We start from the raw sequence: 56,257 nt of genomic DNA, 5'->3' as shown, positions 1-56,257 counted from the left end.
AGGGCGATCACCAAAGGTTTGCTGAAGCCGGGCGATCGCCTCTGCGAAAAAATGCCTACCCACCGCCAGCAGGTTTACCCCTATCAGGTGGCGCTAATCGACCTTTATCTGGCAGCCCTTGAATCTGGTGAGCCCAAGCGGCTGGAATACCAATACCAGGGCGAAATTTCGGGCTGGTACATGACCCTAGTTACCCCGCTCTCCCTAGAGCTGCTCTACATGACCTTTACGGAGGTGAGCGGTGTGATCCACGACCCGCTCACGGGCCTCTACAACCGCCGCGTGCTGGAGATGGAGCTAGAGGCTTGGGAGGTGTGCCTCTTCATCGATCTCGATCGCTTCAAGCTGATCAACAACCAGCGGGGTCACTACCTGGGCGATGAGCTACTCAAGGCCGTGGCTACGGTATTGCAAGACCACGCGCAAACCCACAACGGCATTGCGGTGCGCAACAGCGGCGACAAATTTTTGCTGCTGCTGCCCGCTCTCAACGCCGACTCTACCGAACCCTGCCCCATCCCGACTGCGATCGCCGAAAATGTGCTGAGCGATGTTCTCGCCATTGAGGTTGAAGGAGTCAGCATTAGCGTCTCCATTGGCGTTGCCAGCGGCACCATCAACGCCTTTGACGTTGATGCCCCGATTGACCGACTGCTGCAGGCAGCCGAGACCGCTATGCGCGAGGCCAAACGTAACCGGCGCTCGAACTTGCCTCAGCACCGTATTCAGGCGTGGAATAGTGCTTTAGCGCGACGACGGCTGCGCCAAATCACCCTGGAAGCCTACCTAGAACAGCGCAGCAGTGAGCTGGAGTTTTGGCTTGCCTACCAACCCATCTGCCACATGCAAACCGGCGCGATTGTCGGGGCCGAAGCCCTAATTCGATGGGATTCGGCCCGTCTGGGTTCGGTAGCGCCGTCGGAGTTCATTCCCGTGGCCGAGGCGACGGGGCTGGTACACCGGATTAGCGACTGGGTGCTTTGCCACGCCCTAGAGCAGCTAGCCCAGTGGCAGGAGATCTCGAGCGAGTTCAATCTTTCCATCAATATCAGCCCCCTAGAGCTGGAAGATGATGACTTTTTAGACCGCATCATGCAGCGAGTAGCGGGGGCAGGTATTGTCAGCAACCGCTTTGGTGTTGAAATCACCGAGCGCGGCATTTATAGCAACCTGGAGCGCTACCTGCAAAGCCTGCAAGAACTGCGCGCTATGTCGCTGCGGCTTAAGGTCGACGACTTTGGCACGGGGCAATCGGGGCTAGCCCAGCTCTTGCAGTTTCGCTTTGATGAAGTCAAAGTCGATCGCTACTTTATCCCCACCAACGCTCAAAACTTAGAAAAAGTGGCAATCTGTCGGGCGATCGCTAACCTGGCCGAGGGCGTTAACTTTGACTTGGTGGCCGAGGGCATTGAGCATGCCGAGCAGCGCAGCCTCATGCTGGGGATGAACTACAACTACGGTCAGGGCTATCTCTTCTCTAGGCCAATGACGGCGCAGAACCTGACGACGCTGCTGCGGGAGGGGACGTGTTTGGCTGCAGGGGGTTGAGGTGAGTGGGTGAGTAGCTGAGGTGACATCGATAAGCCGAGTGCTCAATGGCCTTAACCTGCTAAGGCTTGTGGGTTGGGTAGTTGCCTGCGCGCGCAGCTAGCCTATTTGATGTTATCGCAACCAGTCAACGAGAGAATAAGGGTTTCAGCTGTTTTCGTAGTCCGTCGGTGGGCATATGACAGTTAGGGGTCACAAGCCTTAAACTACCCGCTCTACCCCTGCCCGACCCTTGGACAGTCGGAGCAACTTAGTCTCACCAGATTTGTGAAACTCTTGAGATTTTTTCACTGGCTGCACAAGCTGGTGGGATTTATTTTGGCAGAGCCTAAAACTCCACCCCCACGCCTGCCAGAGGCGACGGTATCATTCAGCCGTCGCGATTGACTAGCTCACCCGTTGCCTCACCACGCAATTACTCTGAGCCCGGGCTCGATCGCACCTACCCCAACCTGGTGGATGGGGCATTAGTAACCATGTTCCAGCGGGCTTTGACGGCGGGAAGACTAGCAAGTATTTACGAAGCGCAAGAAGGGCAGTAATGGCGGTAGTTATAGGGGCCGTAATCGCGGCGTCTGTGCTGGTTGGTATGGCGGCATTGCTGGTGCTACTGCAATGGGCCATGATTCACTGGATGGTTGAGGGGGATGAAGACCCTTGGGATTAGGGCGGATAAAGTGTCCGAGCTATCCAGTCAACGAGCAACTACTCAACCCTGGACTGGTAGCCAAAATTGGTAAGCCCCGTCTGGCCATTCGTGAAGGGCTGGTCAAGAGTTAGTGGGTTGTCCAGCGCACTTTGCAGTCTGCTGGCAATGTTGAGGTTGGAGCACTAAGGCCCGGCCCATTCTCACGCGAAGCAGAACCGCAATGACCAACACTCAAAACGCCGTTGCGGTAATGGCATTGCTGTTGCTCAGCTCATGCCAATCTGCTGCACCACCCCCTGCACCTGTAGCAGAACTGCAAGAGCAAGCAGAGGTCGTTGAGACCCCGGTAGAGACAATCGACTACCTAACCCAAGGCAAGCAGCAGGGCTATGAGGCCGCAGTCGCCGCGCAGACCGCTGTAGATGACCACTGGAAAGATGTGTCTGCACATTGGGATCTAGCGATTGCCTCCCTTGGGCAGGTGCCAACCGATAGCCCCGACTATGCCACGGCCCAGGCCAAGATCGTCGAGTACACCGCTAACCGTGACGTGGCAGCGGAACGCTACAGGGCCTACCAGGTCAAGGCTGCTGCTCCTGTGCCTGCACCTCAGGCACCTAGGGATACGGGTAAATCGTCTGATCAATCCCTTGAAGAAAAGATGGCGCTAATTGATGGGCTCCCAGGCCGTGAGAGCACATATGCAAGGTTGCTAGATCAAGTAGACGCAAAATGCACTCAAAACAGAGCGGAGATCGGGGACATCGCAGCGCGGTCTGTTGAGGTGGCTGCCCAATACGGCCATAGAACCAACATCTTAGACATGCTAGAAGGTGGGCATATAGCTACAAGAAACACTGATTTTCAGTTCGACTGCGTGGAAATTTTTAGCCTCATCGTCACGACGATGGATGCTCAATAAGAGCTAGCCGCCTCATATCCCAAACCGCCTACACGCTGCCTCAACTAGTGCAGCAGCCCAAGCCGCGATCGCAACCTCCCCAGCATCTCCCCTTGCGATGGCCGCTTGCTGGTGACGGAACTTGAGCGGCTCCTGCATGGCCCTAGCTTGATCAGCGGTGGCACGGCGGCGGCTGTCTACTTTTGTTAGGCCATGACGAGCCGACGAAAGGCTAGATCAGATTGCATCACTCACCGCACTTGGTGGTCGCCACCCAAATCGCACCTATAGCGATCGTCGTAGTTAAGAGATGCACTCCCCATCTTTCTATTTGAGAGATTTCCTTCAGCAGGTCTGGATTAACTGACAAGCTAATGGAGCCTATAGAGGCTGCGACAGCCACGAGCGCCCATTGCCAGTAGCCCCATGGGGTTTTACTCATATCACCTGAATAACCGAATAAGCGAATAGGCAAAGATAGCGCACTAAACCGCTACTCGCTGCGGCAATGTCCGTGGCCTGCCAATGCAGTGCAGCAGCACCCACGGCGATCGCAACCAACAAAACGCCCCGGCGCAGGGCCGGGGCTGTGTGCTCATTAGCTGTAATAGTAAGCGGTCTATGCTGCGATCGCCCAGGTGTCTACCACCTCGAGGTCGGGGTAGTGCTCGGACACATGGGCCACGATCGCGGCCTGCTCACCCCAGCCGTAGTGGCCACCGCTGGTTACCTCGACGTTGATGCCGTCGATGATAGTCTGACCATTGGCAACGTGCGCTGTGATGACGCGATACCAACGAGTGCGAGTGCGGCGGGTTAGATTTTGAACGGTTGCAAGTACCATGTAATTACCTATCACTTTGGGTAGTCCCCTGCCATGACCTTGAAACATTGGCAGGGGTTTTTGCATTGGTGCCCTCTTTTAACGCCGTGGGCTGACAGCGTGGCCCCTATGACAGGGCCGAAACCATTTCCTCCTTCCGCAGGTGCTTGCCCTTGCCGTGGGCATTCCGCCAGGCGATACCCCAGCGGCTGCACTCCTTCCGCAGCTCAGTGCTGGTCATGTCCTGGTAGTCAGTGGCGGCCACCTCGACCCGTGCGATCGCTACCTGGTGCAGCCGTCTGAGTTTATTGAGTGGGTTGATGGTGAGGTGGGATGACCATAGAAGAGCTGGCCCAAATCATTGCTACGGCGACGTGCCCCTCTCAATCCGCATGAGACAGGACGACGGCGACGCGATTGGCATTCGGGTAGCGTTGGATATGCGCCAATCGGGTCAATACGACAGCATGAACTACGAGCAGGTGTTGGCCCCTCTGAAACGGCATCGGGCTGAGGCTGACGCAGCCGACTAAGCCACATGGCCGATCGCAGGGGGTAGAGTGCGATTGCACCCTACCATCAGGGGCACCATAGGCCCAACAGCGGGCGCGATGCCATGTCTAGATGCAATAAACCCCCACAGACACCGCTGGTCTGTGGGGGTTTTGTTTTGGCGCGATTAGCTATTTAGCCCGCTCAAGTCGTAGGCCTGAATCAACTTGGAGCCATGGGCAGCGATCTACCTCTCTATTTCTCCTCCAAGCATCTCGGCTTTTTTTTCGTCTGTGGCTTGGAGTACCAGTGCCTCTAGTTTTTCCAGTTCACTGCAATCGCCCGTGCTGGTCTTGGAAACATCAACAGCCTGCTGGTGCAGCGGCCCTAGATATTTGCGTGGATCGTCAGGTTGTGTGGACCCTTTAGTAATCATGGTGATGATTTGTGACGGTACCACTTGCCCATTATTGCGAAGCTCGGGTTTGGACACCATAGGCTAACAACGAGCAGGATTCCTGAATCGTAGATGCACCCTAAAAACTAACCCCCATAGGTACCGCTAGCCCGTGGGGATTTTGTTTGGGTACCTGTGACGCCATCCCTGTTAGGGTTAAATGCTCCTAAATTCAACGGCCTTAAGCAAGTTAAGGGCAGGGTGGATTGAGTAGTTGTCTGCGCGCAATTAGCCGATCTAACCTACCCCATATCTGTACCCAAATGTCTTGGACATAGCTGAGTTGGAATTGTCCAGCGCTGCGCTAGACAAACTTTGGTACGTTTCACGAAAGAGCCGCTGAGAGAGATTGTGATGCGGCTTTAAAGCGTGGGCCAATTCGCCGGTGCTTAATTTAACAGGTTTATAGCTCTTCTGGGTTAATTTTCAGCACGCCAGTCTCACCCCTTACGCGGGTCGAGGCAAGCTTAGTTCAGTGACGTAATAGCTCCCAAAATGCCTGAAGGCCATGACACAACACGATCCCTTTGCTCCCCCGGGCTGGTTCGGTAGACAAGCGATGTCGCGGTGGAGTGAATGGGTGCCGGGGCTGGCGGCGAGCCTGAGCGTGGGGCTGGGGCTGCTGGTACTGAGCGCTTGGCATACTCACACTACAGCGATTATTCAGTGGCCAGCGGGGTCACCGCCCACTCGCTACAATGCGGCGATTTTGATGGTCTTGCTAGGACTGGCGCTGCTGAGCTGGATACGGCGGTGGCGCAGCTGGGCGCTGGGCCTAAGTGGGGCGGTGGTGGTCCTTAGCGGGCTGACCCTGGTGCAGTACCTGGCGGGGATCAACCTGGGTATTGACCAACTGCTGATGCACGACTACATCACCACCGAACTTTACGCCCCCAGCCAGATCGATCCTCGGGCCATTCAGACACCCATCCATCAGCTGTTTATTCAAGTCGAGCAGCCCTTGCCAGGGCGCCCGTCCCCCAACGCGACTTTGAGCTTCTTATGCTTGGGTCTGGCGGTACTGGGGTTGGCGATTGCCGATCACAAGCCATCATCCCAATTTCCCCCGGCCCGTCTACCTTGGATTCCCGCCGTGGCTGCCACCCTGGCCACTGGGGTGGTTGGCTCCAACCTGATCGTGCTGCTGGGCTACCTGACCCAGCTGGGCACCGCCTACACCTGGCGCTTTTTGACCGGCGTGGCGCTTCCCACTGCCGTGGTGCTGCTAGGGCTGGGGCTAGGCATCGTGGTTGCAGTGCTGCACCGTCAGCCCCACCCCGGCCAGCCGCGCTGGCTGGCCGGGAGCGTAGGGTTTGGGGTGGCCACCGCTAGTCTGCTACTGTGGGAGGCACTGATCAGCTGGAGCTCCACTCTGCGAAGTGAGCTCTCAGCGCAATTGGCCCAGCAGGTGACTAACCTGCTGCTGCCAGCAGCCAATATCGTGCTGACGGCAGGTCTGATATCGGCGCTGCTGGTAGCAGGAGTACTCCATTTGTACCGACGCTCCCAGGCTCAGGCTCAGAAGCTCCACCGGCTGAACGATGCCTTGACCCAGACTCGATCGCTGCTCGACACCATCCTTGAATCTACCGGCGACGGCATTTTAGTCCTTGATGCCGACTGGCATATCCGCTACTTCAACAGCCGCTTTCTGCGGCAGTGGGCGATTCCTCTCGCTTTGGCGGATGAGGTCGTCCGCAGCGGTGCCACCACCAACTTCTATCCCTTTATTCTCAGCCAAACCAAAGACCCCCAAGCGTTTGATGCTGCCTTCCAACGCATGATGGCGGATTTGAACCAGAAGACCTTTGACCGGGTCGAGCTAATCGATGGCCGCGTTCTGGAGCGTCACGGACGCCCCCATCGAGTGGGCGATCGTACCGTGGGCAAAGTCCTCACCTACCACGACGTCACCGAGCGCCACCGGGCCGAAATGGCCCTGCGCGACAGCGAAGACCGCTATCGGTCGGTCGTAACCGCCCTGGCGGAGGGGGTAGTACTTCAAGATGCTAACGGGGTTATTCAGACCTGCAACAGCCGCGCCGAAGAAATTTTGGGCCTGACGCTGGATCAGATGCAAGGTCGCACCTCCATCGACCCGCGCTGGCGCAGCATCTATGAAGACGGTCGTCCCTTCCCCAACGACAAACACCCCGCCATAGTCACCCTGCGCACCGGGCAGCCCAACCGCAACGTCATCATAGGTATCCACAAGCCCAACGGTACCCTTACCTGGATCTCCGTTAATGCCGAGCCCATGGTGCGCTCCGGTGAAACCCAGCCCTATGCCGTAGTTTGCTCCTTTGCCGATATCACTCAACGGCGGCAGATGGAAGAGGCCCTGTTTCACGAAAAAGAGCTGGCTCAGGTCACTCTTCACTCTATTGGCGACGCCGTGATCACCACTGACGTGGCCGGTCGCGTCGAATACTGCAACCCCGTCGCCCAATCCCTCACTGGTTGGAGCCAGGCGGAGGCCCAAGGGCGCCCCCTGGACACTGTATTCACCATCATTCACGAAGAGACCCGCGAGCCTGCCCCCAACCCAGTGGAAATAGCCCTGCGGGAGAACCGCGTGGTCGCGCTGGCAAAAGATACCGTGCTGCTGTCCCGCGATGGACGCGAAATTGGTGTAGACGATTCTGCCGCCCCCATCTGCGATCGCCAGGGCCAAACCGTAGGTGCCGTAATGGTGTTCCACGATGTCACTCAGTCCCGGCAGCTTACCCGGCAGGTTACCTGGCAAGCTATCCATGACCCTCTAACTGGGCTGGTCAACCGTCGCGAGTTTGAACGCCGCCTGCACCAGGCGATCGCCCGAGCCCAGGCCCATGAGGGCAGCTATGTGCTGTGCTACCTCGATCTCGACCAGTTCAAAATTGTCAACGATACCTGTGGCCACAACGCTGGCGACGAACTGCTGCGCCAGATCACTAACCTGTTGCAGAGCCACATTCGCAAAACCGACACACTAGCCCGCCTAGGGGGTGACGAGTTTGGCGTGTTGCTGTATCAGTGCGCTCTTGAGCAGGCTCTGCGGGTGGCTCATAGCCTAAAAGATGCGGTACAAGATTTCCGTTTTGCTTGGGCAGGCAACACCTTCGCTATCGGCGTCAGCATTGGTGTGGTGCCTATCAACCACCACAGCGACACGTTGGAGAACGTGCTAATAGCCGCCGACACCGCCTGCTATACCGCCAAAAATAACGGACGTAACCGCGTCCATACTGTACACCTCGATGATCAGGCTCTGCTTCAACAGCAGGAAGAATTTCGCTGGGTGGCCCGCCTTACCCAAGCCTTAACCGACCATCGGTTTTGCCTCTTTGCCCAGCTCATCGTGCCGACTGCGCCGGGGCCAGCAAAAGAATATCACTACGAGGTGCTGCTACGCCTACGGGACGACACCAGGCAAATGATCCCGCCCCTGGCCTTTTTGCCAGCAGCGGAGCGCTACGGCCTGATGGCCAAGATCGATCGCTGGGTGGTCAGCACCCTGTTTCAGCACTGGCCCACCCTGCATAACCAGTTAGACTCAGACCCAACAGTGCCCACGGTCTATGCGATCAATCTTTCTGGAGCCAGCCTCAATGACGACGCCATGGTGGATTTTCTGCGCCAGCAGTTTGCCCTATACCCCGTGCCGCCCCAGCAAGTGTGCTTTGAAATTACCGAAACGGTGGCGATTGCTAACCTCTCCAAAGCCAGCGACTTTGTCCGCCAGTTAAGGGCGTTGGGTTGTCGCTTCGCCCTGGACGACTTTGGCAGCGGCGTGTCGTCCTTTGCCTACCTTAAAACCCTGCCTGTGGATTACCTCAAAATCGACGGTGGCTTCGTCAAAAACATTCTCGATGACCGTGTTGACTACGCTATGGTCGATGCTATTAGTACCATTGGCCGCGTTATGGGCCTCAAAACCATTGCCGAATACGTTGAAAACAGCGCCATTCTGGATTGCATCACAGCTATCGGCGTAGACTTTGCCCAGGGCTATGGCATTGGCCACCCCCAACCGCTGGTCTGCACCTACGACCTAGAGTGAAGCCTAATCTTCCACTCCCTAAAAAACTAGGGTTACCGCAACTGCAAGAAACTTAGCGTTGACCCGGAGCTGGGCATAGACTTTTGGTTGCTTTGAACAGTTGCCTGCGCGCGCAACTGGCGAATCTGGCTTCGCCGATGCAGCTGGAGGATAATTGTCTAGCACAGTGCTGGACAAATTTCGAAACGTTTGACGAAAGAGTTGTTGAAAAAGATTGTGATGTTGCTTTGAGGCGCGGGGCAGCTAAACCATGACTCAGATTTATTTCACTAGGCGTCTCCCTTTGCAACCGACTCATAGTTCTGCCACAGGCGTTTCACTGAACGTAGGACTGCTTCGTCCGGTAAGAATAATGTTTCAGCAAAATCGCATCGCGCACCCAGTCAAGAAGCGCCTTGGTGGAGTTGAACCATGCATAAATAACTCCGTACTAGCCATAAGAAAATCTTAAGTTGTATGTCTCCCATTCATCAAGAATTTATACTGAATCTGTCCATCTAAGATTCTATATTCGGCATTTAGTCTGAAGTTATTCCACTCAAGCTCCCCGTGGGGGTGTTTATGCAGACAGATTTCCATTTAAGATTCCGCATGGAGGTATTATGCAAAAATTTCCCCTCTAATTACGAGTTATCCCTTGTTTATTTTGATAAGCTATTTGACTACTAAAACTGCAGAAAACTGCAGACAAATGTTTTGAGCTGTTTGGGGGGAACGTTCAACCTAAGAATTTGAATGGCAAAAAGCTGATCTTGATCCATGCAATACTTCAATTGTAATTATTTAGGCGTTATCAAAAAAATATGATCCAGCCTGACCAATCTATCTTGAATGCTCGGAATCGATTAATCGCTATGTTTCTAGTGCTTTGTATTTTGGATACTACCTTGGTAATCATTGCGCGGGATAAATGGGCTATTGGCCGCATCTTACTCACAATTGTAGTAATGTATTTTGTTCTACAAGGGCGACAATGGGCAAAATGGCTCCTGACAGGTATCTGTAGTTTTTTGGTGATCATTTTGATGGCAATGGTTCTTTTACTGAGTTCAAAACTCTCCGTCATTCTCATAGTAGGAAGTTTGATGATGGCAATTCTCAGTTCCATTATTCCTATTTATATGATCAGTAGCAGGGATTTAGCTCATTACTTCTCCTGGAAAAGGCAAAATTATTCTCAATAACTTCATGTATAAATTTTATCTAACCAAAATCACTGCCTAACAACACCCATGCACACCGACCGCCGAGAGATTATTGGTTGAAGTTCAAGGTATCTACGGCAGGTGATGAGCATCGTTAGACCGCATACATTCAGCTAATTTCATGAAATATCGACTTTGAATGGGCAGAGTGACACTATGGGGAGGTCGCTGAAGTAATTAATAAGAAAACTGAGTGCTCAATGGTCTTAACTTGCTGAAAGCTTGTGGGTTGAGTAGTTGCCTGCACACCCAATTGGCCAATCTGGCTTAACCCCGTACCTGTACCCAAATGCTTTGGGCATAGCTGAGTGGGAATTGTTTGGTACAGTGTTAGACAAATTTTGGAACGTTTCACGAAAGAGCTGCCGCGAGATTGTGATGCTGCTTTGTGGCGCAGGACAACTATGCCGTCAGATTGGGGGCTACTCCCAGGCGCTAGAACCTCAGCTTTCCTTAGGAAATGAGTACTCTACCGTAATCTTGAGATTCACGTCAGCCAAGCCTTTTCCGACATTGCAGCCTTAAAGTCCGACTGGTCAGCCCTCGATCAACTGCCCTCCATCCCGCTAGAACTGCTCCAAAGGCGCCTTAGCGCTGCCCTCAGTTAGTAGAGGCTGGCCATGCTGCCTGATATTGGCACCGCTCCTACCCTATGGAAAGCAGCAGCGATGAATCAGAATAGCCATACTGCGCCACCAGTAATCCAGGAGATTAGCGGCCGCACGTCGCTGACGTCATTGTAGCGGTATTTGGAGGTGAGACTGGAGCAGATAGCGGGGACAGTCGCCGCATTGAACTACCAAACTTTATAGAAAAATGGCGACAACCTGTAGAAGGATGTCAATTTATACATCACAGTAACAATCTTTATCCGTACTAAGGCTACGATATTTGTAGTCTCTGATACGTTTGAGTCTAAACACAGGCACCCGGTTATCTGGACTACTCTACGGCGGTGGTTGATCCATCAAGACGTTAACGGGGAGAGAGAGGATGTCAAATATCGAGGGCGACTATGAAGCGGCTCGGTTAGCCGCGTTAGCTCGATATGATCTCCTAGATACGCCCCCAGAAGCGGCTTTTGATGATTTAGTTCAACTCGCCACTACGATCAGCCAAACCCCGATCGCCCTGATGAGTCTGATTGATGACCACCGCCAGTGGTTTAAGGCAAAGGTTGGCCTAACCGCAACGGAAACTCCCCGCGAGTGGGCCTTTTGCGCCCACGCAATTTTGCAGTCGCAGCCTCTCATCATCGAAAATGCTCTGCTCGACGAGCGCTTCGTGCAGAATCCGCTCGTTGTCGGGGAACCCCACATTCGTTTTTACGCCGGCTTCCCCCTCATTACTGCCCATGGTTATCGGCTAGGGACGCTGTGCGTCATCGATCGGCAACCGCGTCAACTAGACTCAAAGCAACTTGAATCGTTGGGCATCCTGAGCCGTCAGGTTGTGGCACAACTGGAGCTAAGATACGGGCACCGGGTGCTTAAGCAAACCTTAAAAGACCGTACAGATATTGAGTTTACGTTAGATCAGTCTTCCATTGTGGCGATCGCAGACGCCCAAGGGTTAATCACCTATGCCAATGATAAGTTCTGCGAAATTTCTCAATACTCAGCGGTAGAACTCATTGGCAACAAGCATCTCTTAGTGGAGGAAGACGAACATTCTCCGACTGAATTACAAGCCATTTGGCAAACCCTCAATCGTGGGCAGGTATGGCGAGGAGAAATCCAAAAATGCGCTCGGGACGGTAGCTTGTATTGGGCTAATACTACTATTGTCCCCTTTCTAGACGGTGATAACAGGCCCTATCAATACATCGCAATCTGTCATGATATTACGGCTCAAAAGCAGCTAGAGGCAAAACTGCGACGACAATCCGCTCAGGAACGCCTAGTTAGGCAAATGGCTGAGCGCATTCATGTTCAAGGTTCGCTCGATCTGACCGCGATTTTGCAGACCACCGTCGCTGAAGTGCGTCATCTACTAGAATCTGACCGAGTCCTGATATACCAACTCAACGCCGACCATAGTGGCTGTGTCGTGGTGGAATCGACGGATGCTCAATGGCGCAAAATCACGGGCACCCAGATTTACGATGGCCATTTTGCCCGATATTACTTACAGCTCTATGCCCAGGGTCGGGTGCAGGCGATCTCAGATATTGAGACCGCCGATTTGACCCCCTGCCATCGTGACTTGCTAGCCGATTTTCAAGTGCGGGCCAATCTAGTCGTACCCATTGTCGATGCGGTTAAGCTCTGGGGCTTGCTGGTGGTGCAACAATGTTCTGGCGCGAGGGTATGGCAAACGGATGAGATTGATCTACTCAAGCAACTCACCACCCAAGCGGCGATCGCGATTCATCAGTCAGAACTGTATCAGCAGTCTCAAGCTGAACTGGAGAAACGCCAACAGGCTGAGACTGTGTTGCGGCAGCAATTTGAGCGGGAGCGTTTAATTACGGCAGTAGCGCACCGCATTCGGGAGTCGTTAGACCTTAGTCAGATATTGAACACGACAGTGGCTGAGGTCAGGCAACTGTTACAGGCCGATCGGGTACTGACCTATCGCATCAATCCTGACGGTACCGGTTCAGTAACGAATGAAGCCGTTGCTCCAGGATGTTTTTCGTTGATGGATCAACCGCTACCCGAGGAGATTTTTCCGATTGACAGTCACCGCCTTTACCAACAGGGTCGGGTCCGCGCCATTGCTGATATTAGGCAAGACGATATCTCAGCTTGTTTGGTCGAAACCCTCCATCAACTTGGCGTGAAGTCCAAGCTCGTGGTCCCAATTCTCCACAATCAGGAGCTTTGGGGGCTGTTAATTGCTCACCAGTGCCATCGCTATCGGGACTGGCAAGCTTGGGAACTGGATTTTCTTAAAGAACTTTCGACCCATGTCGGCATTGCAATCGCTCAAGCAACCCTGTTAAAACAAGCGTCTCAGCAAGCCCAGGCGGAAGCCACCATCAATCGCCTCACCCGCCTGTTGCATACGCCTGGAGATGCCATCCGAGTGATGCAGCAAGTCATTGATGCTACCGTTACCACCTTTGGTTGTATTGGTGGACAGCTCTATATCTGCGCCGATCCCGAAGAGCAGAGTGACCAGCTTTACCGTTCAGGCGTACAACCAGCTTTAACCCTAGAGGGTGAAAGCTATCTTTGGCGTCGTTTGGCCCAGAGCGCGAACGGTGGAAGGCATCGGAAAAGGAGCAGTGGAGAAGCCCCAACTTACCATCTCTACACCCTGCAGGATTTTAGGCAAGATCCAGACCTGCGGACGTTAGGAGCGGCCTTCGAAGCGGTCGCCATTGATTCTGTACTGATTGTGCCCCTGCAATATCAGCAACAAGCTATTGGGTGGTTCAGCCTGTTTCGTCGCGAACTAGGTGCGAGCCTGTTGACAACTGGTGGATTTCCCAGCCGCCAACAGACTACTGCCGATGCCAGTTTATCCTCTCAAGACTTAGCGGATACGCCATTTGCTTCAGGATGGAACGCAGAAGACATCAAACTGTCGCAAACCCTTGCCACCCATTTATATATCACCGTGATGCAGCGGCGGATTGAGGCCACGATTCGCCATCAAGCTTGTCATGACCGGCTCACTGGATTACCCAATCGGCTGCTGTTTGAAGAAGAACTGGTCAAGGCTTTAGAACAACTCAAACCCGCCAATAACAGACTAAATAGTAGGATGCTCGCGGTCTGCTTTGTGGACCTCGACCATTTTAAGACGATTAATGACACGCTGGGCCATGCAGTTGGGGACCAGCTATTGCAGCAAGTGGCACAGCGAATTTCAGGCTGTTTAAAGAAGGGCGATATTGTGGCGCGTTGGGGTGGGGATGAATTTACCCTAATGCTTCAAAATATTCAGTCCACCAAAGATGTTACGAAAGTGGCTCAACGGGTTCTTCATAACCTGCGTGAGCCGTTTGTGTTCAATCGCCAGACCTTTCGAGTGACGACGAGCATTGGCATTGCACTCGCCCCCAGCCATGGTCAAGATGCTGAGACTTTGCTGAAAAATGCGGATGCAGCCATGTATGACGCCAAGCATCAGGGGCGCAATAACTACAAACTCCACTCCTCTGTCACGATAGGGAGATCCCTGGATCAACTGATTTTGACCAATGATCTTCACAAGGCTGTGGAGCAAAGTGAGTTTGTGCTGCACTATCAACCTCAGTTAGACCTGCAAACAGGCCAGGTGACTGCCGCTGAGGCTTTAATTCGTTGGCAGCATCCTCAAAAAGGGTTGCTGATGCCGGGAGAATTTATACCAACAGCCGAAGTGACGGGGCAAATCAGCGCGATTGATGAGTGGGTCATTTGTGCCGCCTGTGCTCAGATTCGCTCATGGCAAAACATTGGAAATCCACCCCTGCGTGTCGCTGTTAATCTTTCTGCTCAAACGATTCAGCAAAAAAACTTGCCCAAAAAGATTGCTCAAATCTTGCTAGACCATCGGCTTGAGCCCAGCCAGCTAGAGGTCGAAATTACAGAAAGAGTAGTGATGCAGGATATTCCTGCCGCGGTCTCCACCTTGCAAGAACTGAAAGATATGGGGATTTACATCTCAATGGATGACTTCGGCACAGGGCACTCTTCCCTTGCTGCCTTGAAGCAATTTCCGCTCCATTCCCTCAAAATTGCCCGCGAGTTTATTCAAGATCTGTCCTTTGAATCGAGGGAAATTGCCGTTGTGCAAGCGGTGATCGCTTTGGGACACGGCCTAAACCTGGAAACGGTTGCTGAAGGGGTCGAAAAAGTAGAACAGTTGCAGATATTGCGGGCTCTAGGCTGTAGTAGTGTTCAAGGTTACTTACTGAGTAAACCGCTGGCAGCCAAGCAATTTCAGCAATTTATTCAGACTCACAATACCGAGAGGAGTGGTGTAAGGCGGTTACAGAATTTTAGTGAGCCACCGCAATCGTTAGAGAGCCGGTCAGTCATACCCAGAGAAACCTAAAGGCACGGCGTCAATTGGCAGAAAGGGACTGAAACCCTTGATACACCGTTCTATTTTTCTGTACCAATTAGGGCACTGTTCAACTGGTACAAGAGCGTCTGCCAAAGAACGTAAAAAACACGATTTGAAAAGCTCTTCCCGCAAGGCTTTCAGCCTTAACGTAGGTTTCTGTTCCATTACTACTCAAACCCCGTAATGGTCTCTGCGCTTACTGACGGTCGCCTTCAACCGGGTGCGTCGCGGCAGGCGAACGGTGAACGTCGTGCCTGCCTGCGCCGTCGAGGCGACCTCTCCCGTTCCCCCGTGGGCGACGACGATCTCGCGCACGATATACAGCCCCAGATCAATGCTGCCTTGCCTCGGCTAGCTGAATCGCGGTCGTGCAGGCGATCGAGGGTTTGCCAACGCCCTCTTTGCCAGAAAGGTGCAAGATTCCGTGCTAGAGCGAGAGCACTGTCAGCCACGGCAAGCCTTACGTTGAAGGCCTTTACACCTTTTGGTGGATGAGAATCGTCACATCACATAGCACGTTCGGGTAGAATGCTTGCCTAGGCGTCGGGTTCGCCTTCATGTTCGCAACTAGCGCTACACGCAGCTCTGAAAAAGTTGAACACTTCCAGTTATCAGATTCTGTGCAAAAAGTGCGACAGTGTTTTAATCTTTCACAGGCGAAGTTGGCAGCAAAAATAAGGGTGTCATTGCCAAGCATCAACCGATGGGAGCATGGGCGAGCAACGCTTCTACCCATGGCGGTCATGCCATTTGAGCACTTGCTTCATTCGACGGGCGAGGCCGATAAGAAGTTGCTCGTCAAATACTTTTTGGAGTGAAACGAAGATTTTATGGTCAAGCCTCTCCATCACTCTACGTCGCCAAGCCATTCTTTCTCTCAGAATTGTACTCAGGTAAGCAGCAGCGTCAATGGTCAGGTTGCAGCAGACGGAGCTGGCTCAGCCCAGCCGTCTAATTTGATATTGGATATCCAGACCCTGCAAATCTTAGATAGTAGCGATGACTGCATCCAACTCTTGGATTTAGGCGGGCGCATTCTGTTCGTGAATCGGGGAGGGCAGGCGCTACTGGGCATTGACGATGTCACGCCCTTTCTCAATACATACTGGGCTGAGCTGTGGCAGGAAGCCGAGCAGCAGGCCGCCAGCGATGCGATCGCCCGTGCAGCGGCAGGCGAGGTATGTTCCATGGCAGGCCACCGTCCAACTCTTCAGGGTGAACCCAAGTGGTGGGCCAATAAAATTAGCCCCATTCGAAGCACAGATGGAAACGTTGAACGGCTTGTGTGCGTCTCGCGGGACATCACCACACACAAGCAGATTCAAGACACCGGTAAACAAACCGAGGAAAGATTACGGGAGTCAGAAGGTCGGTATCAAGCCATTGTTAACCAAGCCGTAACCGGCGTCGCCTGTGTGGATTTGGAGGGCAGGCTGACGCTGGTTAATCAGAAGTATTGCGACATCACTGGCTACTCAGACGATGAACTTTACCAGCGGCGCATGCAGGACATCACCCATCCTGAAGACCTGCCCCGCAATGTAGAACTGTTTAGGCGAATGTTGACGGAGGGCACACCGTTTGAGATTGAGAAACGCTATATCCGCAAGGATGGCTCGATCGTCTGGGTCAATAACAGTGTGTATGCGGTCTGCGATCGCGGGGGGCAACCGCAATCGGTAGTCGCGATCGCCCTAGACATCACCGAGCGCAAACGCCGGGAAGCCCATGGGGTATTCCTTGCAGAAATTGGTGAAGCCTTCTCGCGGTTTTCGACGGCCGACGAAATTATGCAAGCGGTTGGGGCGAAGATGGGGGCCTATTTGCAGATTACGACCTGCGCTTTCGCCGATGTCGATGAAGCCCACGATCGAGTGACCGCCCATCACGGCTGGAGCAGTCCAGAGGTGCCCAGTATAGTGGGCACGTTTTGCATCTCTCAATACTTAAGCAACGAATTTGTGCGGGCCAGCCGAGCTGGAGAAACCGTTGTAGTCTGCAATACCCAAACAGACCCGCGCACCGATGCCGCTGGCTATGCGGCACTCGATATGTATTCCTTTGTCACCGTTCCATTTCATCGCCATGGCCAATGGACCCATTACATTGCCATCTGTCACTCGCAACCCCGGCAGTGGCGTGAAGACGAGATTCAACTGATTGAAGAAATCTCAAACCGCATCTTCCCGCGTCTGGAACGAGCCCGTGCCGAGGCAGCTCTGCGCCAAAGCGAGGAGCGGTTTCGCACCGTCACCGCTACCGTTCCCCAGCTGATTTGGACGGCAATGCCTGACGGTCGGGTGGACTACATGAGTGACCAATGGGCAGACTACGTAGGACTTACGCCACAGCAACTGCATGGTTGGAACTGGCAACAAGTTACGCACCCGGAGGATCTGCCCAATACTGAACGAGACTGGCAGCACTGTCTTCAATCGGGCGAGCCGCTCGAAATTCAGCATCGCTTTCGCCATCACACCGGGGAATGGCGCTGGCAGTTGGTACGGGGTGTGCCGATTAAAGATGCAGATGGAATCATTAGGCAATGGGTTGGCACCTGCACCGACATTCAGGGTGAGGTCGATATTAAAGAAGCATTGCGCGAGTCAGAGGCAAAATATCGATCGCTGTTTGATTCTATCGATGAAGGCTTTTGCATTATCGAAGTTTTGTTTGATGCCACCGGCAATGCCTTTGACTACCGCTTCTTAGAAGCTAACGCCGCCTTTGAAAAACAGACCGGACTGGTGGACGTGATTGGCAAAACCGTGCGAGAATTTGCCCCAAAAATGGAGTCGCACTGGTTTGAGCTTTACGGCAGAATCGCGCTAACGGGAGTGCCAGAGCGGTTTGAAAACACGGCCCAGGAACTGGGGCGGTTTTACGATGTTTACGCCTTTCGCATGGGCGAGCCCCAGGAGCGCAAGGTAGCCGTTCTCTTCAACGACATCAGCGATCGCAAGCGCATCGAAGACGAACGCAAACGGGCAGAACAGGACCTGAGGGAAAGCGAGGAGTGGGCACGCCTAGCCATCCAGGTGGCTAAACTGGGCGGTTGGCGGCTGCATCTAGACACCAACCTCGTGGAGATGGACGAGCGGATGCGGGAAATTTGGGGAGAGTCAGAGGATACGGTGATGGTGCCTCTCCCGCAAGTCTTGGAGCGGATGCACCCGGACGATCGCGAACGAGTGTCTACGGCGGTGAATGGGGCGCTCGAGCCTCAATCGGCTGGAACTTACGAAATTGAATATCGAATTGTGTGGAATGACGGCACCGAACGGTGGGTATTAGCCAAAGGGCAAGCCCAATTTGATGGAGCAGGGGAGTTCCGCCGAACGGTTGATTTCTTTGGCATATTGCTGGATATTACCGATCGCAAACAGGCAGACGTCGAGCGAGAACTGCTGCTGCAACGGGAGCAATCGGCACGGGAAGAAGCCGAGCAGGCAAATCGTATTAAAGACGAGTTTTTGGCCGTGCTATCCCATGAACTCAGGTCGCCCCTCAACCCCATTCTCGGTTGGTCTACACTTTTGCTGAGCGGTAAGCTAGATACCGCTAAAACAACCCATGCGCTAACGACTATTCAACGCAACGCCAAGCTGCAATCAGAACTCATTGAAGATTTGCTCGATGTATCGCGAATTTTGCGCGGCAAGCTAAACCTCAACGTGGCTCCCGTCAATCTTGCCAACAAAATTCGAGGCGCAATGGAAACGGTGCGATTGGCTGCCGAAGCCAAGTCCATCGATTTACAGTTTACGATTTTAGGTTTTAGAGCAGAAGACGAGGACGAGCTAACATCCTCTAGCGCAGCGGCGCAAAGCGCTATCCAAAATCCAAAATGTATGGTTTGGGGCGATTCCACACGACTACAGCAGGTGATCTGGAACCTTCTCTCCAATGCGGTGAAATTTACCCCTGCTGGTGGGCGGGTTGACATTAGTTTGTCATCGCTCACAGGGGATTTGTCCTTAGCTATTGATGCTTCATCTCTAGTTAGTACCGACAGCCAAATCATTAATAACAACGAAAAAAACGCTAGTTATGCTCAAATCACCGTCAGCGATACGGGAAAAGGCATTTCACCTGACTTTTTACCCCATGTGTTTGACTATTTCCGCCAAGCGGATGGTACAACTACCCGACAGTTTGGTGGCCTGGGATTAGGCCTGGCGATCGTGCGTCATTTGGTTGAACTGCATGGAGGAACCGTTAGAGCCGACAGCTTAGGGGAGGATCAAGGCGCAACCTTCACCATTCGCCTCCCCCTCTTGCAGGCTTCATTACAGGTAGACCGGGAGCGATCGCCCCAGCCCTCCCACGATTTGAACGGCATCAAAATCGTGGTGGTGGACGATGAACCCGACACCCGAGAATTGGTGGTGTTTGTATTAGAACAGCAGGGAGCACAGGTGATAACCGCTACTTCTGCCCACGAGGCATTGCTTGTTTTGCCTCAAGCCAAGCCAGATGTTCTGTTGAGTGATATTGGCATGCCAGAGATGGATGGCTATATGCTGATCCAGCAGGTGAGGGCCTTAGCTCCTGAACAAGGGGGGCAAGTTCCGGCGATCGCCCTCACGGCCTATGCAGGAGATACCAATCAACAACAGGTGATTGCCGCAGGTTTCCAAAGGCACATCTCGAAGCCCATTGATCCCCAAGCGTTAGTGCAGGCGATCGCTCAGTTAATTCATTCCCGTTAATTTTCACCAGCTCTGGATCGAGGGAAGGCCGCGAAGCCACCTAAAATTAGGGTTCTCTATGGTGCTCAAGGTATTCAAACCCTGTTCGATCGAGAAACCTAAGTGCAGGTGCATCTATATCCTCAGCTATCCACCGCCGGCTTTCGCCAGGCCTGTTTAGACAGCTGGAAGGCTCAAGAACCCTTGGCTCTGAGCGCTCGGCTCGACTCTGGGCTAAACGGGCCTGTGGTGCGACAGCCGCGCCGCCGTTCTGTTGATGGCCCTGGTAGAGAGCAGTCCCTGCCCGATGGTGGACTTGGTACGGCGATCGCTGAAGCTGTTCCCCCGCGACCCGGGGTTGAGTGAGTTTGATTAGTTGCCTGCTCGCACAGAGCCTATTGAGCTTACTCCGTGATTGTCCAGCGTTGCGCTAGACAAATTTTGGAACGTTTCATAAAAGAGCAGTTAAGAGAGATTGTGATGCTGCGCTGAGGCGGGGGCTTCAACAGGCTCAGGTTCTCCTTAGTTAACTCACCAACGCGACCTTAACGGAGAGCCGGGTCTCCCTAGCCCTGCGGCCAGCGATCGCGCCAGAGTTAGTGCAGGGAATCAGGCGCTCCAGGTTTAGGTCGTTCCGAGGCCCGCTAGGTCGCTCTCCGCTATTGGGAGCGCTGTCCCGGCAAACCCCAACGGCATAAAGCCCTGCCCAACGGTAGGCCACATAAGTGACATGTGTTATACACAGATATCAAGGTAAATGTTTTTAGGGAACAAATAAGGGTCCCTGCCCCTATTACCACCCCCTTATGGCTCTTCTTCAAGACAACGCTAGAGCAGCTCCGTTGTCCTGTGCGCTTGAAACCGAAAGCACATCCACAGTTTTGCAATACATTCAGTCAATGGAACGATTGCTGATTGTGGTTCAGGAGCTGTCGTTGGCGAAAACTCTGGAGCGGATCATGGAAATTGTGCGCGTGGCAGCGCGCGAGCTGACCCGCTCCGACGGAGCTTGTTTTATCTTGAAAGAGGGCGACTGCTGCTACTACGCCGATGAAGACGCGATCGCTCCCCTCTGGAAAGGCAGCGATTTCCCATGGATGTTTGTATTGGCGGTTGGACAATGCGCCATCGAGTTCCGGCGGTGATCGCTAACGTCTCTCAAGATCAGCGCATTCCCTGGTTAGCTTACGAACCTACGTTTGTCCAAAGTCTAGTCATGGTGCCGATTCGCACCCTAAATCCAATTGGTGCCATTGGTACTTACTGGGCCGCTCAGCAAGAACCCGCACCCCAAGACGTTAAAGTGCTGCAAGCCTTGGCTGATACCACTGCGGTGGCGATCGAAAAGGTTCAGGTTTACTCAGAATTGGAGCATAGGGTTGAACAACGAACGATTCAGCTCCAGATAACCAATCAAAAGCTAGCGTAAGAGGTTCAGGAACGGCGATCGGCAGAGGAAGCCGTGCGTCTACTTTCCCTCACCGACGAATTGACCGGATTGCACAACCGCCGAGGCTTTTTCTTGCTAGCTGAACAGCAACTAAAGCTGGCAACGAGACTCAAAACTGCCTTTAACGTGCTGTTTATTGACCTGGATGGACTCAAGCAGATCAACGATTTACAGGGACACGAAACTGGCGATGTTGCCCTGTGGGCGGCAGCTAATGTGCTAAAACGCACGTTTCGAGAATCAGACCTGGTCGCTCGATTGGGGGGCGATGAGTTTGTGGTTTTAGCACCCGGCAACTCCGAAGAGCGGGACCAGCTACAGCATCGGCTACAGGATGGCATTGACCAGTTCAATCAGCAGCGAGAGGCTCCTTTCCAGTTATCCATGAGCATCGGGTCCTATATCTACGAGACAGGTGAGACCCGATCCTTAGAAGATATCTTGGCCCTGGCCGATCAACAAATGTACGAGCAAAAGCGCTTGAAGCGGCAGTCAACGGGTTGACCCTAGATACCCAACTTACGACGTCGCTAACGGTGGCCTAGCCTAGGGCAATCGCATTTAATATCGAGTGCTCATATTGATGGGCTCAGGGGTAAAATCAGCGGGGTATAGCGGGTCGACTCAGGCCTAGGGCTGAGCGAGAGTTCGAGGGATTGATGCAACAGCGAGAGCAGGATGCCCCTCCTGCGTATTAGTTGCCTCACGACACAAACCACCTAGCCCTCTGTTGGCTCAAATCTCAGTCTTGGCCATGAGACTGAGCAACCCCTTACAGAGCACATTGCTCATAATTCATCTGGGCCATCTTGAAAATGAACGAACCTAGCAGCCCCTCGTGCAAATAGGCGTCTTCTTTGTTGAGTTGTCCCGTGCGCTGGTTGATACCGTACTCAGCCCAAGGCTCGCCACTGGCATCGAAATAGAAAACTCCTTGCCAATCATGATGAGGCTTTGCCATTATCCTTACCCGCATGTTTGGGAAGTCTAGGTCTACTCCGCAGAACGTATTACCTTCTAGATCAAACGCAGAGAACGAAACCCGGTCAAGCTGTAAACCTTGCAGTCGGTTTGTTATTTGCCCCTGGGCCTGCGCCACCGTCTGAGGGGTAGACGGTTGAGGAGCAGAATTAGGACTATCGTTAACCTGTACTGCCTGGGCAAGCGGCGCTACCGTAGCTGCTTGGTCATTTAGTGAGCAAGCGCTTAACGGAAGTATGGCTACTCCAAGAGCTGAAATTAAAATCAGAGGGCGAGAAATCATAAAGCCTGTAGCCCATTTATTAATTTATCGTGCCCGTCCTCTTGAGAGACTAACTGCCTCGCGCTCCAACCCCTGCCAGCGTTTCTGAGGCTCTGGTAAGGGTTTGTTGTATCTGCCCTCCCTTATCGCCGTGGGCTGGCGACGAGATTGTAGCCCTGCTCAAGCCAAGCCGAGCCTAGAAATTGCGCCTTCACAGGCAATACCACTGCTTTGCGGCAAGGAGTTAATCAGTTGTGAAGGCGACAATCACTGCTGGCCCCGACGGACATAAATCAGCGCCTTCTCGGGGCACCCGCCGTGATTGGCCATTAACTACTTGAGCTGGAGAGTAGCGCTGCTGCCCACACCCCCTTTCAAGCCTCGATTCAGCCCCGCAAGCGCTACACAACTTCACACTGCTCAACCTATTAGCCTGCGGGAACTCTGAGGTGTACAGTATGCAGTAGGTCGCAATGGCGGACCAAATCAAGCCCACAACAAAGCGGGTGATGAAAAGTAGCTATTTGAAAGAGGGCCTATTGCTTGCGGTGGCCCGCAAGCAAGGCGTCTCGACCCGTAGAGCCCATTTGTGGAGCGCCGCTGGGAGTTGGGCAGCAGCGCAGGAAGACCGCACCAGCGGCGGTGGCCCGCCCATTGAGCTGATGAGCTTCACCGCAGAGCCTGGCGACCCTCAAGCCACTCAGCAGCCTGAGGTTTTGCAATCGACACCCCAGACGCTGGCCGATCTGATTCAAATTTTGGACGAGGCGATCGCACGGGTATCGGCGGCAATTCGCTCACCCCACGATGGGCGCAACCGGGCGAATTGCGCCGGCACTCTAGCGAAACTGACTGACCAAAGGGCTAAGCTTTCCAGCACCAACTGGCTGGTCAGTCAGCCGCTCGATCGCTACCCCAACTCTAAGACCTTGCTTCAAGCGCTGAAAGACGCTAGGTCCCTGGGCGCTGCCAAAAAGGAGCACCGTTAGATCATGGAAACCCACATCAAAAACGCAATCAGAACCCGGTACTGGGATGGTGAGTCGCTGATGGCGCTAGCCAATGAGCACCATCTAGCGCTGAAGTCTGTTGAGCAGATGGCAGCGATAGAAGGATGGGGGATTGCGAGGGCTATGCTCGATGACTTGCGAGCGCAGATGGCAACCCCCATGCAGGGCTAGTCTCCGAGAACCTTTCGCCCGCATCCCTACATGAGGCTTACTTGAGCTGGAGGCGGCATCTAGCGTTCAGATGGTAGCAAGAGGACTCCACTCTGGCAGTAAATGGTGACCGATCCGAGGGGAAAATCCGTAAACGGCATCTTATATGTATCGGCCACATTGTCTAAATGGCGCCCACAGACCAGCACTGCCGATCTGTCGGGGTTCACTGTTAGCTTCCAGAACTGAATCCTTTGAAGCATTGGATTCAATTTGATTCGAGGGTCGAACTGCCAGGATGCGATCGCATCCTGCAACAAGGCACCTCTTCTCTATCTAGGTAAAACACTCCATCCGTATACAGAAGCCCAGTGGATCGGGGTACCACTGAGATGTTCTAGTGAACTAGTAGAGATCGCTCTCAGTCGGTCGATACCCACTTTCACCTGAGGTTATAGGAAAACTTCCTCCGTAGATAACAACGTTCATAGAGGGCATGGAGAACCTTTGGTTAGAACCGTTGGCACTTTGCCCTGCATGGTTTCTGCCCTACACACAAGCACCGTCTACCCACGACTATTTGTTTCGAGGAAAAGCATACGAACCCACAAGAACCAGGCTCAAGAGGTTTTTTGTTGACGGCGCACTTAGTTGATCTACCCTTGAGGCCCCGAACGCTCCATGACCAGGACGAGCGCTATGAGCAGCAGTATCGAACCAAGAGTCTTTGCTGACCTGCTAATGGTCGCGATCACGTTTATCGCCACAGTCGCCAATATTTTGCTGTGGTTTACAACTCGGACCACTCTGAAAGTTTTGGTTGAGCAAGTACGACACCAGTTTCAAAATAGCTACAGCGTTGCCCAAGGAGACGTCATCAGTGCCCATCGGGAGCTTTTCTTCGGCATCCTTAACAACGCATCACTTTTGGAGAGCTTCACAAAAGCGAACGGCCTCGATACGAAAGTATGGGAAATTGAAAAGATCTCAGAGTTCCTCATCAATCAGGTGCTTATCGGCTACGTCAATTTTAAGAACGCGATTATCAGCGAAATCTACTTTGAGGGATTTAAGCAGGACGCTCGCTCGCTCTTTCGCTACCAGACCGTGCGCCAGCACTGGGCACGGGTTCGTGACGTTCATTCAGACGATTTCCGCCATTTTGTAGAAGCAGAGTTACTTCCGCCTAAGAGCACAGCCCAAGAAAAAGTGGCCCCTCCGTACTCGGGAGAGCCACTCAACAAGCAAGGGGTTTCAATCGTTAGCCACGAATAAACGCGATGAGCTCTGGAGTGAGTTCAACCACATCCTCATGGTCAGCGAGAGCAAGGCCGCCTCGGGCAGCACCACTTAGGCGATTCCCTTGAACGAACATCCGGCCATGCTCGTCGCTGTAGAGTGTTGGGCACATGCCACTGTTGCACGGAGTAAAAAGCGTTGAGAGTTGCTGAGAACTAGACATAGGAATTCCTCCTGGGGAAACGTGTGAATGACAAACGAACACAGGATCTAGAACTGGCCTATTTCTCCTCACCCAAGGGCCAGAGGTTAAGGCATCTCGCCTTGTGGGTCATAATAGCATAATGGCTTCTAATGGATGCCAAATGAATCTATAAGCATCAACTGCTTTCCTATCGTAGCCCAGGGATACCATAGGGTGTGAGCAGTACTATGGTTGATGTTTTGTGAGTCAGCGCGATCGCATCTCTGTTGATGTCAGCGATATTCGAGAACGAGTCGAGGCTTGCCGCGATGACGTGGCTTGGACAGAACTTCCCCTTGCAGCAAAACTTCGCGTTCTCATTCGAGAACGGCTAGAACAGCTTGAGTCCGGGAAGGATCCAGGCAATCAATGACCTGGATAATGAAGACACCGACGCAGTGTTACAGGCTGAGAGTATTCTGTTGCAAATTGTAAAGGCTAGCTTTGACTATCAATCCTTTTGGTTAGTGCTCAAAATAATTGCTGCTTTAGGGTTTCAGCGACTCTGCCCAGTCACTTCACACAGTAGGGTTGACCAAAATAGGGCAAACAATAAAAACAGGAGTTCCCAAAGCATAACTGTGAGGCGATATTGTTCAAAATTAGGCCGTAGGCTATTTCCCGCACTGAATAACCAAGGTTTTTCCGCTATCAAAACTAAGCTTCCATTAGTGCATGGGAACTAAATGGATTCAAATCGCAGCTTCGCTCCTTTAGGGCCTACTTGGTCGTTGATTATGGCAAGGGTTCCCAAGCCCCCGCCTACAGCACCTAGTCGAGGTACCCCGGGTTTTCCAGGACCCAATTAAGTGCCTCCTTCTTAAGCACATGGTCTTCCGAGGCTAGGTAACTCCTCATACGTTCGATCACCGCTTGCCTGGCCTTCTTCTGCTTGGCCTTTTGTCGATTGGATTGTTTCTCAGCCAAACGCTTTCGACGCTCTTCTTGGTCTGAAGCGAGTTGAAAGAGCGACAGTTGGGCAGCATGCGCGCCGCTGTTACACACCGAAGAGTGAGTTTGCTCTTGATTTAAGGAGTTCAAAGTCTTGTCAGGCAAAGTGTTACGCCCTTTTTGTTCCAATAAGTTTGGGCGACTCTCGGGCTCGTGCGCCTCAAAGCGCTCGGGCTCCGAGGGAGCCTCTTTTACGTTCGGGGGGTCTGGGGGGATTTCCACAGGTGCCCTGTCACGAAGGTGCTCGGGGTGCCAAAGGTCTTTGTTTTTGTAAAGGGTTGGGCCTCCAACGGAAAATTTTGTTGTAAGGACGTTGAACCGCTCTCGAACGGTGATGGGGAGCTGCCCCTCATTGAGAAGCGTTGCAATGGCTAGTCGTATTCTCTCTCTCGCTTCCTGTGCTTTGATTTCGTTGTGTGAGGGCGTATCTTCATCGTTGGCTGCTGTCCTTCGAGCTTTGTCTACTCCGTAGTGGTAGTAGTGGCTTTGTTCGATTGCCCTCGCCCACGCAGTCGCTTTCTCGGTGAGTTCATGCACGTGGTTACTCCACTTGTGGAACTCGGGTAGCTCACGTGCAATCTTGATGATGTCTTCTACCAGTGCGTCTCCCTCCAATGGGGTTGGCGCGTACAGGACGTGGCCAAAGATGTAGCTTCGCATGGTAATTTTGCCGAGGATCCGATTTGTCATGCCTGGGCCAGTCCAGCCGGGCTCAATTTCGGCATTCAGGTCATTGATAAACTTCTCGGCTTTGGTGGTAACTCGGTATTCGCGTCGTCGTGCTTTCTTTAACGTCTGCTTCAGTAGCACTGCATCAATCGTGTTGTGGCTACTTGCGTGGTGCCACATTTCGGCGAATCGCTCACGCGAATTGGAGACAGGTTCAAGGTCACTGTTTTTTAGAATGTATGAGCCTGTCTGGAGCGGAAGGCGGTGGGCGCTGTAGAGCGGCATCTCGCTATTTTCCAGCGGAACGTAGGCTCTTGGGTTAGGAAATACTTCAAGCTGGCCAGGTGAGCACTTCATCCCTGCATTCTGGAGCACAGTTGTTACGCACAGAGCTATCTCCCAGCTTTTCTGCGCCTCCTCGAAGGGAAAGTAGATGTGGAGGCCACCACTGTAGCTTGACGTGATGGTGATGCATGAGGGAAGCCCCAGAGGTTCAAGCGCATCTTGTATGCGTCGTAGGGCCAGGGGATCAGATGCTGGGTGATACCGACTTCCTCTGTCAATGTCGAGAAGGATGTACTTGGTAGTTGCGTTAAAGCGCACGCCGTAGAGATACCCGCCTTGTAGGATAAGCCTGTCGCTTAGTGGGTGTCGCGATTCAGTTTGCCAGGAGGGCTTTTCGTTCGGCTCTGTGTGCTCGGCACAAATGTAGTCATATCGGTGGGGCCAGAGTTTTAGATACGGGTCTTCTGCCTCCTCTACCGAGAAGAACGACAGTGCCCGAGGTGCTTCTTGTTTCACTGGTGTTTCGTCCCAAGTTGGTGTGCAGGGGACGAGGAGCAGCAGCAGCAGCAGCAGGTGGTGGTGGTGGGTGGGTACTTCTTGAGCTTAAATCGGTCAATACACGCCCGTGCTCGTGCTCCTCGCCTGTTAAAGGGCACTTGGGATCACGAGCGTGTCAGGGCTAAAAACCTTTATGGATCCGCCGAAAAAGTGTGCAAATCGGGGATCCTGGGTTAATATGTAGACACAGTTACTCTGTGATGAGTTCACATTGCCGGCCAAAGCATCGGTGAACGCATCTGTTAATCCCAAGTTCGATTGGTTTATCTTTAAAGGCCTGGCTGTTAGCGCAGCTGGGTCTTTAGTTTTTTGAGTTTGGGCTGTTTGTCAGCTAGGGTTCTCCTTTTTTTCACGCGTTATACAGCAACTGCATCATCGTTTCGTTCGTCTACCTGCACAGAGAGCATCTGTGGAGTTATAGCGATAGGTATTAGTCCCCGGCCAATACGCTCAACGAACTCGCTTCGCGAAAGGTTAAATGTCCTTGCGAGAATATCGAGCCCGTCAATACTTACCTCAGTAAGAGACAAGTTCACCCGAGACTTTTTAGCCTCATAGCTGGGACGACGACCGTCTGGATTCCGTGGCACGCTATGGCTCATGGCAGTTGGGAACAAAACGTTCAGCAGTTGCAATCAATCATACACATCTATATTGAAAACGGATCAACTGCACTAATCCAAGTTGTCTACACCAACACTCCGGTCAGGTTTTGACAGCCTGTGGTGGAATGAGGGTTTCAGACCTTTTCCGGTAGCTTAGCCAACCAGAAACCAGGGTTTCAGCGCTTGCCTAGAAAAATGTCCGGGCTATTGCTACACACTGATAAATGGATAAATGTGTCCGGTAAAAGTTCACTTTTTGAGCGTTATCGTTTCTTCTAAGAGCGAGGCTTAGAGGTCTTGGGTGTAGTCTCATCATTTATCTCGATTCTCCTGTCTCAAGTTTTCAAGATGAGTCATGGCATCGAGGCCCTGGGTAACTCGGCGCGTCTGGTCTGCTGCAACATTTAGGTTAGGACTTCCTCCAATACCAATCTCTCTACGGCTTTCAGTGAGCGCTGCTGTACGGGCGTTTATGATCTCCTCTGGAGTTGGGTCAGGGCTTGGTAGGTATTTGAAAAGCCGGTTCGCTGCATCGGGGGACTGGTTTTTCAAATCAAGGGCCATTAGAAGTGCCGCATCGGAGAGTTCGTCGCCTAATACCTCCTTTGCCTTTGCCTGCATGTGCGGGGTTACTCCTTTGAGCTTGGCGAGCTCAGCGCTATCTGCGGCTTCAGGGCTCGGATAGCCGTTTGTTGAGCTAAAGAAACCGTGATTATGTCGGTTTGAGTCCCTGTGTCCCCCGTAAGCATTGGTCTTCTCACAATCCTTGGTTGCAGCACCCTCGATGTACCCGATGACACAAGTAATCATCCTGTCTTCAATCGAAGGGCGGCCAGCATAGTCGTGATACTCCGGCATCAGCGTAGGATTTAAGACGGCCTGGAGCATGCCGCGCTTGGGGTGGACCTTAGTGCCGTGCACCTGCTGCTGCCAGTGGAGATGGGCACTACCGATACCTGAATCACCGGTGTGAGCAAGGACCTCGCCTTTGGCTTTTGTACCGGGGTAACACTCAGCGAGGTGGAGCGCCTGGTAGAGTTCAGGCCCTATCCAGATGTCGGCAACTTGTCCACCACCACCGCTGCTATCCCACCAGCACTGCACTTTTACCCCATTAATCGGGGCGTAGAGTGGGGTGTTAATTGATGCTGCAAGGTCAACTCCTTTGTGGTCTTTACTCGCCCCAGCGATGCCGATATCGCCTCTCCAGCCGTACCCAGACGAGACCTCAACAATGGTGCCATCTAAGAGGGTGAACGTTTCACCCTTCTCTACGGGGGCCTGATCCAAACCGGAATAGACATGGGACTTACCTCCGCGAGGGCCAATAAATTGGAAGAGTGTATAGCTCGGGATAATGTCGTGGCCGAGTACCCGAAGGCCTGGCGTTGAGAAGGAGAGCCCTTCCCGAGCGAGCTTATGGGCAAAGGCGTTTACACCTGAATGAAAGAGCACGATTGCTGGCGGTGCACAGAGAATTGCTGCAAGCGACCAGAGAAACAGTTCACTCGATGCGGTACTGAGCGTGTTGCTAAGAAGAGAGCCCACCTTCATTTACTCCCCTCACCTCCTTCTTCTCCTACAAAGGTGATCTGTAAAAAGCGGTTGCCATCGTGCACAAGAAAAAATCGATGCTCTCCTGGGTGGAGAAGTTCAAGCACAAGGGCAATCCAGAACGCTGCGACGATGAGTCCCCGAGCGGTGTGCATAGTGCTACTACCTCTCTACTCCCCATCAAGTTGAGTGATCGGGCGCTGCTCGCCGTCTTTCCCGGTAAGCAGTGTCGTTGCATCTTCGACGGTATTTCGGGTCGCGGTACCGACTGCTGCTCCGAAATCAGACGGGTCAAGGAGCGTGCTTAAGGATGGTGTAACTTCACCGCCTTCTGCAAATAATGCAGCTTTTGCGGCGATAAAAAGTGAACTCATAGCCACCAAGGATGCGAAAAATCCAAGCAGAAGTAAGAGTGATCGCTTTGGCCTCGATACAACTTCCCAGGGCCATAAAAAACCCATGCCGATAACCCCGGCAGACCAGCTCTTTGTAAGCTCAGCCTTTTTGCGTTTCATGTCGGCTGAATCAGCTGCTTTTTTCGCAGCGTCTTCATTTTTTTTGGTGTTATCAGAATCAGACATAGTGAGCACCTCGTCTTGTTGTTCTAGAAACGACTATGAGTGTGTTGGGTAACGTGTTGGGTGCCTGGAAAAGGTGTGTTGGTAAGAGGTCTCCTGTTGCTACCTGGCTCGGGTGTATCCCTTACAGAATGGCTCTTCCAACAACCCAACACAGAGTCTGACCAACAAGCTACCCAACAGGAGGGGCAAATTTCAGAGCGAATCGTTTCCCCTCTTCGAGCCAGATGGCAAGGTGATGAGTAACTAATTGATTAACTATTTCACGAATTTCGTTTGAGGAAAGGCGATCATAATCTTTTCCCCAGTTCTGCTGCACTTTGCGAATTTCTATTGGGGTATGAATCCCGTATTTCTTGAGGCAATAGGTGAAGAGATCACCTGTCACTGGGTGGTCGTGAAGTACTTCATAATTGGGCGTTAGTTTCATCGCCTCATCGTCGGGGATGTCTTCTCCAATTGGCGCTACCCAAGCACGGTTAAGTGTGTCTATCCAATCATCTCGATTGAAAGTTCCTTCAATTTCTTTTTTGAGTCTGTCGATGTGATCACCCTGGTCGAGGCGAATTGTGTGATCGTCATTTAGGGTATAGCCCAAGGCGCGCATTAGTTCTTCAAGTTGGTCGCGCAGTGCACCAGGCCGCACGGTATCGGGCAGTGCAACGGGCTGGAAGTTAGCCTCGGTGTACTCGGTACCTGCTTGTTTGAACGTGGCTTTCTCGCCCCAGGTAAGTTCACCATCATCATCGGTTGTGCCTTCCAGGCGAATCACCGCTGCTGTGGTTTTGAGCGCTGAGAAGACCCCGGTATTGAGTGATTTCCCACCGGCGTTTCCTGCGGCTTCGCCGTGGAGGATGAGGATAGGAGCCCAGCCTTGCTTGCGTGCTGTTTGGTTAGCCCAGCCGATAAGCGAGTTTGAAAGTCCGTTTAACTCGGGATAGTTGGCAGTCTCCCACTTCCCTACTTCGTCAATAATGACAGTGCGTCGGTGCTTGCCTGCATTTTTTGTCCTGAATGGTTCATAGATGCGCCCCATCGTGTCGAGCACTTTCTCTCGAACGGCATTCATCCCCTCCCCTTTGGATGTAGAGCCGTAGAGGTCACCAAAGATCCAGGTGCCTTGAACCATATTGGCGTCAGTATCGGGGTCGATGATGATGGGAGCTTCCTCCCGTTTGTAAATGGCTCGCAGTACTGCGATCGCCATGGCGATTGTGCTTTTCCCTGAGCCTGAGGGACCGATAACAAGCACGACGAATGCTCCCATCATTTTTTTGAGCCAGGGGGCAGCTGCTAGGAGCTGGGCTACGTTATCGGCGAGCTCGCTTAAGGTGTTCTCGCTTAAATCTTCGATCGCAATTGGATGAGTATTTTTTCCGCCTGAGACAGGAAGGCTCGATGGAGCAAGGGATGTGGGGTGGCGCTCAGCGAGTGCCATTCCCCCTACTATCCCGCCACAGCCAAGCACCGAAACTATGAGACCGAAGGCGTGTGCGGCCTTACTGTGGGCTGTAACGACTGCCCCATCGTTTTCGACTCCGAGCCCGTAAATCTCCCTCACCGTGGCAGCATCAACCGTTTTAGGACTTTGGATCATAAGCGTCATACCGAGGATGGCTGCTAAGGAGCCGCCGCCAAACAGGCTGCTGCTTAAGATCTTTTGCGTGTTGGAAGTGATGATCTTCATTACTTCATCACCTCCTGAATGACTTCTGCGGGGGTGGTCTCAGGAACGGCCGTTGTAGGGACTCGCACTGGTGATTGTGCGCCAGGCAGATAGTACTCGACGTTTAAGACACCTTCCCGGAGGTTAGCGAGCGCCTGGAGCACCTCTGTTGCATCCTCATGCTGAGCTGAGAGAGGAAACATGGCGCGAACAGCAGCGTAGTAGCGCGTGAGTCCCATCTGGATTTGGTAGATGGCAGGGAGGGGACGCCAATTGCCGTAGACGCCGTTACCGAGGCCTTCTGCGATGGTTACGTCTTTTCCCCCAGCAAACCCGACAGCGGCCCACTGGAGTCCTTCTGCTGCGTAGCGGAGGAGCACACATTGGTGGGGCTCCAAAATATCCCGGCAATACTCAAGGTCAATCTGAGCAAGCGGATCAACGTTTACTAAACGTCCCTCTTGCACCTCTGCTTTTGCTGCTTCAAGTAGTCTGAGCGACTCTTGATTTAAGGGGTATTCAAGGACTGAGGCCGTCTCTTTAGCGATCCAAGCATCGTAGTGGCCGAGCACTTCACTCAAGGCTACGGCATAGTCTTCCTCTGCGTAGTCTCCGTTGGTACGCATCGATGCGAGCCTTTCAGCAACAGCGAGCGGATCATCAGCGGCAAAGTCGTAGGCTTCAAACGCTGGTGGGGTAACAAGTCTCTTCTCAGCGCGGTATCCGGTAATAGCGGTCACCGCAACTACCGCAAGAAGAAGCACCGCTGAAATGGGAGCGAGACGGGCAAAGGGGCTTAAGTTTCTGTACCACCGAAGCAGGTTGAATTTTCCCTGCCGATGATGTTGTGGCTGTGTGAGGAGGGAGGGAGGCATGGTGACTTCTTGTGCATCCTCTAGTAGTGAGGAGCGCTAGGACGACAATGGCAACCAGGAGCTTCTAAATGCCAGCGATAGACTTTGCCGTAGCAAAGCCTGAAATGAGCGCGGTGCAGTCGATGACATCGTCAAGGTTGATGCCAAAGCCGGGTGAGTTCATATCAAATGTTTCAGGAGGCGCAGGTGCTTTAGCTTTCCGCTCTTTTCGACGCTTGAGTTCAGCACCGATAAGGGCAAGATCAAGTTGCCCTACTTCTGCTTTCTCCAGAAAGTCGCAGAACCTGACTACCTGGCGTTTGCGATTCTCTACAACTGCTCCTGCAAAGCTATTTAATCGATCGTCACTAGAGCGCATGAGTGCGCGGGCAATGTGCTCAAAATCCTTGTGGGCAGCGAGAGCTGTCATGAGGTCATCGGTTTGTGTCGCTTCAGTTTCTTTTTGATCTGAAGGATGAGCCTCGCTAAACCCTTGAGGTTGCTTGAATTGAGTGGTTTTGCGCTGAGCGTTTAACAGTTCTTTTTCCTGTGCAGTTAGAGGCATGGGTAATTCTCCAGAAAATCAATGAGTCGTTCTTGGGCAAGAGTGGCGTTACGGTTTCGTTCGATCGCGCGAGCGATGAACCAGATTTTTAGGACATCGCGTTCTGAGTACTTCCGGGGTTTTCCGGTGGGGTTAGGTGGGATAAGTGCCAAGGCCATCCACCGACTGAGCGTACTTTTGGTGATGCGGCGGCGAAGCCGCTTTGAAAGGGTGCGGATAAGCTCCTTGTACGAATAGGTAGGGGCTGTGGTGAGGGAGGAGGCGGCGGTTGTTGTCGTCATCTCCTTCTCCTTAAAAGCAGAAGAGACTCCATTCACAAAAAAGAGCGTGTGCGTTTTATGGGAAGGCCGGTTCTGTGGTTCCGCGACGGTTCTATGGAACCGGCTGATACGTTCCACGATAGCACAAGTTATTCTGAACGAATTTAACTGAATTAAAAATTCAATGTATTGATTTTTTGTACAAGGAAAGAACCAGTGGTGCTTCTATGGCACAATTTGTACCGATATTTCCGCTCGTACACCGAAAACTGTCTGTTTCTCCTTAATTTCTGCATGGCTCGTCAAGTTCGGCTTAACTACATCTATGCAAGCTCTACGACCTGGGAGCGGTTTGACCTTGCCTGCGATCAGTTAGGGTGGGCAAGAAAGTCACTCGTGCAGCAGTGCCTCCATGCCTTCTTTCACAAGCATCACAGCTTTTATCAAGAGGCGGCCATTGCTGATGCTGCGGCGCGGGAGATGGATGAAGCTGAGTACTACCGTATTCTGCGGGATGGCTCTGAGGAGGATCTTCAGCGGTATACCTTAGGACGGCCTGGGTTTGGGGTAACACCAATTGATAGCGTGCCGTTTAATCCATCCGGCACTGCTATTCAGCGGACCTACAACGTCATCACTATCAGTAACTACAATGCCGTGCTCTTGAAGGTGGCACGTATTGTGGACACTGGCCCCATGGTGCAGCTAGTAAGCCGAATCATTGAGCAGCATTTTGAGGCGTATTGGGAGAAGAACTACCTTCCCCAAATTGAGCGCGACACAAATTGTTCTTTTCGTTGAATGTCTGTTTCGTTGTCGTTGTCGTTAGAGGCTATCTCACATGCAATCATCTACAGCCCCATCCCCCGCTACCTTAACTTCCGAGCGTGTACAGCTTGCTGTTGATGCGATTCTCTCGACACTCGGTGAGCCTGTGACTGCGCTCCATCGTGAGGCGCTCGATGCCTTTCAGCGTGAGGACTATCAGACCAATAAGCGATTGGCGGCGACTAACCTCGGTGACTTCTACTGTAAGTCTCTTGGGTATTTGGGCTCAGCGTTTAAGCTCACCCCTAATACAGACACCATTCTTGCTGAGTCAGCCAGGGCAGCTGCTGACTTTGCGCGAGAGCGGATCCTTGCTGAGTTAGGCGGGGCTATAGCTGAGGCATTGGGGTAGGCCCATGTAAACGGGCCTATGAGCACACCACAGAGCGCAAGAGTCGCTTTGGCTTAACGCCCTCTTGAAACTGACTTTCTATAACTACTTACTTGGCGCGTAGTTTTGGTGGCGTTGGTGGTTTTCCTGGCTTCTCTTTGTAGCGAACCGGCCAGGTGCCGTTTAAGTCAAGCTTGCAGCCGAGACAGACATGCCCTGCAGGCACCACCTCTCTTGGCAGCTTGAGGTAAAACGCAACGTGATCGTCCCAGAGCCAGGAGAGGCCGACTACGCCTTTACATTGAGGGCATGCACTTGTTGGATAAAACCAACCTGATTGTTTGCTTTGCCAGTAGCCAATACGCACACCTTTTGCTTCTGCTATTTCGAGGTCAGAGGGCCGAAATTCGCCGGTCATCGTTGCTTTGCTTAGAGTGGCTGCAACAAGCATCGTGTGCTGGCACCATTTGCACTTACTTTGAATGATGTGGAGGTCTTTTTTGTTTGTGCGCCCTCCACACCGCTTACACGTTGGGTTGAGACATGAGTAAACGCGGTCAGGCTCCATTGAGGAGGCTATTCGGCCTAGGTCCTCATCAGATTTCAGCTGAAATACAACGGCTCCTATTTTTTCCCGCTCGTAATAGTCGAGTACTTTCTCTTCTGGCTCGTGGGTCACTACGACTTCTACCACTGCGACTACTCTATTCGAGGCATCAAGCAGCGCGATATCGGGCTGACAAGTACCGAGGTTATGTTCGACTTCAACCCGAGCCGCTTTTTTGACCAAGTTTCCGGTATGGTCTTCCAGACACTCGTGGCATGACCATGAGATTTGAAGGGGCTCTTGACTGCTTATGTGCTCCTGAATCTTTTGAGCAAGCAATTTTTTGAAGCTGTAGTGGAGCACTGACTCTGGAGTACAGTTTTCGGCCAGTGCTTTGTGAGCAAAGTGGTGGCGTTTCTTCTCTCCTAGGCGGGGAATCATATCGCCTTGGCAAATAGGACAGCTGTAGACTGTTCCCTTCGCTGCTTGTTCAGTTGTGATTAAGGCTCCGGCAGCGTCGAGCGCTGTGCGGTAGAGAATGTCTTTTGGTTTCCCCATGGTGAATGAGAAGTAACGCGGTCTTACTTATAGTGATCGGCGTTCGTTGTCCTAGAATGCCCAGTAACAGAAGCTGGCAGGGCGATCGCATATGAGAAATATTGGGCCGGTTTCTCGCGAGTGGCTCGCTGAGATTGAGGTACACACCGCAAAGGACCTCAAGCGTGTTGGTGGTGCAGCTTCGGCCTGGGTGCAGGTACGAGAGCGCCATCCAGGGAAAGTGACAACAAATCTCTTGTGGGCGCTTCTAGGGGCAGAGTGTGATGTAGATTGGCGACTGCTATCCCCTGACTTGAAAGAGAAAGCGCTGGCTGAGGTTAATGGATGTATCGATGTAGCTAGAGCTACGAATGATGGTGCAGAAGGGATTGGTTCCGTTGCGGATGGAAATTGTTATGCATCCAGACAACAATTTCGCCTTGGTTGATTGAAGTATTCCATACAAGCTTTTGACGTTTAGCTTATTACAAGTTATTTCAACAAGAAACAAAAGTACTATGTCCTAGTGCTAGAAAGCTAAAATTTGCTCATGATTACGCTAACTCTAGCGTGGCTGGGCAATCTCTCAGTGAATCTGTGACTAGGAGTTTTATGGTACGAAAAGTTTCAGCATCTCAGCTTCGAAGCAAGCTTCAGCAAGCTCAGCGTAAAACTCAACAAGCGGTCGATAAATATAATCGAGAGGTTAAACGTTATAACCAGCAGGTCAAGCAAGCAGTTAATGAGTACAACCGAGAGGTACGTACCTATAACTCTCGTGTCCGAGCAAATCGGCAGCGAATTAAACGCGAGTTAGCGAAATTGAGTGGGCAACCTACTAAGAAAACGCAGTATGTTGTGTACCATACTTCTGTTAGCTCCTTGTATGAGGCTTACACTCGCCTGGAACAGCGAGCTGAGACGCAAAGTTTTGACCCAAGATACAATCGAATTCTCGATCTCTCTGAAAAAGAAACTGCGAACAGCTTAGAAGTTTTCAATTTGCTGTCCGGTTCGGAGCCTAACTCAGAAGAAGCCAGTAGCGATCAAGATGCAATGCTGGTAGACGAACTACGCAAGATCTCTGATGATCTCGACAGTCGATGGCAAGGTGCGGTCTATGCTCTGAATCCACGTAACCCTGATGCAGCTCGACATTTCTGCACAAGCGCACGCGAAATTATTAGCCAGATACTTGAGCTTAAAGCACCGGATGCAGATGTCATTAGCTTACTGCCAAGTTGTGATAGGACAGATCAGGGAAAACCAACACGAAGAGCCAAACTAAAATTCTTGCTAACCCGAAAAGGGATGGTAGAAGATGCCCTTGAGGAGTTCGTTGAACAGGACATGGAAAACATTGTTCAACTCTTTCGCGTGTTTAATGACGGTACACATGGTTCTGCTGGCACATTTAGTTTCCAACAACTCAATTCAATCAAAAAAAGGGTTGAGGACGGCATAATTTTCCTTGCTGAAGTTGTCAGCTAGAAAGATGCATAACAATCCTAGTGCAGCGGATCGACCCAAGCCGCTTGTGGTGTTGAAAAAGGTATCGGCAACCACAGACCAGGAACCTTAGATCGCCTGTAATCAACCTACTTTTCTGAAAAATCAATTTTGAATGGGCAGAATGGCCCTGCTGGGAGGTAGCTGAGGTGACTAAAGACTAGAAAAGGTTGTTTGATGACAGTGAAGGGGCACTCGGGATTGATCTTCCCAACTGCCTGACGTTGACCACTGTGAAGTACCCACTAGCTGCTAAACCGGACCCGAAGATAGTAGGAATTTGAATAGTAGTGGAACAGAAACCCCGTGTTGGTCCTTCATTCCACCACCGGCAATTCTCCCCATCGAGTCGTAAACCCTGGTGACTTCAACCCCAATCGCATCTGCCATTCCTTTCTTATCCCCTCAGATGCACAGAACACCGTCCCGGCACCAAACTGCCGGTTCAGGCTATCCACCGTCCGCATCAACGCCCCCCGCTTCTCCTGCTGGGCCACGTTGCTAAACAGGTCTGTCTGCACGATGGAGGCCGGGCTTAACTCCATCAGCAACACCCCTGCTTTCTTGTACTGATACCCAGGCTGGTAAAGCCCCTCCACCGCTCTTAGTGCTGTTTGCACCAAAGTGAACGTGTCATTCGCCGGTTGGGGCAGCTGCACCACCGCAGAGTTGGAATACTGCGGTTCATCCGGCTTGAAGCGGTTGGTCGTGATGAAAACAGTCACGACACCTGCCTTCAGCTCATCTCGCCTGACCTTGGCAGCAGCCCGAGCAGCATAGGTGGCCACCGCCTCTCTCAGCTCAGCGATCGCCATCATTGGCCTTCCAAACGACCGCGACACACAGCAGCTCTTACGCGGGGCCGGGCACAGCTCCAGAGGCAGGCAGGGGATTCCCCGCAGCTCCTGCACCAGGCGCACCCCAACGATGCCTATCTGCTGCCGTATCCAGCTCAGCTCTACATCCCTCAGCTGGAGGGCTGTTTCTACACCTTGCAGGTGGAGGCGATCGCTAAGCCTGTGACCAATACCCCAGATCTCTCCCACCGGCAAATCTGCCAGCACCATTGAGGGGGCATCGAGGACGCAGACACCGGTGCTCTTTTTAGCGATGTGGTTAGCTACCTTGGCCAAGGTTTTAGTCGGGGCTACCCCCACTGAGACGGGGATGCCGTTCCACTGCTGCACCGTTTGCCGCAGCTGCTCGGCAATCGCTGCCACATCCCCTGAAAGCCCCAGAAACGCTTCATCAATGGAGTAGACCTCCACATCCGGCGTGAACTGCTCCAGGGTCTGCATCACCCGCCGCGACAGGTCGCTGTAGAGGGTGTAGTTGGAGGAGTAGACCTGGATGCTGTGGTCTCGGATTTGCGATCGCAGCTTAAAGACCGGCGCACCCATCGGAATGCCCAGGGCTTTGACCTCGTTGGATCTGGCCACCACGCATCCATCGTTATTAGACAGCACCACCACCGGCTTATCCCGCAGGCGAGGATCGAATACCCGCTCACAGGAGACGTAAAAATTGTTGGCGTCTACCAAGGCTATCCAGGAGGGCATCAGAGGAAGTGGATTACCTTCGTCACGACGCCCCACACCTCAAAGTCCATGTCTGGGTGAATCTCGATAGGGGGATACGCTGGGTTCTCTGACATCAGCCGCAGGATGCCCCCGCTCCGGTAGAGCCGCTTAACTGTCAGGTCACCATTGAGCACCGCGATGACGACGCTGTTATGGATCGCAGAGACGGCTCGATCCACGATTAGCAGGTCGCCGTTGTGGATGCCTGCGCCAATCATGGAGTCGCCGCTGACCCTGACAAAGAAGGTAGCGGCGGGATGGGGGATGAGATGGCGGTTTAGATCAAGTAGACCCTCGACGTAATCTTCTGCCGGCGACGGGAAGCCAGCGGGCACAGTGACGATAAACAAAGCAGGGAACTCCTCAGACGATTGCCGTGGTAGATGGCACGCCTAACCTGCTCAAACTCGCGGTGCATGGGGGATAAACCCTTCAGGAACTAGATCGAAACTAAATAGTACACCTGAACTGTTGTGCTGTCACCCAGCATTTTCCTCTCTTCGGTCTCCCCCAAAATCTGAGGGGGTGGAAATCGATACACTTATTCTTGGCAGGTGCTGAGCCATAATCACTAACAACACAGCTAGCTCTAGGGCAATGGCATGGCGACTTTATCTGGCAACCTCACCCTGCACCGCTACAAACGCACCAACAAGGGCTACATCGAAGACTTGGGTGATGGGGTAAAGTTGACGCTGGTGCTGGTACCTGGCGGAGAATTTATGATGGGTGCTCCAAAGGGCGAACCAGGTAGTAGTGATGATGAGCGCCCCCAGCGCTTGGTGAAGGTGCCCCCCTTTTTGATCGGTCGCTATCCGGTGACGCAGGCCCAGTGGCGGGTAGTGGCGAGATACATGCAAGAAAAGCGAGAGCTGAGCCCTGATCCGTCCACCTTTAAGGGGGATGACCTGCCGGTGGAAAGTGTGAACTGGCACGATGCTACTGAGTTTTGTCAGCGACTCTCGGCCAAAACTCAAAAAAACTACCACCTGCCCAGCGAAGCCCAATGGGAATATGCCTGCCGGGCTGAGACAACTACGGCCTACCACTTTGGCGAGCAGCTCACCGAAGAAGTTGCTAACTACGAGTTTGGTGATCAGCTCACCGAAGAAGTTGCTAACTACGAGGGTACAGTTGGCCGAACCACGCCGGTTGGCCGAACCACGCCAGTTGGGCAATACCCGGCTAACCGCTGGGGGCTGTACGATATGCACGGCAACGTGTGGGAGTGGTGCCAAGACCACGGGCACAGCAATTATGAGGGTGTCCCTACCGACAGCAGCGCCTGGATAGAAGGCGGCAACTCAGCGGTACGGATCTTTCGCGGCGGCTCTTGGTTCAACAGTCCGAGGCTCTGCCGCTCCGCGTGCCGCGCTGACTACGAGCCCAGCGACGGCCACTACTACATCGGCTTTCGGGTTGTGTGTTCGGCCCCCAGGACTCTTTAGCCGCCTCCCGGCTAGCTGTTGCCCTTTACCCTTTTTCACTTCTGCCCTCAAAAAATAAAAATATGGGCTGCTTCCTCTGACGCGTCAGTGCCTTGAGTTTTGTTCGGAGTCAGGAGGAGTTGGGTGGGGAAAGGCTAAATTCTGGCTCCTATATTCTCGTCGGTCAGCTCTTCCCTGCTTATGTTGAGCCCCAGCCTGCTTTCTCCTTTGCCGTTAGGCGCTCGCATTTTTAGCGAAAACGAAAATAACCGCTAATTTTGCTCGATTTGGCAAAAACCTAATTAAAATAGGACAAATTTTCGGAAATAGATAGATTGGCGGTGAATAGGAGAAGAATAGTCTCTACCCGAGTTGCTCATGAGACGGCCAAGGATGCTGCCTAAATGCTAAAGCTCTCTAACGACGATCGCAAAGCGTTGCGCGAAGCTATACAATCGGCCTATCCAGACCGGGCCAGCCTAGAAATTTTTGTAGACGATGAGCTTAACCAAAACCTGGCGGTGGTGGCAGGGGATGGTAAGCACGACAAGGTTATCTTTGATCTGATTAAGTGGGCGATTGCTAAGGGCTACATTGATGACTTAATCTTGGCTTTGGCGGCAGATACCGAAAATCGACCTGATATTCAGCAATTTTGTCGGCAGGTGCTGCGGCAGCGGCTGGTGCTGAACCCGCCCGACGGCGTAACCCGCGAGCTATCTTTAGATTTAGACCCTAGCGCCTGGGATATCGACATTCGTTCTGAAGAGCTAGAGGGGTTTTTGCCCCAGCAGTTTACCTTTGAAGCCGATGTTGGCAAGTTGCAAGAGGGTCTGGGTCTGGCCAATGCCGTATGCAAAATTACTTTTAGCGATCGCCCTGCTAGGGAGAGCGGCACTGGTGTGCTAATTGCCCCAGACCTGGTGCTGACCAACTTCCACGTGCTTAGCCGCGAGGTTGGAGCTGACTTAAATGCGTTGGCACAAACGGCCCAGTTTGAGTTTGGTTACGTCAGTACCCCCTTTGGAGAGCCGCGCCGGACTCAGCAACTGACGGTGGCTGGGCAGACTCCTGTGGTGGCGGCTAGTCCCATTGCTCAACTTGACTACGCGCTGATTCGGCTTAGTCCTGGTACAAACTTTGCTGTTAAACCTGTGCCTTTGAATGCTACGGCTCAGCTCAAACCGCGATCGCCCCTCAACATTCTCCAGCATCCCGAGGGCGAAGCGCTGAAGGTCTCTCTTAGCAACAACGGGGTGGTAAAAACTAATGAGCCAAAGGGGCTAGTGCTCTATGTCAATCCAACCAAGCAGGGGGCGAGTGGATCGCCCTGCTTTGACGACGACTGGCACCTGGTAGCGCTGCACCACAAAGCCCTGCAGACCAGCTTTGGCAGCGTACGAGAGGGTATCTTAATGAGTGCTATCTATCCGCAAATAGCATCGTTTTTGTAGGCAGGTAAGAACGTAGACTATGGGGCGACGTATTGTTTCAGAGCAGTTAGAGAGTGGAGCCGCACTCAATGTGCCGCCCGATGACTACGCGAGTCGGTTGATTAAATACATTCCTACTGAAGGGGTTGGGTACTGGCTGGCGGTTAGCGGCATCATCCAGAGCGGCGGTGACGACATTCCTCAAGCAGGGCTGCTGTGGCTGTTCTTTGTGATTGGTCTGGTTGTCACTTTCCTTTGGCTCCGCCGCCAGACCAGAGAGCCCGGCAAGCGCACGGCCTGGACGCAGATTTGGCTGGCATGTGGGGCGTTTGTCGTTTGGGTGTTTGCCGCTGGTGGCCCATTTGCCGCTTCCTTTGACTGGTATAGGCCGCTGTATGGGTCGCTGGCGTTGATTACCTATACGGCCTTAATCGGGTTTGTGATTCCACCAGAGAAGTAAGTCGTGATCAATTGGGATAACGAGCAGCGACAAGTGTTTCGGTTGGCTTTGCAAGAGGCCTACACCGACTACGATGCCCTAGACCTGTTTGTCGATGAGGCTATGGACGTTTCTCTAGCCGAGATCGCCCCTAAGGAGAAACTAGACAAAGTAGCTTTTAAGCTGCTGAGGTGGGCTCAAGAAAAACGTAGACTAAACGAGCTGTTTGAGAAATTTTGCCAGGCTAATCCTCAGACTAAGGATGCCTTAATTACTAGGCTACAGCCACACCTTTTGATGAGCCGCTCAAGTAACTTAGACGAAGCTGATTGGACAACTTTGTTTGACAGGTTTGATGCAGATGATGCTCCTTATCTGCAAATTGCCTTTCGGCAGGGGTTTTTAGCGGCCTATGGACACAGCTTTGAAAAATTGCGGCCCGATCGCCCGCCATTGAGCAGTCTTAGTGACCTTCAAGCGGTGCTGGCAAAGTACGACTCCCCAATCTTGGCCGTTCGTTTTGTCGAAGGTGCAATCGCAGAGCTGCGCCGTTTCAGTGAAAACAATAGCCGAGACATGAGCGAGCTAGAAACTTGGTGCGATCGCGTCGCCGCACGATTCAACGTGCCGCCCCCTGACCCACCAGCCGATCAACCCACTACTCGCCATGCCTACCTGTTAGTTGCCCTTGAAGAGCACGGGCCTGATGTCAACGTCTATCCAGAATTGCGTATTACCGGCGTTGAGAAACCCATTGGATTTGGCGCTAGCCCCACAACCTGCTCAATGGTCGTTGCTGTAGACCACATCTCGACTTGGATTCACCAGGCCGAAGCTGCCCTAGAGGCCGATGCCAGCGACGATGGAGAAGTTACTCTAGAGATCTTCTTGCCCTGTAACTATTTAGACCAAGACATCGCCACTAGCTGGCTTGCAAAAGACAAACGTGGTGAAGAGGTGGCCCTGGGAACCCATCGCCGGTTTTTGGTGCGATCGATAGAGCGCATTCGCGATCGCCAGATTCAGCAAACCTTGGCTCGCCGATGGCAACAGCTCGAAGCCTGTGCCGATGCCCAAGCCATGTGTAATCAGCTTCATCGCCAAGAAACCTATCTAGAAGAACGAGGTGCCTTACGAGCGTTGCTCAAAGACTTAGATGCCCTGGGCCTGAAGTTCGTAGGCCAGCTACCTGCTGACCCCGTCAAACGTGCCAATCTACTTTATGAGATTATTGATTCGGCAATCCCCATTGCTCTGTGGTCATCGGATGTTGCCATTGGCGATATCAATACCCTAGAGGCTGAGTTCGATGCTCTGCTGACCGATTGTCGGTTGACTAACTTTGCCGATATGGCCAGACGCTGGCGACTACGGCGCACGCAGTCGCCAGCGGCAAAACCGATTAGACTTCTCTGTGACCGGCCCGATCGCCTGCCCCAGCTGCCTGACCCCCGCCGTGAAGAAGACCTGCTTGTTGCCTCTTAGTCCCTCGCTTTGCCTCCTATGTCTTGGAAATATTTTCACGGAAGAGTCGACGAGGCTCTGGAGCTAACTCAGCCTCAGGAGCTAACCCAGCCTCCAGAGCTGCCCCCCTGGCGACAATTTTTGCCCCGGAGCGAAGTGGATGCGGTAAAAGATAAAGAGTACTGGCAAACCCTGCGTCGTCTTGCGGCCAAAGATGGACGCTCAGTGCAGCGGGGTAGCAGCTTTCGTGTGCAGCTCGACGACAAGGGCCAGTCAGATATTGTTGATGCGGTTAATGCCGCCATTCACCTGCGGCGACCGTTGCTGGTGACAGGGGTGCCGGGGGCGGGTAAAACTTCCTTGGCCTATGCCATTGCCTACGAGCTCCAACTTGGCCCAGTGCTTACCTGGCCCATTACGGCCCGCGCCAACCTGGTAGATGCCGAGTATCGCTATGATGCGATCGCCCGCCTGCAAGATGCCCAGCTCGACAAAACCCGCCAAAGCTCCCCCGAGCCAGCGCCCGAAGAAGAAGGTAACCTGGGTGACTACATTCAACTTGGCCCCGTGGGTACAGCGTTTCTACCGTCCCTGCTGCCTCGGGTTTTGCTCATCGACGAAATCGATAAAAGTGACCTGAACTTGCCCAACGATCTGCTCAACCTCTTTGAAGAGGGCGAGTTTGAAATCCCTGAGCTGGCTCGTCGCAAGCGCCAGCGGGGCGGTGAGGAGACAGACCTCCCCGTTGAAGTACGCACCGCCGACCCCGATCTGACGGCACCGATCACCAATGGTCGGGTTAAGTGCTGCGAATTTCCTATCGTGATTATGACCAGCAATGGGGAGCGCGAATTCCCACCCGCGTTTTACCGCCGCTGTTTGCGAGTCAAGATGCCCAACCCCACTCCAGAGTCATTACTGCCTATTGTGCGATCGCACTTTGCCACCGCCGACCCCGCCGGTTGGACCCAGGCCGAAACCAACCTTACGACCCTCATCGGCCAGTTTCTAGACAAAGAGAACAAAACCGATCGCTCTACTGATCAGCTTCTCAACGCTATTTACTTCATGTCCCGTGATGAAGCCCCCAACGACGTTGAAATGACACGCCTGCAAAATCTCCTGTTCCGCCGTCTGAGTGAGGGCGACTAATGAGCGGCGCTGGGGCCACAGGAGCGGCTGGCGATGGTGTCAGCAAGCTAGTCAAGCTGCTGGCAGAAGACCGGAAGTTTACCAGCGTTGAAATTGCCGACACCCTTTGGCTAGCTACCAAAATGGAGGTAGCTACCCCTGGAGCAGTTGTTGAGACCAAACGGCCTCCTCCGACCCCGCTACCGTCTGTAGATCTAGGAGGAGATCTACCCGATCTGGAACCTCCCCCCCTGCCTCCGCCGACTACCCCCCAGGTCAACATTGCTGCCCCCACCCCCCAGACCGGGGTGCTGCCGCCTAAAACACTGCCTGTGTGGTTGGCTGACCCCCCCATGCTGACCGATGCGCTAGCTATTATTCGCGCGCTACGACCTCTGTTACAAAAGGTAGACGCTGGTGTCGGCAGACGACTTGACGAGCCTGCCACCGTCGAAAATATTGCCCGCACGCGCCTGGTTTTACCGGTTTTACAGTCCGAGCAGCGACCTTATTTCGACATTATTTTGGTGGTCGATCGCGGGTCGTCGATGCATATCTGGCAGCGCCTGGTCAAAGATGTGGTGCGCATTTTGAAGCGCTACGGCGTGTTTTGGAATGTGCAGGTGTTTGACCTGAAGGTTGACCCCGAGGCCAAGCCACCAGAGGAGCCAGTGCTGCTGGTCTCTAACCCCCAGCGGCCCGGTCACCGCCCCAGCGAACTCATTGACCAGCAGGGTCAGCGCATTGCCGTGGTGCTAAGCGACTGTGCTGGCCCCTACTGGTGGAATGGCACCCTGCTGCCCATGCTCCATAGCTGGGGGGCAATGATGCCGACCATGGTCTGGCAGGTGCTTCCCGGCTGGATGTGGAAGCGCACGGCATTGGGGCGAGGCACCGCTGTGGCCCTAGGCAACGATGTTTATGGCGGGGCCAACCAGTGGCTTAAGGTGCAGCTGCAAGAGCGTGACGAGTCCGACAATTTGGGCCAGCGCATCTCGCTGCCGGTGGTTACCAGCAATCCACACGACCTGGCCCGATGGAGTCTGATGGTGGCAGGCGATCGCCGTCAGGTTACCCCCGGCTTTTTACTGCCCCTCCAGGGCGGCACTGTACCCCGATCCAGATCCTATGAAGACATTGCCCAAGACCGTGCCCAGCAACGACTGACCGCTGCCCCCGACACCGACCCTGCTGCTGCCCTCAACCAGGCGCTCAATACCCTGGCTCTCGAACGGGTTGAGCGGTTTCTAGAGCTAGCCTCTCCCGAGGCGCAGCGGCTGATTATGCTGCTGGCGGCAGCCCCGGTAATTACCCCGCCGGTGGTGCGGCTGATTCGCGATGCTATGCTTCCTGAGGTGACATCACCCCTGCCGGTGGCAGAGGTGTTTTTAAGTGGGTTGTTGCAGCGCTTGCCGGGGCAGTCTGCCAGTGACCTAGAGCAGGCGGTTCAAGCTGCGGCTGAGCAGGCCGAACCCGATGAGCTAGACCAAGTAGCCCTAGATGCCCAAGACCTGGTGCAGTACGACTTTGCCCCTGGCGTCAGGCCGGTCTTGCTAACGTTTTTGCCTCCGGTAGACACCATCGATGTGATCAACAGTGTCTCCGCTGCGGTTGAGCGACGCTGGAACCAGTTCTCTACGGAAGATTTTCGTGCCTTTCTCACCGACCCTACTGTGCAGGTGGCCGAAGAGTTGCAGGGGATGCGATCATTCGCTAGCGTCACCGCTGATATTTTAAATCAGCTGGGTGGTGACTATGCCCAATTTGCCCAGGCCTTACGGCAGGGTGCAGAACCTGCTCAGCCCACAAGGATAGGAGGGTTTGACCCCAGTGACTTCCCTCTCCAAGACATTGAGTACGACGTCGCCGAGTTCATCAACTTCCCAAGCCTTGAACCTTTTAAGTTCATTGAGGCCCACTTTGAAGATGACACCTCCACCTTTCCGCCCCCTCTTCAACCCGATGAGTTTGTAGTCATTACCCTAGAAACTCAGACCGACCCGCCGCCGCCCGATAACCTCGAACAGTTTGAGTTCACCATCGCCACCCTGCACCGTGACCGTGGCCAATGGCAAATTCAACGCCAGCCTAGCTCGGCGTATCGCTTCATCGAGCAGTTGACCGAGCCTTCGTCTCCCTCACTATTCAGAGGCATAGCTCAGCGCCTCAACTTTCAACACAATGCCGATAGAGTCGGCCTCGAAATGGTGTCTATCCCAGGCGGCACCTTTGCAATGGGCTCTCCAGATAGCGAGCCAGATCTTCAGGCTAACGAAGGTCCACAGCATGAGGTGACGGTGCCATCTTTTTGGATAGGACGCTACCCGGTTACCCAGGCGCAATGGCGGGCGGTGGCAGCTATGCCGCAGGTCGATCGAGAGTTAAAGCCTGATCCTGCTCGGTTCAAAGGCGAAAACCGCCCTGTGGAACGGGTAACTTGGTTTGACGCGGCAGAGTTCTGTGCCCGTCTCTCGGCCCATACAGGTCGTCAGTATCGCTTACCCAGTGAGGCCGAGTGGGAGTATGCCTGCCGGGCTGGCACCACAACCCCCTTCCATTTTGGCGAAACCATCAGCTCAGAACTAGCCAACTATCAGGGCAGTACGGCCTATGCCGATGGGCCTACAAGGGAAGATGCGACAAAAACTACTTCCATAGACCACTTTGGCGTTGCCAATGCCTTTGGCCTCAGCGATATGCATGGCAATGTGTTTGAGTGGTGCCAAGACTACTGGCACAGCAATTATGAGGGTGCTCCTACAGACGGAAGTGCTTGGATAGAAGGCAAAGATTCGGAGCAACGTGTTTGCCGCGGCGGCTCTTGGTTCAGCTTTCCGAGAAATTGCCGCTCCGCGTCCCGCAGCAATAGCAGGCCCGGTTTCGTCAGCGACTACGACATCATCGGTTTTCGGGTTGTTTGTTCGGCCCCCAAGACTCTTCAGCCGCCCACCGGCTAGCTCTTGCCCTTTACCCTTTTGCACTTTTGCCCTCAAAAAAGAAAAATACGGTTGTCTCCTCTGGTGCGTTAGCGCTTCGAAAGTCCTTCGTAGCCAGAACCTGGGGTGCTGTGCCAGCCTTAGCGATCCAGTCTAGTGTTGAGTAAAATCCAGTCTCGTCCCCCAATTTTTCGATGCTCTAATGGCACCACCCCAACTCACCCTCAACAAACGCCAGGGCCGCAATCGGTGCTACGACGAAGTTCTGGCCGATCGCGTGCTGTCCCTGCGAATAATGCAGATTCCTGCTGGCACCTTTCTCATGGGCTCTCCAGGCGACGAGCTAGAGCGACGTAATAACGAAGGCCCCCAGCATGAGGTCATCCTCTCTCAATTCTTTATGGGCAAATACCCCATCACCCAGGCCCAGTGGCGGGCGGTGGCCGCCCTGCCTCACGTAGAGCGGGAGTTGAAATTTGACCCATCGCGCTTTAAGGGCGACCCACGCCCCGTAGAGCAGGTGTCTTGGTACGACGCAGTGGAATTTTGCAACAGACTAACAATTTTGACCAACCGCCAGTACCGTCTACCCACCGAGGCCGAGTGGGAATACGCCTGCCGGGCAGGTACCACAACCCCCTTCCACTTTGGCAAAACGATTACTACTGAGCTCGCTAACTACCGAGGCACCGATAACGAAGAATACAAGTGGTCCGGTTCCTATGGTGATGGATCCAAAGGCGACTACCGCGAAGAGACCACTTCGGTGAACCAGTTTGAGGGAGCCAATGCCTTTGGCCTCTGCGACATGCACGGCAACGTTTTGGAGTGGTGTCAAGATTACTGGCATGACAGCTATAAGGGTGCGCCCATCGACGGCAGCGCTTGGTTGACTGAGAGCGCTAGTCGAATTCTACGCGGCGGCTCTTGGTCCTCCTATCCGGGGTACTGCCGCTCCGCGTTCCGCACCTACGACGAGCCCGACGTTCGCAGCAACTACATCGGTTTTCGTATTGTCTGTTCGGCCCCCAGGACTCTTTAGCCGCCCATCGGGAAACCCTTTGATTAGGTCGTAGGTCTTTTGAATAATGGGCAGATCAGCAGCCATCGGTCTTTGCTGTGGAGTAAAGCCAGAAGTCAGAATACAGCACTCAGCAGCCTGTGACTGGCTGTATTCTAGTCTTGGGGTAGGCCCAAAAACGCGGCGGCGATTGGAGCAACAATCCGTTCGCGCAGCGTTGCCCAGCAACGGAATTTCTGTTCTACGTACCGCAACAGCAACGAGCCCGGCAAAGATAACAACAACATCGGTTTTCAGGTTGTCTGTGCGGCCCCCAGCACTCTTCTATTGCCCTTGTGGTTGGTCAGAACTGGCAGGTGTGAATCTGTCAGGCGTGCCTCAGAAGAGCCCAGACTTACTCCGGTGATGCCCCAGGGCATCCACTAATTAAACCGATCAGCTATTTTGGTAGGGCAACCGAAGACCAGCTGGCCTTCCAATCTCTAAAAACAAGGAAAGCTTAGAAAGACTGCTATGGAGGTATCTGCACAACAGCGTCACGAATTGCAACAAGTTCTACTGAGTAAATTTTCTGGGCGCGATGACTTAGCGTCTTTGCTGGAGAAATATTTACATCTCAACTTAGACGAGGTCGTTAGCAGTGCGAGCTATGAAGGCGTTGTCTCTCAACTTATTGACTTCTTAGACCATAGAGGACAAATAGGTGATTTGTTTTATGCGCTTGATACTACTAGCCTAAATGATCCACAAATTCAAGCACTTCAGCGTTCTCTATTTCCTTCAGCGCTTACCCTTCGTCGCACCCCCCGCACCGCCCATGGCTTTGTCGAGCCCCTGCTAGTAGGGGGTGATGCTCTGCCCTTGCACATGGTACTAGTGCCCGGTGGCACCTTCCTGATGGGCTCCTCCGACGATGAGCCAGAGCGAAAGGAGGATGAAGGGCCTCAGCACGAGGTTACGGTGCCGCCCTTTTTTATGGGCCGCTACCCCGTCACTCAAGCGCAGTGGCGCGTGGTTGCTGCTATGTCCCAGGTCAAGCGAGAGCTACATCCAGACCCCTCTCGCTTCAAAGGCGACAATCGCCCTGTGGAGCAGGTGTCTTGGTACGACGCGGTAGAGGTTTGTGCCCGTCTCTCGGCCCATACAAGCCGTCAATATCGCCTGCCCTCTGAAGCTGAGTGGGAATATGCTTGCCGGGCTGGCACCATTACGCCTTTCTACTTTGGCAACACCCTGACAACCGAAGTGGCCAACTACAAAGGCAACTCCACCTACGCCGATGGCCCTGAAGGAGAATATCGCGCAGAGACCACCCCTGTAGACCACTTTGGCATTGCCAATGCCTTTGGCCTTTGCGACACGCATGGCAACGTCAATGAGTGGTGCCAAGACCACTGGCATGACAGCTATGCAGGTGCCCCGACTGACGGCAGTGCCTGGATAGAAGGCGGAAATCCCGATAAACGGATCCTACGCGGCGGCTCCTGGTACGACCTTCCGAGGTACTGCCAATCCGCGCACCGCTACCCCTACGTGCCCGACTACCTCAGCTACTTTCTCGGTTTTCGGGTTGTGTGTTCGGCCCCCAGGGCTCTTCATCTGCCTACCGGCTAGCCCTTGCCCTTTACCCTTTTGCACTTTTGCTCTAAAAAAGAAAAATAGGGCTTGCTCCCCCTGGCGTGTCAGCGCCTCGAATTTTCGACTCTTCCCTTCTGGTCTGGCTGTGACTGTCTGCATGAGGGTTGAATAGTTGCCTCATGTGCAACTCGGCTAGTTGCCTCTTGGCGCAGCTATCAAGACAACTACAACGGAACTAAAAGGGTTCAAATCGCAGCTTGGCTACTATGGGCATTTTAGGCACTGATTGTATGACCATGAAATTTGTAGGGGCTCTTGAGCGTTGATGTGATCTTTTATCCTTTGGGCTAGTAACCTTTCAAAGCCTTTGCCTTGTTGTTCCTCCATTTAAGCTGCCCCCATGAATCAGCTCACTGACCAATTCAGAAGTCAGCTACCCCTGTGAGATCGGGCTTTGACCAGTGCTAAGAACCCGGAAAAACTTCTTGCACTTAGCGTTATTTCAGGGCAATTAAAAAGCGATATTGACTAGATTATTGAGTGGTAAGTGCGAAATAACGCTTCCTCGCTGCCGGGTGCGGTCGCTACTACGGGGGCGACATTTTGCCCAGACAACGACCAGGCAGAGCAGCTCTGTCTATTTGATGTGGAAGGACCAGGGGGGACTGAGGGAGATGTCCTTCTTGATGACCAGGTAGAAGCGCTCGTGACCAAGGTGCTTAATGAGGTGCCAAAAGAAGATCAGCGCTATTTCTTACTACGATTCCGGTTTAAGGCCCTCCTTGAGGCTCTTGAGCGATTCTCCCAGCGGGAGCGAGAGCAGTTTACCGTCTGGCTTGTTGAGGCGGTGCTGAAAACGCCCGAGGAGCACAACGAAACGAAGGGCAATGAATAAATGACGGGGCAATCTCCAGACTTCGTTTCTTTCGATCCCCCTACTCCTCCCCTCCCCTCAGCGCTTGAGCACTTCGCCTTTGGGATCACTTCTGAAACTGGCAACGAAGCCAACTATGCGGCAGCGGATCTATCGAGGCCCGAATACACCCTTCGGATTAAAGACATGGTCGCAGAGGAACGACCTCGGGAGCGGCTTAGGCAATTGGGTCCTAAGGCGCTCTCACTAGCAGAACTTTTATCTATTCTCGTTGGGCCAGGGCAGGCACTACCGGGCCGCTCCAGTATCGAGATAGCGCATGCGCTCCTGGGGACTCTCCACGATAGCGATGCTGCTGACGGCATCAAGCGACTTCAGAAGATTACTGTTGAGGAGCTACTCCACGTGCCAGGTGTGGGACTAGCGAAGGCAGCCAGTATCGTAGCCGCGATTGAACTTGGGAAGCGAGTGTTTCACCACATTCCTGCTTATCGAACTGTTGTGGATGATCCAGCAATTGCAGTAGCGGCGCTTACCCCGTATCTTATGTGGGAGCCCAGAGAGCATTTTGCTATGGTGTGCCTCGATGTGCGGCATCAGCTTCTCTCAACGAAAGTGCTCACGATAGGAACGGAGACAGAGACCCTGGCACATCCGAGGGATATTTTTCAGGCTGCGCTTAAAGCTGGAGCAGCACGGATAATCGTTGCGCATAATCACCCTTCAGGGAGCCTTGAACCGAGCCCAGAGGACTTGGCCCTCACCAGGCAACTTCTTCAAGGCGCAAACATTATTGGGGTGCCGGTGCTCGATCATCTCATTCTGGGCGGAGGCACATACCGGAGCTTGAGGGAGACGACGGGGTTGTGGCAGGAGGAAACGTAATAGGCAGTGGGAGGAGTCGTTATCCACAATCTATTTTCTATAAAATAGATTGTGGAAAATAACTTCTATTTTCTCCTGCAACTTTCCTTAAGTTCACTGAGCTTAGCTCGCAGTTCGTCTAGGTCGCCGATGTCGGTCCAATCGACTGGCATTGCGCGAAGGAGCTCGATGCCTGCTTGGATGATGACCTGTTTTTTAAGTTTCTTGCCGTGTTTGCGCCGGCCTTCTTTGACTACCTCATCGAGCCAGTCATTGATATCGCGTGTGACTTGAAGACCAATAGACTCCTTATCACTTCCTTCGACCCCCACCAAAAACTCTGGTGTTGTTTCCTGCAAGGTAGGGGACTGTAGTGGTTTTTGGAGCTCACTTGGTTTAGCAGCAATGGAGACGACCTTCTCCACTAGCTGCTCTGATTCCGGTTCTGGTTCGGGCTCAACCTGGGCAGGTACCCTTTCCTCTGGATCAGTCGTCGGTGAGAACAGGCTAAGAGGGCTATCTCCCAACCCGGACCTTTTCTTAGCTGATTGTTTATCTGACACGCTTCATAACCTCCTCCGTTAGCTGCTGGTAGGCCATGGCTCCAGAGGAACCTGGAGCGTGGTCAAAGATGGAGGCCTGAAAGCTAGGAGCCTCTCGAATCTTGACCGTTTCAGGGATCACCGTTTCGAACAGGCGATCACCGAAATGTTTTTCGAGGGAGTCGAGCACGTCTTTGGCGATATTGAGACGGCTATCATAGCGAGTCGCTAACACTCCCAAAATCTCAATTGGATGTTCGAGGCGGTTTTGGATCAAGCCCAGGATTCGCTCAATTACAGGAATTCCTAAGAGGCCTAGGTAACTCATATCGACTGGAACTAGCACCTGTTTAGCGGCCATGAGGGCGTTAACCGACAGAATGCCTACGTTTGGAGGGCAATCGGTCAGAATTACGTCATATTCGTTGATGACCGAGGAAATAGCCCTTCTTAAAAGCACCTCGCGGCCATGAAGACCAGAGATAGGAATTTCCGCTTCAGCAAGAAGGATATTTGAGGGGACCACGTCAACCCCTGATTCGGTCTTAACGATTGTGTCTTTAATAGAGGCTTTCTCTTGCAGCACCTCGTCAATACGGTGCTGTAGATCGGCAATATTAACGCCGAGCGCGACACCAGCATGGCCTTGCGGGTCAATATCAACCAGTAGTACGCGCAGGTTGTGGAACCGTTGGAGGCCAACGGCGAGGTTGTACGAAGTAGAAGTTTTTCCTACCCCACCTTTGGCGTTAAAAACGGCAATGGTATGTGCTGGCACGGCCCTGCTCCTTAAAGAAGTGCGGTAGTTAGAAGGCCAAACATAGGAATTATAAACTATAAAATAAACTCTACAACACAGAATATATTTTCTAGAAAATAGAAGCTGCATAGACAGGGCATGGGCCGTACCTCATAGTGAGTGGCTGCAAGAGGTGTCTCCACCTAAAGGTTCGGCAACGGGATCGCACTATGGCTCATAGAAGTCTCCTTCCTGATCGGCACCGCCAGCTTGATTTTTTTGTGTGCGACATCATCGATACTGCGCCCAAGGACGATCTGGGCAGTATGGAGCATCCGCTTTTTACGCTGGCGAAAAACCCTGATACGCGCATTCGGCTGTACGAGCACAACGGGAATACGGTTAAGATTGTGCCGAGCGTGCTTGGGCTTGCGACAATCTTTGACAAAGACATCCTGATCTATTGCGTGAGCCAGCTTACGGAGGCTATCAACCGTAAGCGTGACGTGAGTAGAACGGTACGCCTCACAGCCTATGATTTTTTGGTCGCTACTAACCGCGATACCGGGGGACGAAGCTACCAGCTCCTGGAACAGGCCTTCCAGCGGCTTACGGGGACGAAGATTTTCACCAATATTGTGGTGGGTGGCCGCCGGTTCCGTGAGGGGTTTGGGTTAATTGAGAGTTACCGGATTATCGAGAAGAGTCCTAATCATGCTCGTATGGTGGCAGTTGAGGTGACTCTTTCAGAGTGGCTTTTTCAGGCAGTGTGCTCGCAAGAGGTGCTTACCCTGCACCGCGATTACTTCCGCCTGGGGAAAGGCTTAGAGAGGCGGTTGTATGAGCTTGCCCGCAAGCACTGCGGCAGCCAGCCACAGTGGAAGGTAGGACTCGCTCTTCTACACAAGAAATCTGGTTCTAGCTCCTCTCTCAAAGAGTTTCGGCGCATGGCGAGGAATATCTGTGAGGCCGACCATCTACCCGGTTATCTTCTTAGCTTTGATGAGCCATCCGATTCGGTACTGTTTCAATGTAGAAGTGAGCGAGCGCAGGCAAGAGCTGCTATCAGACAGTTCCTCGACCTATAAGTAGGAAGGTAATAAGGGCAGTAAAACATAGTTTCTATTTTCTAGGAAATTTATTCTATAAACTAGAAAGTAATCAAAAGCCTCTGGGGTTGGGGCTCCCAGCTTACTGTGAGGTGCGGAAATCCTCCTACAGCAATGAACTACACAAACTATTTTATAGAAAATAGTTTGTATTATCTAGGTGAAAAGTTGGCTTTGGGCTTTATGTAGATGTGCTGCTCCCCTCGTTGTGGTGCAAGGAGCTGGCCCATCGGCAGGATCCTTTGGGCTGTGAATATCCTGTTGGTATCATGTGAACAACCTGTGGATTGTATCGGTATTTCACCCACCAACAAGCGCTCAAGCTTCGGTACTTCACCCACCGGAGGCGGTGGCGACTTCGGTATTTCACCCACCGAGAGTAATTTTTCTCAAAGTGATTACAGGTAGTTAGAGGTGATTTTGGATCCCTTAACTTCGCGCGCGCGTTTCTTTTAACTTATAAAACCTTTTAACTTCTTAGCTGGCTCCCCCTGAAGGCAAGGAATGCTCTCTTAGGCACGAAGGTGTGTCTGAATCACAGAAAGGCAGGCTTTTAAGGCGCTTAGTCGGTCTGTAGGGTTCAGCCAGGTCTGCAAGATAATATATTTTCTAGAAAATAGACTTTGGGAGAAACCCGATTGGGAGTAGCGGGGGCAAAAGCAACGCTTTAGATTTTGAACCTGGATTTCAGGAGAACCCCAACTGTACCCAATTGGACCAATTTGGGCTTTCTCAGAGGCGGGATTCTTCGGATCGGTATGGCCAACAGAATTCTTAGCCTCTAGAAGGCTCTGTGGTCGTCGATTTCCCCTGGGCCTAGGGGGAGAATAGGGGCAAAGGCTGGAAGCGATTCTAGTGGCATTTGCGGGCTCAGCACCCACTGGACCTTTTTGGACGCGAGACGAAGTTCTAATGGGTCAGAGAGGAAACAGGTATCCCAACTAGCTATTTTCTAGAAAATAGTTTCTATGAATTAAAAGAGGCTTAAGCTTTGACTCAATAGCCGCTCGCTTAAAGCCCTATGGCGAAAATTAAATATTTTCTAGAAAATAGGAAATATTTAAAATTATGTTTTATCAGGGTGATCGATGCATTACCCAAAGCGAGACTTCCTTCGGCGCGGTCTATTACCCGTAGGAGGAGGTGGTGGAAAGACTTTACTTGCTTCTATCGTTAGCAGGGGAAGGCCTGCGGCCTTTCGTTTTAGGTTGATGGCTTGAAAGAGCTTGAGTTTCTGCCGCACTACCCCTGGGAAGCGGTAGAAGGGGAGAGATGATAGCGCTTTCTCAAGAGGTTCTTTGCCTATAAGTGAGAGGTTGTGTAGCTGTGCCTCAGTTACTTGCCAGACCTTGCGCTCGACTTCTACAACGACTGTGCCCCGGGCGAGCCCGACTGAGTAGCCGCCGAAGTGAAGCGGAGATTCCCTAATATCCCGCATTGTTATGCGGCCGAGTGCGTCCTGATAGCCATCTGTTGCGAGCAGAACGAACGTGTGGCCGAAACGCAGGTACTGGACAGATGCGATGCCCTTTTTCCGGCTGCGCATCCGGGTCGTGCGGCATGAGGTGACCCCGTACGTAGCTTTCATCTTGGCGTCGACAGCCAGCATGTCTTTCCCATGAGGAATGGTCCTTACCGCGTATCTGAACCAGCCGTGGCGAACGTAGTCGATAGC

At 53.0% G+C, this 56,257-nt stretch carries 52 protein-coding genes and 1 pseudogene (1 of these 53 running past the window's edge); 34 read left to right on the top strand and 19 right to left on the bottom strand.

The genetic code is table 11. From position 1 onward, the window contains the following. From H6F59_RS25740 to H6F59_RS25730, 4 genes are all read left to right on the top strand, one after another. Positions 1–1,548 (top strand): bifunctional diguanylate cyclase/phosphodiesterase (locus tag H6F59_RS25740; RefSeq protein ID WP_190707987.1); only part of this gene is annotated, 1,548 nt, incomplete at its 5' end. 383 nt (positions 1,549–1,931) lie between these two features. Next, positions 1,932–2,090 carry a hypothetical protein gene (locus H6F59_RS25735; protein ID WP_190707984.1) on the top strand — a complete coding sequence of 53 codons (159 nt, stop codon included), beginning with the start codon at positions 1,932–1,934 and terminating at the stop codon, positions 2,088–2,090. Further along, positions 2,090–2,215, top strand: a complete 126-nt coding sequence (locus H6F59_RS26900; RefSeq protein ID WP_277882465.1) for a hypothetical protein — start codon at positions 2,090–2,092, stop codon at positions 2,213–2,215. Before H6F59_RS25735 ends, H6F59_RS26900 begins: the two co-directional genes overlap by 1 nt. 202 nt (positions 2,216–2,417) lie before the next feature. After that, positions 2,418–3,119 carry a hypothetical protein gene (locus H6F59_RS25730; protein ID WP_190707981.1) on the top strand — a complete coding sequence of 234 codons (702 nt, stop codon included), beginning with the start codon at positions 2,418–2,420 and terminating at the stop codon, positions 3,117–3,119. Between the two features lie 598 nt (positions 3,120–3,717). Here the strand turns inward: H6F59_RS25730 and H6F59_RS25725 are convergent. Beyond that, positions 3,718–3,942 (bottom strand): hypothetical protein, encoded by a 225-nt coding sequence (locus H6F59_RS25725; RefSeq protein ID WP_190707978.1) that lies wholly within the window; start codon positions 3,940–3,942, stop codon positions 3,718–3,720. A gap of 142 nt (positions 3,943–4,084) precedes the next feature. Between H6F59_RS25725 and H6F59_RS25720 the strand changes: the two genes are divergently transcribed. Then, positions 4,085–4,258: a hypothetical protein gene (locus H6F59_RS25720; RefSeq protein ID WP_190707975.1), complete on the top strand. Its 174-nt coding sequence runs from the start codon at positions 4,085–4,087 to the stop codon at positions 4,256–4,258. A 37-nt stretch (positions 4,259–4,295) separates the two neighbouring features. Beyond that, positions 4,296–4,454 (top strand): hypothetical protein, encoded by a 159-nt coding sequence (locus H6F59_RS25715; protein ID WP_190707972.1) that lies wholly within the window; start codon positions 4,296–4,298, stop codon positions 4,452–4,454. Between the two features lie 206 nt (positions 4,455–4,660). Here H6F59_RS25715 and H6F59_RS25710 read toward each other — a convergent pair whose 3' ends face one another. Then, on the bottom strand, positions 4,661–4,909 hold the full coding sequence (locus H6F59_RS25710; RefSeq protein ID WP_190707969.1) for a hypothetical protein: 249 nt from the start codon (positions 4,907–4,909) through the stop codon (positions 4,661–4,663). Positions 4,910–5,378: 469 nt separating this feature from the next. On the opposite strand from H6F59_RS25710, the gene H6F59_RS25705 reads away from it, so the two are divergent. Together H6F59_RS25705 and H6F59_RS25700 are read left to right on the top strand one after the other, a co-directional pair. Next, the gene (locus tag H6F59_RS25705; protein ID WP_190707966.1) at positions 5,379–8,912 is read left to right on the top strand and encodes a bifunctional diguanylate cyclase/phosphodiesterase; all 3,534 of its coding nucleotides are present in this window, start codon (positions 5,379–5,381) and stop codon (positions 8,910–8,912) included. Between the two features lie 2,198 nt (positions 8,913–11,110). Further along, the gene (locus tag H6F59_RS25700; RefSeq protein ID WP_242021703.1) at positions 11,111–15,109 is read left to right on the top strand and encodes an EAL domain-containing protein; all 3,999 of its coding nucleotides are present in this window, start codon (positions 11,111–11,113) and stop codon (positions 15,107–15,109) included. Between the two features lie 183 nt (positions 15,110–15,292). Here H6F59_RS25700 and H6F59_RS27815 read toward each other — a convergent pair whose 3' ends face one another. Next, complete coding sequence (locus H6F59_RS27815) at positions 15,293–15,451, bottom strand: ATP-binding protein (RefSeq protein ID WP_397194777.1); 159 nt, start codon at positions 15,449–15,451, stop codon at positions 15,293–15,295. A 1-nt stretch (position 15,452) separates the two neighbouring features. After that, positions 15,453–15,539 carry an ArsA-related P-loop ATPase gene (locus tag H6F59_RS27810; RefSeq protein ID WP_199304161.1) on the bottom strand — a complete coding sequence of 29 codons (87 nt, stop codon included), beginning with the start codon at positions 15,537–15,539 and terminating at the stop codon, positions 15,453–15,455. Positions 15,540–15,678: 139 nt separating this feature from the next. On the opposite strand from H6F59_RS27810, the gene H6F59_RS27805 reads away from it, so the two are divergent. The 6 genes from H6F59_RS27805 to H6F59_RS26095 all read left to right on the top strand — a co-directional run bounded on the left by H6F59_RS27805 (position 15,679) and on the right by H6F59_RS26095 (position 21,766). Continuing rightward, positions 15,679–15,939 carry a helix-turn-helix transcriptional regulator gene (locus H6F59_RS27805; protein WP_190707960.1) on the top strand — a complete coding sequence of 87 codons (261 nt, stop codon included), beginning with the start codon at positions 15,679–15,681 and terminating at the stop codon, positions 15,937–15,939. A 144-nt stretch (positions 15,940–16,083) separates the two neighbouring features. Then, entirely contained in the window at positions 16,084–19,833 is a 3,750-nt protein-coding gene (locus H6F59_RS25685; RefSeq protein ID WP_190707957.1) for a PAS domain S-box protein, read from the top strand. A gap of 108 nt (positions 19,834–19,941) precedes the next feature. Further along, on the top strand, positions 19,942–20,178 hold the full coding sequence (locus H6F59_RS25680) for a hypothetical protein (RefSeq protein WP_190707952.1): 237 nt from the start codon (positions 19,942–19,944) through the stop codon (positions 20,176–20,178). Positions 20,179–20,618: 440 nt separating this feature from the next. After that, the gene (locus tag H6F59_RS26105; RefSeq protein WP_199325988.1) at positions 20,619–20,957 is read left to right on the top strand and encodes a hypothetical protein; all 339 of its coding nucleotides are present in this window, start codon (positions 20,619–20,621) and stop codon (positions 20,955–20,957) included. After that, positions 20,933–21,241: a GAF domain-containing protein gene (locus H6F59_RS26100; RefSeq protein WP_199325987.1), complete on the top strand. Its 309-nt coding sequence runs from the start codon at positions 20,933–20,935 to the stop codon at positions 21,239–21,241. The genes H6F59_RS26105 and H6F59_RS26100 overlap by 25 nt, the downstream gene beginning before the upstream one ends. A 33-nt stretch (positions 21,242–21,274) precedes the next feature. Then, on the top strand, positions 21,275–21,766 hold the full coding sequence (locus tag H6F59_RS26095; protein WP_199325986.1) for a GGDEF domain-containing protein: 492 nt from the start codon (positions 21,275–21,277) through the stop codon (positions 21,764–21,766). Positions 21,767–22,034: 268 nt separating this feature from the next. Here the strand turns inward: H6F59_RS26095 and H6F59_RS25670 are convergent, their stop codons facing one another. Further along, positions 22,035–22,526, bottom strand: a complete 492-nt coding sequence (locus H6F59_RS25670; protein WP_190707949.1) for a hypothetical protein — start codon at positions 22,524–22,526, stop codon at positions 22,035–22,037. Between the two features lie 488 nt (positions 22,527–23,014). Here H6F59_RS25670 and H6F59_RS25665 point away from each other — a divergent pair, with 488 nt between their 5' ends. The 3 genes and pseudogenes from H6F59_RS25665 to H6F59_RS27800 all read left to right on the top strand — a co-directional run. Then, entirely contained in the window at positions 23,015–23,494 is a 480-nt protein-coding gene (locus tag H6F59_RS25665; RefSeq protein WP_190707946.1) for a hypothetical protein, read from the top strand. 3 nt (positions 23,495–23,497) lie between these two features. Then, on the top strand, positions 23,498–23,686 hold the full coding sequence (locus tag H6F59_RS25660) for a hypothetical protein (protein WP_190707943.1): 189 nt from the start codon (positions 23,498–23,500) through the stop codon (positions 23,684–23,686). 5 nt (positions 23,687–23,691) lie between these two features. Next, positions 23,692–23,763: pseudogene (locus H6F59_RS27800) on the top strand (poly-beta-hydroxybutyrate polymerase N-terminal domain-containing protein); the annotation flags it as partial. Here the strand turns inward: H6F59_RS27800 and H6F59_RS27795 are convergent. Beyond that, positions 23,746–23,982: a DUF6876 family protein gene (locus tag H6F59_RS27795; protein WP_397194774.1), complete on the bottom strand. Its 237-nt coding sequence runs from the start codon at positions 23,980–23,982 to the stop codon at positions 23,746–23,748. The pseudogene H6F59_RS27800 and the gene H6F59_RS27795 sit on opposite strands and share 18 nt — an antisense overlap. A 382-nt stretch (positions 23,983–24,364) precedes the next feature. On the opposite strand from H6F59_RS27795, the gene H6F59_RS25650 reads away from it, so the two are divergent. Both H6F59_RS25650 and H6F59_RS25645 read left to right on the top strand, forming a co-directional pair. Next, a complete protein-coding gene (locus H6F59_RS25650; protein WP_190707939.1) occupies positions 24,365–24,940 on the top strand; it encodes a hypothetical protein in 576 nt (191 codons plus the stop codon). A gap of 410 nt (positions 24,941–25,350) precedes the next feature. After that, the gene (locus H6F59_RS25645) at positions 25,351–25,521 is read left to right on the top strand and encodes a hypothetical protein (RefSeq protein ID WP_190707936.1); all 171 of its coding nucleotides are present in this window, start codon (positions 25,351–25,353) and stop codon (positions 25,519–25,521) included. Positions 25,522–25,919: 398 nt separating this feature from the next. On the opposite strand, the gene H6F59_RS25640 is transcribed toward H6F59_RS25645, so the two are convergent. The 7 genes from H6F59_RS25640 to H6F59_RS25610 form a co-directional block, all read right to left on the bottom strand. After that, positions 25,920–27,569 (bottom strand): hypothetical protein, encoded by a 1,650-nt coding sequence (locus tag H6F59_RS25640; RefSeq protein WP_313887319.1) that lies wholly within the window; start codon positions 27,567–27,569, stop codon positions 25,920–25,922. A 959-nt stretch (positions 27,570–28,528) separates the two neighbouring features. Then, positions 28,529–29,770, bottom strand: a complete 1,242-nt coding sequence (locus tag H6F59_RS25635) for a M23 family metallopeptidase (RefSeq protein ID WP_190707932.1) — start codon at positions 29,768–29,770, stop codon at positions 28,529–28,531. Between the two features lie 170 nt (positions 29,771–29,940). After that, positions 29,941–30,351, bottom strand: coding sequence for a hypothetical protein (locus H6F59_RS25630; RefSeq protein WP_190707927.1), 411 nt, complete (start codon positions 30,349–30,351; stop codon positions 29,941–29,943). A gap of 169 nt (positions 30,352–30,520) precedes the next feature. Beyond that, positions 30,521–32,035 (bottom strand): ATP-binding protein, encoded by a 1,515-nt coding sequence (locus H6F59_RS25625; RefSeq protein ID WP_190707923.1) that lies wholly within the window; start codon positions 32,033–32,035, stop codon positions 30,521–30,523. Beyond that, positions 32,035–32,889, bottom strand: coding sequence for a hypothetical protein (locus tag H6F59_RS25620; RefSeq protein ID WP_190707910.1), 855 nt, complete (start codon positions 32,887–32,889; stop codon positions 32,035–32,037). The genes H6F59_RS25625 and H6F59_RS25620 overlap by 1 nt, the downstream gene beginning before the upstream one ends. Before the next feature lie 64 nt (positions 32,890–32,953). Next, positions 32,954–33,433 carry a hypothetical protein gene (locus H6F59_RS25615; protein WP_190707907.1) on the bottom strand — a complete coding sequence of 160 codons (480 nt, stop codon included), beginning with the start codon at positions 33,431–33,433 and terminating at the stop codon, positions 32,954–32,956. After that, positions 33,424–33,714: a hypothetical protein gene (locus tag H6F59_RS25610; RefSeq protein WP_190707902.1), complete on the bottom strand. Its 291-nt coding sequence runs from the start codon at positions 33,712–33,714 to the stop codon at positions 33,424–33,426. Before H6F59_RS25610 ends, H6F59_RS25615 begins: the two co-directional genes overlap by 10 nt. Before the next feature lie 273 nt (positions 33,715–33,987). Here H6F59_RS25610 and H6F59_RS25605 point away from each other — a divergent pair, with 273 nt between their 5' ends. Further along, positions 33,988–34,494 (top strand): hypothetical protein, encoded by a 507-nt coding sequence (locus H6F59_RS25605; RefSeq protein ID WP_190707899.1) that lies wholly within the window; start codon positions 33,988–33,990, stop codon positions 34,492–34,494. A 40-nt stretch (positions 34,495–34,534) separates the two neighbouring features. Next, positions 34,535–34,873: a hypothetical protein gene (locus H6F59_RS25600; RefSeq protein ID WP_190707895.1), complete on the top strand. Its 339-nt coding sequence runs from the start codon at positions 34,535–34,537 to the stop codon at positions 34,871–34,873. Between the two features lie 88 nt (positions 34,874–34,961). Here the strand turns inward: H6F59_RS25600 and H6F59_RS25595 are convergent, their stop codons facing one another. Further along, a complete protein-coding gene (locus H6F59_RS25595) occupies positions 34,962–35,957 on the bottom strand; it encodes a competence protein CoiA family protein (RefSeq protein ID WP_190707892.1) in 996 nt (331 codons plus the stop codon). Between the two features lie 91 nt (positions 35,958–36,048). On the opposite strand from H6F59_RS25595, the gene H6F59_RS27790 reads away from it, so the two are divergent. Then, entirely contained in the window at positions 36,049–36,384 is a 336-nt protein-coding gene (locus tag H6F59_RS27790; protein ID WP_190707888.1) for a TfoX/Sxy family DNA transformation protein, read from the top strand. A 164-nt stretch (positions 36,385–36,548) separates the two neighbouring features. Then, the gene (locus tag H6F59_RS25585; protein WP_190707872.1) at positions 36,549–37,427 is read left to right on the top strand and encodes a hypothetical protein; all 879 of its coding nucleotides are present in this window, start codon (positions 36,549–36,551) and stop codon (positions 37,425–37,427) included. A 335-nt stretch (positions 37,428–37,762) separates the two neighbouring features. On the opposite strand, the gene H6F59_RS25580 is transcribed toward H6F59_RS25585, so the two are convergent. Together H6F59_RS25580 and H6F59_RS25575 are read right to left on the bottom strand one after the other, a co-directional pair. Then, complete coding sequence (locus H6F59_RS25580; protein WP_190707869.1) at positions 37,763–39,004, bottom strand: Y-family DNA polymerase; 1,242 nt, start codon at positions 39,002–39,004, stop codon at positions 37,763–37,765. After that, on the bottom strand, positions 39,004–39,375 hold the full coding sequence (locus H6F59_RS25575; RefSeq protein ID WP_190707865.1) for a LexA family transcriptional regulator: 372 nt from the start codon (positions 39,373–39,375) through the stop codon (positions 39,004–39,006). Before H6F59_RS25575 ends, H6F59_RS25580 begins: the two co-directional genes overlap by 1 nt. 252 nt (positions 39,376–39,627) lie before the next feature. Here H6F59_RS25575 and H6F59_RS25570 point away from each other — a divergent pair, with 252 nt between their 5' ends. The 10 genes from H6F59_RS25570 to radC all read left to right on the top strand — a co-directional run bounded on the left by H6F59_RS25570 (position 39,628) and on the right by radC (position 52,213). Further along, the gene (locus H6F59_RS25570; protein ID WP_190707862.1) at positions 39,628–40,473 is read left to right on the top strand and encodes a formylglycine-generating enzyme family protein; all 846 of its coding nucleotides are present in this window, start codon (positions 39,628–39,630) and stop codon (positions 40,471–40,473) included. A 383-nt stretch (positions 40,474–40,856) separates the two neighbouring features. Beyond that, positions 40,857–41,906 (top strand): trypsin-like peptidase domain-containing protein, encoded by a 1,050-nt coding sequence (locus H6F59_RS25565; RefSeq protein WP_190707859.1) that lies wholly within the window; start codon positions 40,857–40,859, stop codon positions 41,904–41,906. A 19-nt stretch (positions 41,907–41,925) separates the two neighbouring features. Beyond that, the gene (locus tag H6F59_RS25560) at positions 41,926–42,345 is read left to right on the top strand and encodes a hypothetical protein (protein WP_190707855.1); all 420 of its coding nucleotides are present in this window, start codon (positions 41,926–41,928) and stop codon (positions 42,343–42,345) included. Between the two features lie 3 nt (positions 42,346–42,348). Beyond that, positions 42,349–43,809 (top strand): effector-associated domain EAD1-containing protein, encoded by a 1,461-nt coding sequence (locus H6F59_RS27455; RefSeq protein ID WP_190707852.1) that lies wholly within the window; start codon positions 42,349–42,351, stop codon positions 43,807–43,809. A gap of 18 nt (positions 43,810–43,827) precedes the next feature. Then, positions 43,828–44,940: a MoxR family ATPase gene (locus H6F59_RS25550; protein WP_190707849.1), complete on the top strand. Its 1,113-nt coding sequence runs from the start codon at positions 43,828–43,830 to the stop codon at positions 44,938–44,940. After that, positions 44,940–47,876 carry a formylglycine-generating enzyme family protein gene (locus tag H6F59_RS26625; RefSeq protein WP_242021701.1) on the top strand — a complete coding sequence of 979 codons (2,937 nt, stop codon included), beginning with the start codon at positions 44,940–44,942 and terminating at the stop codon, positions 47,874–47,876. The genes H6F59_RS25550 and H6F59_RS26625 overlap by 1 nt, the downstream gene beginning before the upstream one ends. A 181-nt stretch (positions 47,877–48,057) precedes the next feature. After that, on the top strand, positions 48,058–48,897 hold the full coding sequence (locus H6F59_RS25540; RefSeq protein ID WP_190707844.1) for a formylglycine-generating enzyme family protein: 840 nt from the start codon (positions 48,058–48,060) through the stop codon (positions 48,895–48,897). A 687-nt stretch (positions 48,898–49,584) separates the two neighbouring features. Further along, on the top strand, positions 49,585–50,490 hold the full coding sequence (locus tag H6F59_RS25535; RefSeq protein ID WP_397194754.1) for a formylglycine-generating enzyme family protein: 906 nt from the start codon (positions 49,585–49,587) through the stop codon (positions 50,488–50,490). A 511-nt stretch (positions 50,491–51,001) separates the two neighbouring features. Further along, positions 51,002–51,349, top strand: coding sequence for a hypothetical protein (locus tag H6F59_RS25530; protein ID WP_190707838.1), 348 nt, complete (start codon positions 51,002–51,004; stop codon positions 51,347–51,349). Continuing rightward, entirely contained in the window at positions 51,350–52,213 is an 864-nt protein-coding gene (gene radC / locus H6F59_RS25525) for a DNA repair protein RadC (RefSeq protein ID WP_242021699.1), read from the top strand. 65 nt (positions 52,214–52,278) lie between these two features. Here the strand turns inward: radC and H6F59_RS25520 are convergent, their stop codons facing one another. Together H6F59_RS25520 and H6F59_RS25515 are read right to left on the bottom strand one after the other, a co-directional pair. Beyond that, positions 52,279–52,755 carry a hypothetical protein gene (locus tag H6F59_RS25520; RefSeq protein WP_190707834.1) on the bottom strand — a complete coding sequence of 159 codons (477 nt, stop codon included), beginning with the start codon at positions 52,753–52,755 and terminating at the stop codon, positions 52,279–52,281. Beyond that, positions 52,745–53,512, bottom strand: coding sequence for a ParA family protein (locus tag H6F59_RS25515; RefSeq protein ID WP_199325985.1), 768 nt, complete (start codon positions 53,510–53,512; stop codon positions 52,745–52,747). Before H6F59_RS25515 ends, H6F59_RS25520 begins: the two co-directional genes overlap by 11 nt. 191 nt (positions 53,513–53,703) lie before the next feature. Between H6F59_RS25515 and H6F59_RS25510 the strand changes: the two genes are divergently transcribed. After that, a complete protein-coding gene (locus tag H6F59_RS25510; protein WP_190632214.1) occupies positions 53,704–54,561 on the top strand; it encodes a replication initiator protein A in 858 nt (285 codons plus the stop codon). 1,114 nt (positions 54,562–55,675) lie between these two features. On the opposite strand, the gene H6F59_RS25505 is transcribed toward H6F59_RS25510, so the two are convergent. After that, positions 55,676–56,257, bottom strand: partial view of a hypothetical protein gene (locus H6F59_RS25505; RefSeq protein ID WP_190707825.1) — the 3' portion only. The gene runs 39 nt beyond the window's last position; 582 of the gene's 621 nt are visible here — the last part of the coding sequence; its start codon lies off the right edge, out of view; the stop codon is at positions 55,676–55,678.

Origin of the sequence: Nodosilinea sp. FACHB-141 (assembly GCF_014696135.1) — a bacterium.
Lineage (GTDB): Bacteria > Cyanobacteriota > Cyanobacteriia > Phormidesmidales > Phormidesmidaceae > Nodosilinea.
The sequence above is the reverse complement of the archived record's forward strand: the minus strand, read 5'-3'. Positions and strand labels throughout refer to the sequence as shown.

Excerpts from the sequence above, each read along its gene's own strand:
- H6F59_RS26900 (WP_277882465.1), top strand. The coding sequence starts at position 2,090 with ATGGCGGTAGTTATAGGGGCCGTAATCGCGGCGTCTGTGCTGGTTGGT.
- H6F59_RS25730 (WP_190707981.1), top strand. The coding sequence starts at position 2,418 with ATGACCAACACTCAAAACGCCGTTGCGGTAATGGCATTGCTGTTGCTC.
- H6F59_RS25725 (WP_190707978.1), bottom strand. The coding sequence starts at position 3,942 with ATGGTACTTGCAACCGTTCAAAATCTAACCCGCCGCACTCGCACTCGT.
- H6F59_RS25710 (WP_190707969.1), bottom strand. The coding sequence starts at position 4,909 with ATGGTGTCCAAACCCGAGCTTCGCAATAATGGGCAAGTGGTACCGTCA.
- H6F59_RS25705 (WP_190707966.1), top strand. The coding sequence starts at position 5,379 with ATGACACAACACGATCCCTTTGCTCCCCCGGGCTGGTTCGGTAGACAA.
- H6F59_RS25700 (WP_242021703.1), top strand. The coding sequence starts at position 11,111 with ATGTCAAATATCGAGGGCGACTATGAAGCGGCTCGGTTAGCCGCGTTA.
- H6F59_RS27805 (WP_190707960.1), top strand. The coding sequence starts at position 15,679 with ATGTTCGCAACTAGCGCTACACGCAGCTCTGAAAAAGTTGAACACTTC.
- H6F59_RS26105 (WP_199325988.1), top strand. The coding sequence starts at position 20,619 with ATGGCTCTTCTTCAAGACAACGCTAGAGCAGCTCCGTTGTCCTGTGCG.
- H6F59_RS26100 (WP_199325987.1), top strand. The coding sequence starts at position 20,933 with ATGCGCCATCGAGTTCCGGCGGTGATCGCTAACGTCTCTCAAGATCAG.
- H6F59_RS25670 (WP_190707949.1), bottom strand. The coding sequence starts at position 22,526 with ATGATTTCTCGCCCTCTGATTTTAATTTCAGCTCTTGGAGTAGCCATA.
- H6F59_RS25665 (WP_190707946.1), top strand. The coding sequence starts at position 23,015 with ATGAAAAGTAGCTATTTGAAAGAGGGCCTATTGCTTGCGGTGGCCCGC.
- H6F59_RS25660 (WP_190707943.1), top strand. The coding sequence starts at position 23,498 with ATGGAAACCCACATCAAAAACGCAATCAGAACCCGGTACTGGGATGGT.
- H6F59_RS25650 (WP_190707939.1), top strand. The coding sequence starts at position 24,365 with ATGAGCAGCAGTATCGAACCAAGAGTCTTTGCTGACCTGCTAATGGTC.
- H6F59_RS25635 (WP_190707932.1), bottom strand. The coding sequence starts at position 29,770 with ATGAAGGTGGGCTCTCTTCTTAGCAACACGCTCAGTACCGCATCGAGT.
- H6F59_RS25630 (WP_190707927.1), bottom strand. The coding sequence starts at position 30,351 with ATGTCTGATTCTGATAACACCAAAAAAAATGAAGACGCTGCGAAAAAA.
- H6F59_RS25625 (WP_190707923.1), bottom strand. The coding sequence starts at position 32,035 with ATGAAGATCATCACTTCCAACACGCAAAAGATCTTAAGCAGCAGCCTG.
- H6F59_RS25620 (WP_190707910.1), bottom strand. The coding sequence starts at position 32,889 with ATGCCTCCCTCCCTCCTCACACAGCCACAACATCATCGGCAGGGAAAA.
- H6F59_RS25615 (WP_190707907.1), bottom strand. The coding sequence starts at position 33,433 with ATGCCTCTAACTGCACAGGAAAAAGAACTGTTAAACGCTCAGCGCAAA.
- H6F59_RS25610 (WP_190707902.1), bottom strand. The coding sequence starts at position 33,714 with ATGACGACAACAACCGCCGCCTCCTCCCTCACCACAGCCCCTACCTAT.
- H6F59_RS25605 (WP_190707899.1), top strand. The coding sequence starts at position 33,988 with ATGGCTCGTCAAGTTCGGCTTAACTACATCTATGCAAGCTCTACGACC.
- H6F59_RS25600 (WP_190707895.1), top strand. The coding sequence starts at position 34,535 with ATGCAATCATCTACAGCCCCATCCCCCGCTACCTTAACTTCCGAGCGT.
- H6F59_RS25595 (WP_190707892.1), bottom strand. The coding sequence starts at position 35,957 with ATGGGGAAACCAAAAGACATTCTCTACCGCACAGCGCTCGACGCTGCC.
- H6F59_RS27790 (WP_190707888.1), top strand. The coding sequence starts at position 36,049 with ATGAGAAATATTGGGCCGGTTTCTCGCGAGTGGCTCGCTGAGATTGAG.
- H6F59_RS25585 (WP_190707872.1), top strand. The coding sequence starts at position 36,549 with ATGGTACGAAAAGTTTCAGCATCTCAGCTTCGAAGCAAGCTTCAGCAA.
- H6F59_RS25580 (WP_190707869.1), bottom strand. The coding sequence starts at position 39,004 with ATGCCCTCCTGGATAGCCTTGGTAGACGCCAACAATTTTTACGTCTCC.
- H6F59_RS25570 (WP_190707862.1), top strand. The coding sequence starts at position 39,628 with ATGGCGACTTTATCTGGCAACCTCACCCTGCACCGCTACAAACGCACC.
- H6F59_RS25565 (WP_190707859.1), top strand. The coding sequence starts at position 40,857 with ATGCTAAAGCTCTCTAACGACGATCGCAAAGCGTTGCGCGAAGCTATA.
- H6F59_RS25560 (WP_190707855.1), top strand. The coding sequence starts at position 41,926 with ATGGGGCGACGTATTGTTTCAGAGCAGTTAGAGAGTGGAGCCGCACTC.
- H6F59_RS25550 (WP_190707849.1), top strand. The coding sequence starts at position 43,828 with ATGTCTTGGAAATATTTTCACGGAAGAGTCGACGAGGCTCTGGAGCTA.
- H6F59_RS26625 (WP_242021701.1), top strand. The coding sequence starts at position 44,940 with ATGAGCGGCGCTGGGGCCACAGGAGCGGCTGGCGATGGTGTCAGCAAG.
- H6F59_RS25540 (WP_190707844.1), top strand. The coding sequence starts at position 48,058 with ATGGCACCACCCCAACTCACCCTCAACAAACGCCAGGGCCGCAATCGG.
- radC (WP_242021699.1), top strand. The coding sequence starts at position 51,350 with ATGACGGGGCAATCTCCAGACTTCGTTTCTTTCGATCCCCCTACTCCT.
- H6F59_RS25510 (WP_190632214.1), top strand. The coding sequence starts at position 53,704 with ATGGCTCATAGAAGTCTCCTTCCTGATCGGCACCGCCAGCTTGATTTT.